Here is a 57,671-nt window from a genome sequence, read left to right as displayed (position 1 = left end):
AAGGCTTTGCAAATCCTAGCTCATTCGTGAAAATCGGTTCATTATAAATACTGCCTCCCAGGTTGTCAAAGTAATCGCCCGCCCTTATAATCACGCGCCGCGCGCGACGGTCGTCATCCGTCACACATCAACCGTGTTATGAACCGGACGATATCCTCCACGAGCCACGAATGACCGTTGACGCCTGACGCCTTTCGATCTCCATGGCACGAAAACCCTCAACCCGGCAACTCGTCGAATGGGACCATCGATACGTCTGGCATCCGTTCACGCAAATGCAGGAATGGGAGCAGGAAGCACCCCTCATCATCGAGCGCGGCAAGGGGTCCTATCTCATCGATACGGAAGGCAAGGCCTATCTCGATGGTACCTCGTCCATCTGGGTAAATCTGCACGGGCATCGACATCCGGTGCTCGACCGTGCCCTCAAGCGGCAACTCGACAACATCGCCCACTCGACGTTCCTCGGCCTCTCCAATCCGCCGGCCATCGAGCTGGCCCGCGAGTTGATCCGGATCGCGCCGAAAGGACTTACCCGCGTCTTCTACTCCGACAACGGCTCTACGGCGGTCGAGGTCGCGCTCAAAATGGCCGTTCAATACTGGCAGCAGGGACATCCTGACGCCGGCCCAAAGAACACCTTTCTTCATCTGAAACTGGCGTATCACGGAGATACGATCGGCGCCGTGAGCGTCGGGAACATCGAGGTCTTCCATTCGCGGTTCAAACCGTTGCTCTTTCCGACCTTAGAGGCGGAACCGCCCTATTGCTACCGTTGTCCCTTGAACCTCACCTATCCGTCGTGCCGCTTGGCCTGTGTTGACCCGATCGAGAGAATCCTCAAGACCCGCCACCGCGAGTTGGCCGGCTTCATCATCGAACCATTGATGCAAGCGGCCGCCGGCATGATCCCTCAGCCGCCCGGCTATCTGAAACGCGTCCGCGATCTCTGCACCAAATACGATGTCTTGTTGATTGCCGACGAAGTCGCGACGGGGTTCGGTCGCACCGGCAAGATGTTCGCGTGCGAGCACGAGGGAGTCACCCCGGATCTGATGGCGATCAGCAAGGGGCTTACCGGTGGATACATGCCGCTCGCCGCGACATTAACGACGGATACAATCTACCGAGCCTTTTTCGGAACCTACGCTGAGTTCAAGAGTTTCTTTCATGGACACAGTTTTACCGGCAATCCGCTGGGCTGTTCCGTGGCCCTCGCCAATCTTCAAGTCTTTCGCCAGGAAAAGACGCTCCCCAAATTATCGGCCAAGATCAAAGCCTTGGCGCTCTGGATGAAGCGACTGGCCGAGAAGTCTCATGTCGGCGACATCCGTCAACAAGGGTTCATGGTGGGAATCGAATTGGTCCGAGATAAGAAGACCAAACAGCCGTATCCGTTGGATGCCAAAGTCGGTCACCGTGTCGCATCGATCGCCCGCTCGAAAGGACTCATCACCCGACCCATCGGAAACGTGCTCGTACTCATGCCGCCACTATCAACGACTTCCGAGGATTTGAAGAAAATGGTAGAAATTCTGCAAGAATCCATAGACACTCTGCTCAGCGATGGAGCATCACTGTGACCTCCTCGGAAGTCGTGTGAACCAAAACCGGCCCCATGCAAACCTGTGATTTTCTCGTCATCGGTGGCGGAGTCATCGGCCTCAGCGTCGCCCGTGAACTCCGCAGACGCCGTCCTGACACCCGTGTGTTATTGATTGAAAAGGAGCCGGCGTGCGGTGCCCACGCCAGCGGGCGCAATAGCGGCGTACTTCACGCAGGCTTTTATTATTCCCCAGACAGCCTTAAAGCGAAGTTTACGCGTCTTGGAAACGAGCGGCTGACCGCCTTCTGTGACGAGAAACGAATTCCTCTCAATAAATGCGGGAAGCTCGTCGTTGCGAAGGATGCAGCCGACTTGCCTTCTCTCGACGAATTGCTCCGCCGCGGCCAAGCCAATGGGATTGAACTGCAAGCCATCACAGAAGCAGAGGCCAAGTCTATTGAACCTCGCGTCAAGACATACCAAAGAGCGCTGTTCTCACCCCGCACCTCGACGGTCAACCCGCTCCAGGTCATCGAAGCGATGCAGCAGGATGCGATCCGTGAAGGCATTCAGGTTCAGTGCGGCAGGGCATATCGAGGACGAGACGACAAACGGGTTCGTACGGACCATGACACCATTGACGCCGGATATGTCGTGAATGCCGCAGGTCTCTACGCTGATAAAATTGCCATGGACTATGGTTTCTCACAGACGTACCGAATTCTGCCTTTCAAGGGACTGTATCTGTATTCTGACGAGCCACCTGGTGCCATTCGCACCAATATTTATCCTGTTCCGGATCTCAGAAACCCGTTCCTGGGTGTCCACTTCACCATCACAGCCGACGGAAAAGCCAAAATTGGCCCAACGGCGATACCGGCGCTGTGGCGCGAAAACTACGAAGGGTTCGGGAATTTCAACCTCGGTGAGCTGATCGAAGTCGCGAGCCGAGGCCTCGGTCTGATGACGGGAGCGGGATTTGACTACCGTCGATTGGCGATTGAAGAAATCGCCAAATACTCGATGAGTAAAATGGTATCGCTTGCCTCGGTACTTGCGGAAGGAGTCGAGGAGCGGAACTATCGCAAATGGGGTCGTCCGGGAATCAGGGCCCAACTGCTCGACATCACCAAGAAAAAACTTGAAATGGATTTCGTCTTGGAGGGAGACGACCGCTCCATGCATGTGCTCAATGCCGTCTCTCCGGCCTTTACCTGTTCACTCCCCTTTGCGAGCTATGTCTGCGATCACATCGACCGGGCGATCAGTTGACCTTCGTCAACAGAGTCGTATCTCTTCGCCCACGCCCACTTGCAGATAGCGGGCGGCGTTATCTTCCTGCAGAAAGATTTCCAAGTTGCCGCTGCTGTTGATCAGGGCGGATGGACTCTCGTAGTCCCCTTGACTGTAACTTCCCACCAATTCGCCGATGACGTGCGTTCCGATATGGATCTGGATCTTCGATACTCCCATGGTCGTTTGAAATTCCCGCACCTGCTTCGCGGTGACATTCGATATGAGATTGCCGAATCGGTCGACATAATCGATCCGTCCGATTAAGGCGTGACCGTCTTGTTGAGGCATCCAAATGAGGCTCTTCACCGGATCGTTGATCACGGGGCCAAAGAACGCGGCAGGCTCTCCGTTGGCGAGCAACGCGGCGACCGGCGCGAACAGGTCCCGGCCGTCAAACGTGGTCCCCTCCGAAGGAAGACGATACCGCTCATGCTCGATCTGCCGGATCTTCACATGGTGTTCGTTTTGCAAGACACGGCTCAACAATCCGTTGTCCGGCGCCAAGAAATTATAGCGCGACGTTGTCGCAAGGAGCGCCCGCCTGGCGCTTCCTACGCCGGGGTCCACGACACAGACGTAGATCGTTCCTTCCGGAAAATAGCGGTAGCAGGCCTCCAGCACATAGGCGGCCTCGTCGATTTGATGAGAAGGAATCTGATGGGAGATATCGACGACCTTGGCGTTGGGGTTCATGCTCAGGATCACACCCTTCATGCTGGCGACAAACCAATCGTGCTCGCCAAAGTCTGTCAGCAGGGCAATGAGAGGGCGTGCCTCGGGCACGTCAGCATTCCTCGAACTTGATCTCCACTACCTCGTATTCGACCATCTTGACGGGAGTCTTCACTTCAACAAAGTCTCCGACCCGCTTCCCGATCAACGCACGACCGACAGGGGACTGGACTGAGATCTTGTTGAACTTCATATCGGCTTCGTCCTGACCGACCAGCGTATATTGTTTCTTTGCCTGGGATTCCTGCTCGATCACCAGGACGGTCGCGCCGAACACGATGGTCTCGCTGGTACGTCCCGCAACCTCCACCACCCGGGCCTCGGCCAACTTCGTCTCGAGTTCGGAAATGCGCGACTCGATAAATCCTTGGCGTTCTTTTGCGGCGTCGTACTCGGCGTTTTCGCTGAGATCGCCGTGCGCTCTGGCTTCCGCGATCGCTTCGATCACTTTGGGCCGCTCGATCTTGCGCAAGCGGTCCAGTTCCGCCTTTAACGCGTCATAGCCTTTCTTGGTAATCGGTGTCGGCATGCTCCACTTGCTCCTGACAACTTACGCCCGATGATATTCTTGCAATGTGCGAATCGCCAGATCCTTCTTCATAATCGCTTCGATTCCCATCACCGCCGCATAGGCTCCTCGCATCGTCGTAAAATACGGGATGCCGCGATGAAGCGCTTCCCGCCTGATCGACAATGAATCGACATGCGCCGAAGCGGTCCGCACGGTATTGACCACAAGGGCCACCGAACCGTTCTTAATATGGTCCACGATATGCGGCCGCCCCTCGTTTACCTTGTTGACGACCTCCACATCAAGACCATGGTGACGCAGGTATTCGGCCGTCCCGCTGGTCCCCTGGATATGCATCCCAAGCTTACTCAGGTGTCGCCCCACTTCGAGCGCGGCTGGACGATCGGATTCTTTCACGCTGATGAACGCCGTACCCGACGTCGGCAGCACCGCCCCGGCCCCTGCTTGCGACTTCGCGAAGGCCCACCCGAAATCACCATCGATGCCCATCACCTCGCCGGTCGACTTCATTTCCGGACCCAGCAGCACATCGACACCGGGAAATTTGTTGAACGGAAATACGGCCTCTTTGACCGAGAAGTGCTTCGGCGGTGGAGCGTCGGTGAAGCCCAGTTCCTTGAGGGTCCTTCCCATCATCACCTTCATGGCCAATTTCGCCAACGGCACGCCGATCGCTTTGCTGACGAACGGCACGGTGCGGGACCCTCGAGGATTCACCTCGAGGACATAAATGGTCCGGCCCTTGACGGCGAACTGCGCGTTCATCAGCCCAACCACGCCGAGTTCCCTGGCTAGCACGCACATTTGACGCTCAATCTCGCGCACAATATCCTTATCCAAGGTATACGGAGGCAGCGAGCAAGCCGAGTCGCCGGAGTGGACGCCGGCTTCCTCAATATGTTCCATAATGCCTGCCACGACCACGGTGTGACCGTCCGAAATCGCATCGGCATCGACTTCGATGGCATCCGCGAGATACCTGTCGATCAATACGGGATGATTGGGTGATGCTTTGACCGCCGAGTGCATGTATTCCAGGAGACCCGCTCGGTCGTACACGATTTGCATCGACCGTCCACCCAACACATAGGAAGGACGTACCATGACCGGATAGCCGATCCCTTCGGCGATCTGCACGGCTTCGTCCACTGATCGAGCCGTCCCGCTTTCGGCCTGGCGCAAGCCCAGCTTATTCAGAAGCTCCCGAAACCGCTCCCGGTCTTCCGCCAGATCGATGGCATCAGGGCTGGTGCCGAGAATCTTCACGCCCGCTTTTGAGAGCGGAAGCGCAAGTTTCAACGGCGTCTGCCCCCCGAACTGCAGAACCACTCCGATCGGCTGTTCACGCTGGATGATATTGAGCACGTCCTCGTGCGTAAGCGGTTCGAAGTACAGCCGATCCGACGTGTCATAGTCCGTACTCACGGTTTCCGGGTTGCAGTTCACCATGATCGTGTCGATGGCTTCCTCTCGAAGCGCCATCGCCGCGTGGACGCAACAATAGTCGAATTCAATCCCCTGGCCGATTCGGTTGGGACCTCCGCCGAGAATCACCACCTTGTGCCGGTCAGACGGCCGGGCTTCACACTCACGCCCGTAGGTGGAATAGAGATACGGCGTCTGCGCCTCAAATTCCGCGGCGCAGGTATCGACGCGCTTATAGGTGACCCCTCGCCCCGCTTGCTCCGTACGCGCTTTTCTGACCGCTTCCGCTTCGCATCCGAGCAAGCGCGCGATCCGATCATCGGAGAATCCAAGTTCTTTCGCGTTCCAGAGCAATTCACCGCTCAAGACGGCACTCGGATTAGCGGCATGCTCGACCAACTTCCCCTCGAAATCGACCAACTCTCTCACTTGCTCCAGAAACCAGGGGTCGACCTTCGTCGTTACGAACAGCTCTTCATTCGTCAATCCCATCCGCATGCCGTCGGCAAGGTGCCAGAGTCGTTCCGGAAGCGGTGTGCGCAGCATACGGCCCAGCTTGTCGGCCGCGGCTTGACGGTCAAACTCAGCCGGGATACCTCGATCGAGTCCGAACCGTGAGACTAATCCGTTGAGGTCCAACTCCAGAGAGCGAATGGCCTTCTGCAAGGACTCCTTAAATGTGCGTCCGATCGCCATGACCTCGCCGACAGACTTCATCTGCGTGGTCAACGTCGGATCGGCTCCTTTAAACTTCTGAAACGCAAAGCGCGGAATCTTGACCACGACATAGTCGATCGCCGGTTCAAAAGACGCCTTGGTCACTCCGGTGATGTCGTTGGTGATCTCATCCAACGTATACCCGATCGCGAGCTTGGCGGCGATTTTGGCGATCGGAAATCCAGTCGCCTTCGACGCCAAGGCGGAACTCCGAGACACCCGCGGATTCATTTCAATGACCACCATCTCGCCGTTTGCCGGATTGATGCCGAACTGAATGTTCGATCCTCCCGTATCGACTCCGATCTCTCGGATGATTCGAAGCGCCGCGTCCCGCATGCGTTGATATTCTTTGTCGGTCAGCGTCATCGCAGGCGCGACGGTGATGCTGTCTCCCGTATGCACACCCATCGGGTCGAAATTTTCGATCGGACACACGATCACGACATTATCTTTCAAGTCACGCATGACCTCGAGTTCATACTCTTTCCATCCGATGACCGATTCCTCGATCAGCACTTGACTGACCGGGCTCATGGCCAGCGCCCAATCGATCAGCTTCTCGAATTCCTCCCGATTGTAGGCGATATTTCCACCGGTCCCCCCCATCGTAAACGATGGCCGAATGATCGCCGGAAAACCGACCGTCTCCAGGATGCCGACAGCTTCCTGTCGAGTGTGCGCCGTCCCGCTCTTCGGTACCCGCAGGCCGATTCGTTGCATCGCCTGTTTGAACGCTTCCCGATCCTCTGCTTTATGAATGGCCTCCGCTGAGGCGCCGATGAGCGAGACGTTATATTTCCCAAGCACCCCTCGCTTGACCAACCCCATCGTGGCATTGAGAGCCGTTTGCCCGCCCATCGTCGGTAACAACGCATCGGGGCGCTCGCGGTCGATCACCCTTTCAAGCACATCCAAGGTAATCGGCTCCACATACGTTCGATCAGCCATTTCCGGATCCGTCATGATCGTCGCCGGATTGCTGTTGATGAGGATGACGCGATAGCCTTCCGCTTTGAGCGCCTTGCAGGCCTGCGTACCGGAATAGTCGAACTCACAGGCTTGACCGATGACGATCGGGCCTGAACCGATCATGAGGATTGACTGAATGTCCGTCCGTTTTGGCATAGTGTCTCGTGATAGTCGGATCAGCTGGATGGAAGCACAGGCCCGATCTTCGGCTGAAAGGGAGTCGGCGCGGGCCCCTCGTCCCCGTGCGCTGCGTGGTAGTATTTCAAGGCCTCAGGGAGCCAGCTTTCGATCTGGTTGATGCGCGCCAGATCGGAAGGATGAGTAGAAAGAAATTCCGGGATAGTATGCTGCGATCGAAAGCAGACCTTGTCGATCATTTGCCGGGGGCACCCGCTCATCCGTTCCCAAAAAGGCACCGCCTCACGCGGATCATAACCGGCCTGCGCCATCAATCGGAGTCCGATGTAGTCGGCCTCTGATTCCTGTTTGCGGCCGAACGGCAATGACACGCCGACCCCATAGGCGCTCATGGCAGCCATGGCCGCGTCCGGGCGGCCGACGGCAGCCCCGGCGGCAAGGGCGCCGAGTTGTCCGACCGTTTCGAGAATCCCCCGACTATAGCGCTCCGCCCCATGGCGCTGGAGCGCATGCGCCACCTCGTGCCCGATGACGGTCGCCAATCCGTCTTCATTCTTGGTGATCTTCAAAATCCCTGTGAACACGGCTACCTTGCCGCCCGGGAGAGCGAATGCGTTGATCGTGCGATCATCCCGAATGACGGCGAACTCCCATTGATATTCCGGTTTATTGGCGACGGCGGCAATGCGATTACCGACCCGGTTGACCATCTCATTCACTTCAAGGTTGTCGCTGACCGGAGCTTTGCGCAGTAACTCCCTGTACGCGCCAATGCCCATCGCGATTTCTTTCTCCTCGGAGATGTAGATAAACTGATCACGCGCCGTTCCCGGCGCGCGAACACATCCCGCCATGGCCGAGACCAAGCCGCCTGCCGCCCCCATCCTCGGGAGGCAAGACAACCCCAGTATCCCTCGAACGCCGTGCAGAATCAGCGCGCGCCGACCGATGGATCTCGAGAAGAAGATGTCGGTCTCCTGATGTTCGTGCTGCGCCATCCCAATTCCCCACATCGAAGCCGATCAGCATTATATTATCAGTCATGAGATCGGCGCTCTTTCCTACGGCATCCACAAGTACATGAATTGCGGGGTTCCCCCTTTGACGAATGACATCATGTCGAGATCGGCGAGACCGGCCAATCCGCCTGGCGCCAGTATCTTGGAATACATATTGTTGGAATACTCACCGGGACGTTGATACGTCACGACTCGGGCTTCCGTCAGCCCGGCTTTCTTCTTGGCCAACTCAACGGCATCTTCCAGGTAGCCGATTTCATCGACTAAACCCGCCGCTTTTGCCTGCTCACCGGTATAAATCCGCCCGTCCGCCAAGCGCTTGATCTGCTCCATCTGCAAGTTGGAACGGCCCTCCTGCACGATATTCAAGAATCGCTGATAAAACGAATCGATCAATCCCTGAAAGATCGCCCGTTCTTCCGTCGTCATGGTCCGAAACGGTGAACCCATGTCCTTGCGTGGTCCCGATGTGACCGCCGTCGCCTCGACTCCCACTTTTTCCAACAGCCCCCGCGCGTTCATCGTAAGCATGATGACGCCGATGCTGCCGGTCACGGACGAAGGGTGGGCCATCACCGTGTCAGCGGCTGCTGCAATATAGTACCCGCCCGACGTTCCGAGATCCATGATGGAGGCGATGATAGGAATCTTCCGAGTCGCTTTGAACGTTTTGAGTTCGTGATAAATAATATCCGACGCCGTCACCGTTCCCCCTGGCGTGTTGATCCGAAGCACGACGGCTTTGACGTTCTCGTCCTTTGCCGCGCGTGTCAGCTGTTCTTTCACACTCGCAATCATACTGGGGGTGGGCCGGAATCCCTCCTTCTCCTGAGAACTGATCATTCCGGAGATCTCGACCAGCAGCACCTTGGCCTTTCCCGTCCCATCCACCTGGGCTTCTTGCAAAGGCCCGGGACCGGGGAACAGCGGAAAGTTGAACGTACAGCCGGACAGCAACAGTCCAAATATTCCCATGACAAAGCGATTACGCATGATGATTCTCCATGAGTCGCACAAATTCATCGAACAAGTAGGCGGCATCATGCGGACCCGGTGCCGCCTCCGGGTGATATTGGACCGAAAAGACCGGATGATCGAGACACACCATCCCTTCAACCGAGTGATCATTCAAGCTGACGTGGGTGAGCGAGAGTTTTCCGAACCGCGTGTCGATCACCGGCGGTACCTTTGGGACTTCCAGCAGAGATGCGGGACCGTGCACCGCGAAATTATGGTTCTGCGAAGTAATTTCAACCTTTCTCGTCCGAAGATCCATGACGGGATGATTGGCACCATGGTGGCCGAATTTCAATTTGTACGTTTTGAGGCCGAACGCCAAACCGAGAATCTGATGCCCCAAACAAATGCCGAAGATCGGATAGCGCCCGATCAGCTGCTCCACCGCCCGGGCTGCATAGGGAACGCCCTCAGGATCACCCGGACCGTTTGAGAGGAAAATGCCGTCCGGGTGGAGCGCCTCGACTTCCGCCGCCGATGTTGCGGCAGGCACGACCGTCACGCGGCAACCGACATCGACCAATCGCCTGAGGATATTGTGTTTGATACCGAAGTCATAGGCAACGACGTGCCACCTCCGGGAGCTTTCCTTATCCCGACCGTTCGCCATGTGCACCGGTATCCAATCCTCGGTTCCCGCCGTCCACTCATAGGCGCGCGCGCACGTCACTTCGGCGGCCAAATCTCGACCGATGATGCTTGGAGCCTGTCGCGCTCGGCCGGCCGCCCGTTCATGATCGAGATCAAGATGTGTGATGACTCCCTGTTGTGATCCATGTTCGCGCAGGTGTCTCGTCAAGGCTCTGGTATCGATCCCCTCGATCGCGACGACCTTCGCCTCCATCAATGACTCTTGAAGAGTATGCTTGCTCCGCCAGTTGCTGACAAGACGGCTGGCTTCCATGACCACAAACCCTTCCGCCCATGATCGACGGGATTCCACGTCTTCCGGCGTCACGCCGTAGTTGCCGATTTGCGGGCAAGTCATCGTAATGATCTGTCCTTTGTACGACGGATCAGTCAGGATTTCTTGATAGCCGGTCATGGCCGTGTTGAAGACGACTTCTCCGAGCGTTTCGCCTTCATAGCCAAGCGCACGGCCTTCGAACACGGTTCCGTCTGCCAGTGCCAGCAATGCTTTTTTCACAGTCCTCTTCCATCCTGGTCGAGCGAGTACTTCGACCTGATGCCGATGAGCAACAGGCCTAATACGAGATTGATCATGTACAGCGTCCGGATCGGCATCAGCACACGAAACAACGCTTCCAAAGCCGCCTTCTTAGCCGTCTCATCCTTCGTCGCGAATGCCTGCGCTTGCAGCGCGGCGGCGTTCGGGTGCAGAACCACGATAATGCCTCCGGCAATTGCCACCATGACGGCCAGCAGAATCATCTCACTCCGGCTGACCGCCACCGTTGGATCCCCGCTCCACCATCGAAGCCATGCGGCGGCACAGAGAATGACGCCGGCTCCGATGACGAAACGATGGTACCCTTCGAACGCTCGGGTTAAAAACATCCCTCCGGAATCCTGCCCTCCGAAGGTATTGAACACGGCCGGGATCACCGCTCCACTCAATACGACCATTCCTCCGACCCAAACAGCGAGCGCCAACCACTCCAGCGCGCGACAGCCGACCATTCCCCAACGGGGCACGCGCCGCACCGTGCTATCGCTCCCCGGCACCAGCCTCGAACACGAGCCGGCCACCGATGATGGTAGTCGTCACCCGCCCCTTCACCTTCCACCCGGCAAAGGGTGTGTTTCGGCTCTTTGAACGGAACTTGGCCGGGTCCACCTCCCATTGCTCCTGCGGATCGACAATCACGACATCGGCATCCGCACCGATCGCCAGCGTGCCTTTCTTGAGTCCGAACGCCGCAGCCGGGGCGGAGGTCAGCTTCTGCACCGCTTGCTCCAGCGACAGAACCCCTTCTTCCACCAATCCCAACGTCAACGGCAGTGCCGTCTCGAGTCCGACGATCCCGAACGGGGCCTCGGTAAAATCCTGCTGTTTCTCCTGCGTGGCATGGGGCGCATGGTCGGTCGCGATGACATCGATGGTGCCGTCCCGCAATCCTTCCTTGATCGCCTGGACATCAGCCCATGTGCGCAGCGGAGGATTCATCTTCGCGTGAGTGTTGTAGCCGCGCACCAGCTCTTCCGTGAGCATGAAGTGATGGGGACAGGCTTCCGCCGTCACATGGATCCCACGCGCTTTCGCCTCCCGCACCATTCGGACCGACCCGGCGGTGCTGATATGGGCCAGATGCAGACGCGCTCCGGTCAACTCCGACAGTGAAAGATTGCGTGCAACCATCACATCTTCCGCCGCCGCGGGAATACCCGGCAATCCGAGCTCGGTCGAGATCAACCCCTCGTTCATGCAGCCGCCCTCCGCCAGGTGCAGATCTTCGCAATGGTCCACGACCGTGAGATCGAATGCCAGGGCATATTCCATCGCTCGCCGCATGACCAGACTGTTCATCACAGGCTTGCCGTCGTCTGAAATCGCGACGCAGCCGGACCGGCGCAAGTCACCGATCTCCGCCAGTTCCTTGCCTTCCGACCCTTTCGTAATGGCGCCGACCGGCAACACGTTTGCCAGACCAGCCAGCCGAGCCCGTTCCAGGATAAATTCGGTGACGGCTTGATTGTCGTTCACCGGATTTGTGTTGGGCATGCAACAGACGGTCGTAAATCCGCCCGCGACGGCTGCGGCACTGCCGCTCTGAATCGTTTCCTTGTACTCGAATCCCGGCTCCCGAAAGTGGACGTGCAAATCAACGAACCCCGGTACCACGAGCTTTCCGTCGGCTTGAAGAGTCCGGCCGCCGGCCGGCGCCGAAAGATTCGGACCCACCGCGGCAATCTTGCCGTTGTCGATCAGCACATCGGCTATTCCGACGAACCGACCCGGGTCAATGACACGACCACCCTTAATAAGAATCGACACAATATACTCCTCATTATTAAGTGGTTATCAGCATAAGTTAATGTAAGACTTTATAGATTTAAGGACCATGGTGGAGGGCTTTTGCGGCATCCTCAATTTGCTCCTGACATGAGGTACAAAATTCCCATGCGCACCGCAACGCCGTTCGCCACCTGGTCCAGAATCACCGAAGACAAGCTATCAGCGACATCCGGCGCAATTTCCACTCCCCGGTTAATCGGACCCGGATGCATGACGATGGCGCCGGTGTCGGCAATCCGCACTCGTTCAGCGGTCAAGCCATAGAGCCGGGAGTACTCCCGGATCGTGGGAAACAGGGCGCGTCCCTGTCGCTCCAACTGGAGACGAAGCATCATAATGACGTTCGTCCCGCGAAGACCTTCATCCATATCGTAGTACACTTTTGCTCCGAGTTTTTCGACGCCGCAGGGCATCATCGTCGGCGGGCCCACCAGCCGAACTTCGGCGCCAAGCTTGGTGAGCGCATAAATGTTGGAGCGCGCCACACGGCTATGCGACACATCTCCAACGATCGCCACACGCAACCCCCGAAAATTCATGCCTCGCTGACGGATCGTGTACAAATCGAGCAGCGCCTGTGTCGGGTGTTCATGCCACCCATCGCCCGCGTTGATGACCGACGACTTGACGCCATGCGCCAGTGTTTCAGCGGCACCGGCCGAGGAATGACGCAGGACGATGATGTCGGCCTGCATCGCTTCAATATTCCGAGCCGTGTCGAGCAGGGTCTCCCCCTTCACCACGCTGCTGGAGGAGGGAGAAAAGTTGATCACGTCGGCGCTCAGTCGCTTGGCCGCCAGCTCGAAAGATGTACGGGTTCTCGTACTCGGCTCAAAGAAAAGATTCACCACGGTCTTGCCTCGGAGAGCCGGCACTTTCTTGATTTCTCGGCCGGTCACTTCCTTGAAGGAATCCGCTGTTTCCAGGATGAGCGTGATCTCATCCACAGACAGCGGGGCAAGACTCAATAGGTCTTTGCGCTTGAGGCTCATAGGGTCCTCCCCGTCACGCTTTTAAGATGACCACCCGGTCATCTTCACGAGCTTCTTCCAGTAATACTTGAACTTGTTCATCCCGAGCGGTCGGCAGATTCTTTCCGATGTAATTCGCCTTGATCGGCAACTGACGATGGCCGCGATCGACCAGGACCGCCAGCTGAATTTCTTCGGGCCGTCCGAGATCCATGAGACCATCCATGGCCGCCCGAATCGTCCGTCCTGTAAACAAGACATCGTCCACGAGCACCACCACTTTGTTCGTCATGTCGAAGGGCACGGAAGTTTTTCTCAGGATCGGCTGATTCTTCCGCAACGCCAGGTCATCACGATACAAGGTAATGTCCAACTCACCGATCGGCACTTGGACGCCTTCGATACTTTGGATACGCTTGACGAGCCGATGAGCGAGATGCACACCGCCCGTCCGTATACCGACCAGCGCCAGGTCCTTCACCCCTTTGTTGCGCTCCACAATCTCGTGTGCGATGCGTATCATGGCGCGGGAGATGTCTCCGGCATCCATGATCAGCTTCTCGTCTTTTCGTTCTGTCGACTTGTTCGGGGGTGTCGTCATGGTCAGCGTGACCGCGCGAGCAGATTCGGATTTCGGGCACAAAAAAACCTCCTCACCGCAGTGTGTGAGAAGGTCCAGTTCAAACCGGCCAGGGCCGGACCGTGATTCATCATTTACTCCTTGCTCACCTCACTGGATGAGCGTTAAAGGTTTACAAATTGTACTGAACCACTCTATCAGTGTCAAGCACTCGAGGACGGTGCGACCTCGATGGTGGCGCATGGGACCAACGAAGAACCTTGAAGCGAGCGACCTAACGGGATGATTCAATGAAAGGCTTGAACGGCGGGTGCTTTCAGATCATGGCTCTTGGCTCACTCCTGGCGACATCGGCCTGCACACAAGCGGCCTTCACAGCCGCCAATCTTCCCACCCACTTAATGGAGATGACAGTTGAGCATGATCTAACCTATGGCTCTGAGCCTTCACAGAAACTCGATTTGTATCTGCCTGCCGATCCCAATGGGAAGCAATTCGATGTGATCGTGTTCCTCTACGGTGGACGCTGGACGTATGGGATGAAGGAGGATTATCGATTCATCGGAGCCACATTCGCCGCCAGAGGATTTCTGGTCGTTATTCCCGACTACAGAAAGTATCCCCACGTGCGTTTTCCGGCGTTCGTGCAAGACAGCGCCAAAGCTCTTTCCTGGGTCTACGACCATATCGCCGAGTGGCAAGGCAACCCTGCACGGATTCATCTGATGGGGCATTCCGCCGGAGCTCATATCGGGGCACTGGTCACGGCCGCTCCCTATTACATGGCCGACGAAGGAAAAGATCGCTCCCTTACCATTCATGATTTTATCGGTCTGGCCGGCCCCTATGCCTTTACGCCGGATGAGCCGGACCTGGAAGAAATGTTCGGCCCGCCGAACAACTACCCAAACATGCAGGTCACGACCTTCATTGACGGAACACAACCGCCGATGCTGCTGTTATATGGCGACAAAGATACGGCGGTGAAACCCGCCAATCTTGAAAAACTTGAGCAACGCATCAGAGAGCGAGGCGGTTGCGTACGATCAATCATCTACCCTGGCGTCGATCACACGGACCTGCTCGGAGGGCTGACATGGTGGAATCCACAGCAAGTGCCGGTCATCGACGACATCGAGAAGTTCTTCGTGTCATGCCGCCGGACGGCAAGTGAGTGATCGAATCCAACGTGAGGTGATTCGTCGAGGTGGGAGCGGCTTACGCTGATTCGGAAGCGGGCTAAGCGCGGTTAGGAATCCCGTCCGTGTTTGGTCTTCCACACTGCCAACACGGCCGTCAGTTTCTCTCTGGACGACCGATGCTCCGCGGCAAGCGTCTCCAGAAAATCCGACAGCCGTCTCGACTTCAGGACGGTATACAGCGTCACGCCGATGACGGGAATCAGAACCAGCAAGAAATACCCGAGCCGCAGCATGGGCGGCTCTTCACCCAGCGCAAACAGGTTCATGCCCAGCACACCGGTCGTCGCCACGCCGATCAATCCGACGGTGGCCACGACAGTCAGGCGCACCATCGTCTCGCCTTGCCGGCGCAACGCATCGCTGTCGAGGTATTGGCTCATATCCTCAAGCTCCGACCGCAGCTCGGCATACAGTCGATCGGTGCCCAGATGCTCGCTGATCATCCGATACAGTTCCTTCACCTGCCCGTGATCCGAGACTTGATGGGACCAGTAGCGATGGGTAAACCGCAAGAAGATGCCCAACGTTTGGCGAATCACGCGGCGGAACTGCCGAACCGAATCGAGCTTCGTGATGTCGAGCTGATTCATCGCCTCCACCAGACGATTGGTCAGCATCAACAGCGCGGCCTTGTGAAAATGCGGAATCAGGAACAGCAGAAAATATTCATGGCGAAATTGCTCAAGATTCGTCTTGCGGTCCTCAAATGCCGGCTCTCTGGACTCACCCACCATCGTAAACACGCGGCCGGTGCACATGAAGCGGGCACCCGACGAATCCTTCCCCTGCCCGTTCCAATACCGATCGTAACAATGTCGCTCCTCGAAGTCGTGGAGATAGCGTTCTGAAAAGGGCAACACGTCGGATCGGCCAGGGGCCGCGGCCAATCCCACTCGTGTGAACTCCGCTCTCGTCAGCGCCCCCGGATCGTCCATCGTGAGATAGGCCATCACCGGCATCAGATGGTATTCGATCTGTCGATACCGAATCAGGCCCTTTTTCTCCGAATGGTGGAGCACCAGCGGTTCGAGCAGAAATTCCCAATGAGAGGCCAGACTGAGCGAGCGATGCCGGCACACGAAGGAAAGGTATTTTTCTCGGTCGTCATAGTCCGAGACCGCGAGCACCGTGCCTTCCGAGGAGAGCCATTCCACCTGCTTCGGGCAATGACCGCCATGCCCATCCGGCTCCCAATAGGTCGGATAACAACGGCCGAAGCGAAAGAGCGAGTTCTGGACCCGCGACAGCGGCAGATCGTCGGCGTGGATCTCCACCACGAGGATCGCCACATCGATATCGTAAAAAAAATACAGATCCACGTGCGCCACGGTAAAGGTCTCTGGCGCCTGATCGGGACCGGGAAATGTCATCCGCACCTTGGCGACGTCATCTCGACGAAAGACCCGGATCGCCGACTCCTCATGCACATCAAAGCTGGTCCCCTTGCCCTCTCCATATAGGAATCGCTGCACATAGGGCAGGAATGTCACGAACTCGCTGTAATGTCGTTCCTGAAACTGGCGGGGATCGCCGGTGAATTCATCAACCACCTCTCGCCAGGGATTGCCTGAATCGGTGGCCTGCAACAGCTCCCAGTGTTTTTGGATCGGCGCATCCTCACGGATGGGTGTCAATTGCATCGGCCAAAGCAGGATCTGTCGAAAGTGCCGAACCATCCTTGTCACGTCAGACACCGTGAAGCCCCTCTCATGATTGGAAGAATTGCCGGTCCTACATCGCCGGATGCACGCTTCATCTCAGGCAAGGTGACACGTTTGTCTTATACCATAAGACTGATCGAAAGGCGTGAAATTGGAAGATGTAGAACGGCTGTCAGTCTAGAACTGATGCCGGTTAACACCGATGTAACAATAGGAGGGTCTGGAGGAGTTCTTATTGTCCGCCATATGCTCTAAGTCGTTCTTCCGGTTTCCCCTTGACGCGCTACTATTGTGGTGCGGTGAGCGAATCTTGAGCGACATGACCGGTCTGTGATTTCTCCACGATGTTCTGCTGGATCTCCTTGGCAATGACGAGCGCCAATTGGTCGGTCGACAGCGCACCCATCGGGAGCTGCTTCGTGTCGGGATGATAGGAGTCGTCCGGCGTCGCCGCTCTATGGAGATTGACCAGGACCGCCGCAGGTTGAATCACCCGTCCGGATTCCCCAACCTTCACGGCCCTCTCAGCAGGCGACACTCTGGTCCTGGTGGCCCAATCGCGCTGATCGATCTTGACGAACGCCACGTTCCAGATAGCTCCGTTCAGCAAGCTCGTCACGGCCAACGGCGTGCGATCCATAAATACGGGGTCACGCACGATCTTCTGCAGGGCTTCGCGAATCCGGATATCGTAGAACTTCGTCGTGGAATCCGGCTGACTCGGAGCAACCATGGCGGTGCTGCCGACCTCGTAGTAAGACTGCCCGTCCAAACTCCGCACATCGTCCACCGTCCGCAGATATGTCTCGAAGAGCCGCTGCAGCAGACGTACCCGTTCTTGACCGGAAAGAGTCTTAATGTCCTGATCTGTCCCAATGGGCGCATGCCGGAGATCTCGTTCGATGAAGGCGGACTTCGGCTTCTGAGCAGTATCCGCCTTACTGATCACCCATTGAAACTCTCGAGCCACCACCGGCGCGAACTGTTCAGCCGCTCCGAGGAACCCTCCATCTTTCATGGACGAGGCGCTGACCAGCAGTCTGATCCGACCGGGCTCCACTGTTCGCACAACCAGAAAAGGAAAGGATCTTCCCTCATGATTGCGCACACTCGGTTGAATGATGACACGATCGAGCAAGCCTCTGCTCACCGCTTCGTCGAATCGTGGATAGCTGTGTCGATGCTGATTGAGATAGGCGAAGGTCTCGATCACCGTCCGGAGAGCCGAATGGGCGCCAGCCTCATCGAGAGATCCATCGACCGCCCCTTCCGTGCCTCGATCCACAAATACTCGGAAGGAGAGACCCGAAATCTCATAGCCCGATCCGGAGGGATCATGGCGTTCTACCTGAGGCTTCCCATCATAGCCATCATGAGCCGCCCTGGCATCGGCAGTGATATAAATCGAAACAAGACCCAGGGACAGAATCAGCAGACCTTGTTTGATCGAAACGCCTGCTCCTGCCGCTAGCCGCGCCGGAGAGCAACGACTGCGCGATAGATCGTTCGTTCCTGAATCGTTCACAGCGATAGACTGCTACGCACGACCGGGACTGCTTCTTGACACGTTGGATAGTATTTTAAACAACCCGGTTGGAGATAGCGACCGAAGTGAGACGCGGTACTGGACTTCCCGCTGTGAGCAGTGTTTCTTTGACGGGGGAGCGTACAACCGCAATTATAAGATAAGCGACTAGCGGCCCAGGTGTAGCTGAACGATGATCCCGTTTTCTCCGCTGGCCCATCCACGCGTGCCGTCGGGAAAACTGAGACCGAAGAGCGAGACAGGGGCAATTGATTTCCCTTCACTCCAGGTGAGACCGGCGTCGGTAGTCCGATACAACATTCCTCGCTCACCAACAATCCAGCCTTCTTGCTGACTTACGAACCGAACTTTCAACAGATCGATGATCTTTGTGCAAGTCTTGCCGCACGGCAAGGTTTGATCAACCCACTTGGCCCCGCCATTCGTTGTCTGAAACAAGGCGCCCGCGTTGCCGACTGCCCAGCCCGTCGAGGGATCCGTGAAGAAGACATCAAAAAGCGTGACGGCATCCTGCGTTGCTTGTGGTCTCCACGTAGTGCCCCCATCGTCTGTCGAAAGGACGGTCCCCAACGCGCCGACGATCGTCCCCTTCCGATCGTTAAGAAAGTGTGCCGCATAGAGGGCCGCTGTCGTACCGCTTACTTGCTCCACCCAATGTTCACCGCCGTCGACGGTGTGTAAAATCGTGCCGCCTCCGCCCACTGCCCAACCGATGCTGGGAGATGGGAAATAGACTCCGTACAAAGGCTGTTGAGTGTCGAGCGACTGTGTAGCCCATGACTCTCCCCCATTCACCGTGTATCGCAGCAGTCCTCCTGCGCCGGTGACCCAGCCCTTGGATGAGTCGATGAACAACACGGAGGTCAATAGCGCGGTGGTTCCGCTCGTCGCTCGCTTCCATTTCTTCCCGCCGTCGGTCGTCTTCAGTATCGTCCCTCCGCTTCCCACAGCCCAGCCATGTTGGGGAGTCTGAAACTGAATACTCATCAACGTTGACTTCGTGTTGCTGACTTGTGTCGTGAGGGAAAGATTGGAGTCCGCGCTCCCGGCTACTTGAGGAGTCGCCAGCGTGGCGGCGAGGAGAAAAACGGAAGAGAGCGAAGGATACCGATGCCTACTACCGAGATGGAACCGGAGCCGCATTATTGATTGGTGCTCGCATCGGGTCTGTTGTTATTCCAATAGCCTGTGTCTGGAAGGCCCTTCGCTTCGATCGTGAATTCGCCGGCCTCGAGCGTCAGCCATTTCTTCGGCGAGCAGCAGGTCCCGTCGGAAAGCACGTCCCACGACCCTCGGCGAACGACCAGCGGACCGGTCGCCAGGTTATCAAAAAACTCGCCCTTCTTTCCGATTCCGTAAAGATTACGATGCGGAACCTTGACCACGATTTCCTGATCGGTCCAGGACTGCACCACCGCCGCTGTGCCGTTGAACAGGACTTCAGTCCGTGAGACGTTCGAGACAACCGTAGTATTCTCATCAGGCTCGTTGATTTCTATGTCGGATCGCCGCTTATAGGCTTTCTGGTTGAGCCCCAGATCGGCATGTTCTGCGGTCTTCAGAAAGGTCCCGAACCCGCTTCCCTTTATCGTCACGGTGGCATCCAATCCGGCTGCCTTCGGATCATACGACTCGATGACCGGCGTGACGAGGCTGAACTCCCCGGCCTCGATCGCCACGGTTCCCCGTTCGGCGCAACAGAGACCCACCGCATTCGGCTTGTTGGCGCTGCGGTAAATGACGACCTTTCCGCTCTTTGCGCTGAACGGGACCCAGACATCGATACGGTCGTCGTTCCAGCGATAGATGACCGCCTGTACACCGCCGATCTCGACTCGATTCTCACCGGTATTGAAATCCATGAAGTTGTACGGCGTCGACCCGCTCTCGGAGTAAAACCCAAAGTGCTCGCCATTGATGCGCAGCAACGTCCCGATAGGAGCGCTCGCCGGACTGAGAGAGGCGGTTCGGGAAACATGGACGGTAAATTGTGCGAGCACCCGCTCTCGTCCGCCTTGCTTGAGAGTCAGCGGACCGGATTCGGCGCCGATCGGCACATGGAGAACGATGACGTCGTCTTTCCACTGAGCGATCGTCGCCGGTTGCCCACCGATCAGCACGGCATCGTTCGACGCTTTTGCATTCCCGAATCCGTGGCCGAACAACACGACTTTCGTCCCGACAGGCCCTGCGACCGGATCCACTCGGACGGACGGGATCAGCGTCAGCGGGACAGCGTTGCTCACGAGATACTCAACCGGCGCGCAACACGACCCGTCAGGCAGCGGATCAGACGAGGCCAGCCGAACGGCCACATCTCCGCTTACGGCATTCGTCGGAATTTCAAGCTCGATCTTGTCGTCTTTCCACCGGCGCGGCCGTACCACGACTCCGCCGACCACGATGTCGTTCACGCCGAACATCGTGTTGGGATCTCGTGCGCCGGCCGAAAGGCCGAAATGGTGGCCGGTGATCAGCAGTGTGGCCCCACGCTCGACTTCCCCGGGTGTGACGGCTTCAATACGAGGAGCAACAATGGTCATCAGTCCGGCCGGCAGCTTCTTCTTTCCTATCCACACTTCGACAGGACCTGTGGTCGCTTTGAATGGGACTTTCACCTCGATGAGGTCCGGTTCCCATCGCTGTACCAGCGAAGGCACCCCGTTAAATGTCACTTTGTTGAATTGGGTGGATTTGAAATTTCCAAACTTTCCACTGAGAGTCACCGTTGCGCCGAGCGTGGCCGACTGGGAGGACAATTCTATCGAGGCCTTGCCGGCAGCCGATACTGCGCTTCCTCCCCATGTTAGGAGGGAGAACCAGACAAAAAACATCGTCAGGTATCTGTTTCGCATGATGGTCATGGATAGCCTATGGGCGAGCGAAAGAGTGGTCGAACAGCTTTACGTGAAACATACTCGACTTTAACAAGTGATTTTTTGAAGAGTCAAGGCTGACTTAGGAAGCGACTTGGACGACCAATTCGATCTCAACCGGAGCATGTCGCGGCAATTCCGCGGCACCGACGGCGACGCGCGCGTGACGGCCTGCGTCCCCGAACACCGATACCAGTAGGTCCGACGCGCCGTTGAGCACTTGAGGCTGATCGGCAAACCCAGGAGCAGAGGCGATATAGCCGACCATCTTGACGATCTGTGTGACCTGATCCAGTGATCCGGTCACGCTTCGAATAATGCTTAAGCCGTTCAACACCGCCGCTTTCGCCGCCTCCATCCCCTGCTCGACCGTGAGGCCTTCCCCAAGCTTGCCGGTCATCATGAGCTGGCCGTCGCGCGAGGGCAATACACCCGAGAGAAACAACAGGTTACCGCTCTTGACCACCGGCACATAGTTCGCCACAGGTTTCGGCGGGGGCGGCAGCTCCAGACCTAACTGCTTTAATCGTTGCTCATAGGACATCGCGTCTCCTTCTCTCTCTTCGCTAGCCCGGCCTGAGGGCATCTAAGAAACTCTCTCCAACGGGCAATCGCTCGGCTCGAAGCGCCTCGACCACCGTCTGCGCCACATCCGCGGCCGTCGGTCTACTCCCTAAGTCCACGCCTTGCGCCAGTTTAGGGCTGGTCACGAACACGGGCACATATTCTCGAGTCGGCATCTTCCCCGGGAGTGAAAGATCACGCCCATGATCACCGGTCACGATCACCAAGTCTCCAACGCGCAACTTCTCGAAGAGATCGGGCAACCGGCGATCGAACGCTTCCAATGCCGTTGAAGCCCCCGTCGGCTCTTCAGGAAACAGATCGAGCGCCGCATAGAGAAGACCGCGCGGCACCTTGTTCAGCATGCCGATTACTTCGTCGAGAGCCGCAATAGCGGAAGCGACCGCGAACGATTTCGTAAATCCACGACCGCTGAACAGGTCGTAGGCTTTCCCAATCCCCATCGTGATCTGGCCGGATCGATTCAGGACGTCCAACATCGTCAACCCCGGTGGTTCCGACACAAAATCTCTCCGGCCTTTCGAAGGCTGAAGCGCGCCGGGCTCACCTGTCAGCGGTTGCGCAACGACACGAATCCGCACACCGGCATCTTTCAGCGCCTTTCGAATCTCGCGGCAGCGCTGCTGCAAGTCGGCTGCGGACATCATCGTTTCATGAACCGCCAGAAAGCACGTATTGTTCCCATCGGTCCATATGATCGGCGCTTTTGTGCTCATGTGCTCCTGGCCATACTCACTCAGCGCGGTAGCCATGGACGTGATCGTGCTCCCGATCGTCTTTCGACCGATAACTCCTTCGATAACCTCCGTCGTCGCGGCCGGAATGCCGGATCGACAGACGGTCGTCTCCTCTTTCACGATGACCCCGCTGAGCTCCCAGTGTCCTACCACGGAGTCTTTGCCCCGCGATGAAAAACCGAGACGGCCGAAACATCCGACTGGTTGCGCCATCGACCGCACCCCTTTAATAAGCGCAAGATGCCCAAGGCCAAGCGACTCCAAATTGGGAAGACTCAGTCCACCGACCGCATCGGCCAAATGGCCGATGGTATTGGCCTGATCATCGCCATAGGCCCCCGCATCCGGCAATGCTCCGACGCCGAACCCATCAATGACGAGCAGAATGACCCGATTGATCATTGGCGCACTATATCAAATAGGATCGATGCGGCATAGGTTCTTCTACGCAACCCGTGATGGCCAGGACATCCTGTGGGCAGATCACGAAGAGAACACGGTGAACACGGCTGTGGGATGGGAAAGAAGGATACTTACAGACGTTGCCGGGAGGTCATCCGCGATGATTCTCTTGCATGCCTATCTAGAGGACTCCGCGCGCCACTCGTGGATGATGGAGAGACTGGCGCTGGTGCCGATCCGATCGGCTCCGGCTTCCAGCATCGCGAGGGTCGTTTTCCAATCCCGAATACCGCCGGAAGCTTTGACCTTGGCCCGCCCCGCGACGGTTTCCTTCAGCAACCGAACATCTTCGATCGTTGCACCCGCAGCACCGAAGCCCGTCGAGGTTTTGACATAATCCGCCCCGGCTTCCACGACCAAATGACAGGCGGTCCGCTTCTCCTGCTGTGTCAGATAACAGGTCTCGAGTATGACTTTGTGCTCAACCTCGGGCGTCGACTTCACAACCTCAGCGATATCCTTCCGCACAGAGGCATGATCGCCCGACTTCAGGCGACTCACGTTCAGGACCATGTCCAACACCTTGGCGCCGCGCGACACTGCCTCAATCGCCTCGGCGACTTTGGTGTGCGTGCTGTGTCCGCCTAAAGGAAAGCCGATCGGAATCCCGACACGAATCTTCGTGCCGGCCACGGCCGCAACCGCCTCATCGATGTAGCATGGAGGAACAAAAATGACCGTGAAGCCGTTGTCCTTTGCTTCCTGACAGAGCCGGATAATGTCGGACTTCGAGGCATCCGGCCGCAACACGGTGTGATCGATGAGGTCCGGAAGATTCCAGGCTGACATCTTCTAGGCTACCCCTTTCTTGGGAATAACGTTCGTATCGCATGGAACCACAAACGTTTGGGAATGAGTTCCTCGCCGAAAAGGCCGTTTCTGGTACCGCTCCACCGCCTTATTATGCTCCACGAGCGTAGCGGAAAACTGGTGTGTCCCATCGTTCTTGGAGACAAAATACAGGTAGGCGGAGGGCGTCGGATACAACGCGGCGCGGATCGATTGTGCCCCCGGGCTCGCAATGGGACCAGGCGGCAAACCGGTCCAACGGTAAGTATTGTAGGGGCTGGGATGGGAGAGATCCCTCTTATGAAGGTTTCCGTCGAAATTCTCCAACCCATAGATGACGGTCGGATCGCTCTGCAGGGGAATGCGTTTCTTCAGTCGATTATGAAACACGGAGGAGATCTGAGGCCGCTCATCTCCGGAACCGGTTTCTTTTTCGATGACTGAGGCCAGCGTCAATACTTCATGCAGCGTCATGTTGATATCTTTGGCCCGTGCCTGCCACTCCTGAGTCATCACACGCCCGAGTCGATCCATCATCGCTCTGATGACATCTTTCGCCGCCGTCGATCTGGCAAAGCGATACGTGTCCGGATACAGATACCCCTCCACGGTATTCGCAGAAATTCCCAGGGTCTCAATGAAGGACTTGTCGGATGCCAACTTGACGAACTCCGCCCTATTCGTAATACGCTGTTCATCCAGGACATCGGCGATTTGAATGATCGTATACCCTTCGGGGATCGTGACGGCATGCAGCACCACTCGACCGGCAAGGAACTTGGAAAGGATCTCGGCCGGACGCATGGCGGCATTGAGCTCGTATTCTCCGGGGTGAATCTTGCGGTCGGCTTCCTGAATCTTTCCCAATAGCAGAAATGCCAAGCGGCTCCTGATCAACCGCTCCCGTTCAAGCAACGTCGCGACTTGGTTGAACGGAGTCCCTTCGGCGATCACCACGATTTTCTCTTGAGGATGATCGGATTCGGAAAGGACCGGAGCTTCAGCCCATCGAATCATCTGATAGGCGGCCGCCCCGGCGAGAGCGACGATGGTGACGGCTACGATGAAGATCAGGCGCAACTTCATATGATTGGTCGATGGGAGGCGGCGCTATTCCCTCTTCCCCCGTCTCAGTAACAGCGCTGTTGGTTTCACTCTGAACGGAAGAAGGGGTCTGTGCCTCAAGATAGCCTTGTAAGAGTATGGCAGCGGCGACACGATCCACGACCCCCTTACGCTTTTTTCGACTGACATCGGCAGCGATCAGCAAGTCTTCCGCTGCTTTCGTCGTCATGCGCTCGTCCCAGGTCACGATCGGGACTGAAAGCGTTTCACCTAACCGGATCACAAAGCCCTGAACAGCCTGAGCCGCCGGTCCTGCTTCGCCGTTGAGGCGCAATGGGAGCCCGATCAGCACTTCCCGGACATCGTGAAGAGTCACCAAGTGTTGGATGTGGGCGATGTCACGGTCCAGCGTCCGACGCTCCAAGGTTTCGAGCGGTTGCGCCGTCCATCCCAGCTCGTCGCTGAGAGCCACGCCGATCCGCTTGGTCCCGTAATCGAGTGCGAGAATACGGCCAGGCATGATTCTACCGCCGGAGGGTGCTTTCGACTAGACCAAAAACTTTTTCCAACGCCGTATCGAGCTTGGCAGGGTCCTTCCCGCCAGCTTGAGCCATTTCCGGGCGGCCACCGCCGGTGCCGCCCACTTCCGCCGCCATCGCTTTGATGAGTTCCCCGGCCTTGAGTGTGCCGGTCAAATCCTTCGTCACCACGACCAGCAAGGAAACTTTGCCGTCACCGGAAGCCGCTCCCAGCGCGATGACGCCGCTTTTCAGCTTGTCCCGAAGCTGATCCGCCAACGCCCGCATGCCGTTCACATCCAGCCCGTCCGTCCGCTGCGCGTGAACCGTCACCCCGGCGATGATTTTGGCGCTCGATGCCGCCGTTGAGCCGCCGGCCATCTTGAGCTTCACTTCTTCCAGCTCCCGTTCCTTGTCCTTGAGCTGGACCAGGAGTTTACGGGTCTTGGCGGCCAGTTCGGACTGTCCCACCTTCAACAATTCCGATAGTTCTCTGACATCGGCCTCGAGTTTCTTCATGAGCCCATACGCGCCGCTGCCGGTCTGTGCCTCGATCCGGCGCACGCCGGCAGCCACGCCTGCCTCCGACACGATGCGGAAAAGCCCGATGTCGCCCGTCTGCCGGCAGTGGGTACCACCGCAAAGTTCCTTGCTGAACGATTCGACGCTGACCACACGCACCTGCTCGCCGTACTTATCGCCAAAGAACGCCAGGGCTCCTTTCTCGACCGCGTCCTGAATGCTCATGACCTCGGTACGAACCGCCTCGTTCCTGCGGATTTCCCCGTTCACCGTCGATTCGATGTCGTCGATGTCGCGGGATGACAGCGGCCGGAAGTGGGCAAAGTCGAACCGGAGCCGGTTCGGCCCGACCAGCGACCCATATTGCTTCACATGCGGGCCGAGGAGATCGCGCAGCGCCGCATGGACCAAATGCGTGGCCGTGTGATTGCGCGCGGCGTCCTGGCGCGTCGAGGGGTTGACCGTCATACGTAATTGTTCCCCTTCCCGGATACGCCCTTTGCGGACAGTCCCCTTATGAAGGATGAGTGCCGGCGCCGCTCGCGTCGTATCTGTGATATCCACCAGCCCTTCCGGCCCCACCAACGTGCCCCGGTCCCCGACCTGTCCCCCGCCTTCGGCATAAAAGGGCGTCACATCCAGCGCGACTTCGACTTCGTCGCCTTCCGCCGCTTCCTTCACCAACTGCTCGCCCTTGAGAATCGCGCGCAGCACGCTGTCGCTCTCCAACCGGTCATACCCTACGAACTGCGTACCCCCGATCCGCTTGGTCAACTCGGCCACCGCCGGGCGAGTCGTGTCCTGCTCAAACCCGCCGGTCTTGCGCGCACGGGTCCGCTGCTCCTCAATCGCCGCATCGAAGCCTGGTTCATCGACCGTCATCCCCTGCTCTCGGCAAGCCTCCGTGATCAGGTCCATGGGAAATCCATATGTGTCGTAGAGCTTGAAGACGTCCCCACCCGCCAAGACCGTCCGGCTGGACGCTCGCGTCTTTTCGATCATGTCGTTCAAGATCGGTAACCCCTGATCGAGTGTCGCGATAAACCGTTCTTCTTCGCCTCTCGTCGCCTCAGTGATCGTACCGGCCGCCATGCGCACTTCCGGATAGGCGCCGGTCATTTGCTCGACGACGACTGCGCTGAGTTCATGCAGAAAGGGCTCGATGATGCCGAGCAACCTGCCGTGCCGGGCGGCGCGGCGCAGAATGCGCCGCAACACATAGCCACGCCCTTCGTTCGACGGCAATACGCCGTCGGCCATGAGAAAAGTGATCGCCCGAAGATGGTCTGCGATGACGCGCATGGAGCGATCCGACGTCTCCTTCACGCCATACTCGGTGCCGGCCCGCTTGGCGACTGCCGCCAGCAGCGGTGTGAACAGGTCACTGTCATAATTGCTGAAGACGCCCTGCGCGACCGCCGTCAGCCGTTCGAGGCCCATTCCGGTATCGATGCTCGGCTTCGGCAAAGGAGTCAACGTACCGGACGCATCCCGGTTGTACTGCATGAAGACGAGGTTCCAGATTTCGATCACGCGATCGCCCGCCCCGTTCGGCCCATCATCGCCGGGAACTGCAGGACCCTGATCGAAATGGATCTCCGAGCAAGGGCCGCAGGGGCCGGTGTCCGCCATTTGCCAGAAGTTATCTTTTTCGTCACACCGCACGATGCGCGACGGCGACACACCGATCTGCCTCCAGATCCGGTCAGCCTCGTCGTCCTCGCGGAAGACGGTCACCCACATCCGGTCCTTCGCCAGCCCGACCGTCTGCGTCAAAAATTCCCAGCCGAATCGGATCGCCTCTTCCTTGAAATAGTCGCCGAAGGAAAAGTTGCCCAACATCTCAAAGAACGTATGGTGGCGCCTGGTGTAGCCGACGTTTTCGAGGTCATTGTGCTTGCCTCCGGCGCGCAGGCATTTTTGTACGGACACGGCCCGCGTGTAGGGCCGCGTGTCTTCTCCGAGAAAGACCCGCTTGAATTGGTTCATGCCGGCGTTGGTGAACAGTAACGTCGGGTCGGCCTGGGGAAGCAAAGCCGAGCTGGGCACCGCCTGGTGGCCCTGCTGCTCGAAGTAGCGAATGAACGACTGTCTGAGTTCCTGTGCACTCTGTGTCATGAATCCGATCCCTCTCGATCGACGAGACCCCCGATCATATGGTCGATCGCCTCCTCGCCGAAGCCCCGTTGACGTAAGAGGCGCACGATCTGGACCCGCGTCAATTTTCGGCCCTGACGATTCTTCCCCTTCACCACTCGATGAGCCAATGTCGCTTCATCATGCTCATGGAACGCCTGGGCCACCACTCGATTTGCCAGAGTCTCGGCAATTCCTTTGGCTTGCAATTCCGCCTTCAGCCGCTCTTGCCCCATCGGCCGAGACGCCAACCGATTGTCCACCCATCGTTGGGCATAGACCTGATCATTGAGATAGTTGAGGTCGGACAGCCGGCGGACCGTTTGCCTAATGTGAATGGGCGAGGCTCCTTTGGATGCCAGAAACTGCTCGACTTGAGCGACGGTACGGTCTCGACGAGCGAGAAACCGTACCGCGAGCTGTATCCAATCTTGAGGGGGCGATCGGTTTCTCCGCGTCCGCACTCCCACATGCCGGCCGCTACCGATGCGCCCGCTTTTCATCGCTGCGTGCCGCCGGCTTCTCTTCCTTGGCCTCTGCTTTCTTCTCACTTCGGCCCGGCACTCCGGCTAGGTCACGAAGTTTTGCTTCGACCTCTCGAGCCGCAGGAGCATTATTCTTCAGGAATTCCCGAGCGGAGTCGCGGCCTTGACCGATGCGTTCGCCTTTGTAGGAATACCAGGCGCCTGATTTTTCGATAATCTTCTTATCCACCCCCATGTCCACCAATTCGCCGGTCTTGGAAATACCTTCCGCAAACATGATATCGAACTCCGCCTGGCGGAACGGCGGCGCCATCTTATTCTTGACGACTTTCACGCGGACACGGCTTCCCATGACCTCTTGACCTTCTTTGATCGATTCAATGCGGCGAATATCAAGCCTGACGGACGAATAAAACTTGAGGGCGTTCCCGCCGGTGGTCGTCTCAGGATTCCCGAACATCACACCCAGCTTCATGCGGATTTGATTGATAAAGATCACCGTGGTCAATGACTTTGCAATGGCGGCGGTGAGCTTTCTCAGCGCCTGCGACATCAGCCGGGCTTGAAGGCCCATATGGGCATCGCCCATCTCGCCTTCGATCTCCGCGCGAGGGGTCAACGCCGCGACTGAATCAACCACGATCAAATCGATCGCGCCGCTCCGCACCAATGTTTCGGCGATTTCCAATGCCTGCTCGCCCGTGTCCGGCTGGGAGACCAGAAGATCGTCGGCCTGGACGCCAAGCTTCTTGGCATAGGTCAAATCCAGCGCATGCTCCGCATCGATGAATGCGGCAACTCCGCCCGTCTTCTGTACCTCAGCGATACAATGCAGCGTCATTGTGGTTTTTCCGGAAGCCTCCGGTCCGAAGATCTCGATCACGCGTCCACGTGGGAGTCCTCCGACCCCGAGAGCGATGTCCAGTCCCAACGACCCTGTCGAAATAGCCGGCACGTCGGCGTGCTTGTCCTCGGCTCCAAGTTTCATAATCGCTCCCTTCCCGTACTGTTTCTCAATCTGGGAAAGGGCTAGGTCGAGCGCGCGCTTCTTGTCGTCCTTCTCTGACATACGAATCTCCTACAACGTAAAAGAATGATGGTCGGGGGATTATACCCAAGGGGCACGGAGAAAACCTAGTCTGAACTCAAGCAAGGACGCGTGCAAGGCGATACAACCGAAAGTTGCGTACACGAACCCATCAGTCGCCGACCGACCCACCCGTGCTCCCTTCTCCTCGTGTCGCGTCGACATTTTTGGCGATTATGTTAGGCTTGACACCTGTGGCCGAGGTTCGGTATGAAAAGCCTCGGCGGGCTATCGTGTTACATCCATCCACAAGGAACCAGTCATAAGCTAACTGCAATGCTGAATTTAGGTGCATACGGTGATGAAAGCGAAACGGACGGGCAGGTGTTTTGCGTTTCTGCCTATGTAGCTGCTCAGAGTGAATGGGAGAAATTGGAGGTGAGTTGGACGATAGCGCTTGAGGAGCTAAGGGAGAGGTACGGAAAGCCATTCCTTGAATTTAAGATGTACGACTGCGTGGCTGGTGAAAGCGACTATAAGGGCCTGACTATTCCAGAGCGGGAAGCGATCCAGAGGCGATTTATTGCGATAATCAACTCTATTCAGTGTGTTGGTGTCGCTTCTGCCGTCCATCTTCGTGCATTCGCTACCTTAAGCGCAGAAGAAAAGCGAAGAATGGGTCCTAAGAAGTACGAAAAGCCGTATTTTCTCGCTTTCGGACACGTAATCTTCGTTGCGGCTAGCTGTCTTTTGACAATGGATAAACGTGAGCAACTGGCCGCTATTTTTGATGAGACTAAGGAGTATCAAGGTCGTGCAAAGGAATTGTGGAGCGATCTGAAGCGGCAACCTGAGACGATAACACTTGTGCCTATCGCCCCAAGAATGGGGACAATTACGCATGCTGACTCTAAGAGATTTCCTGGTCTACAGGCCGCAGATATTCTGGCTCACGAGGCTAGGCTTCATTTTATCCATGTGGTTTTTAATGCTGTTCCTTCTACTGATCGTTGGCAATGGAAAGCCATCAATGAACGACTAGCCATTAACATGCACCCTATAGGCCTCAAGGATTTGCGCATGATCTATCGCTTGCCTGAACCGTAGCTACTTCTTGGCCCTAGGGTTCTTTTTATGTGGTTTCGGAGGTGCCTTAAGAATCATGGTTAGCGCCTCATCAAAACTCAACGGAAACAGTGAGACTGGTTTCGCTTTTGGCATAAGACCTCCTATTAATTCTAATCTTGGGCATACGTCGGTGCTGCAACATGTCTATAGCCAGTTTCTACTTCAGCTTTACAGGTGGGACAATGAAGCAACGCCATAGAAGTTTGACTTTTCTTCGGATTCAAGACCGTGCGTCTACCATCGTCGTAACACTTAGTGCATATCCAATGCGCTGGTTCGGCTCCTTTGCACGATTCTTTCAGACCATACACCAGACAGCTGGCACCAGCCCAAGGTGGGATCATTTTATAGCGCTGTTTCTGTTCTTCCCATGCTTTTACATCAGCGATTTCTTTTTCAAGATTGCGTATTCGCTCAATCATCGCAAGCTGGTCAGACTGGGCCGCCAATGCGCTTTGCTGGGCGGCCAGGATGGCACTTTGGAGCTCAATAACCTTGGTCTTCAGATCGATCGACGCCGACAGCTCGCTCATGGACTTAGCAAGTTGGCCAGCAGTTTGGAGACCACTAATAGCGCTCTGAATAGTCGCCAGGTCAAACATGATTAGTCCTTTTCTCTATAAGCCAAGCGTAGCTGCACATTCTTCGGCTCGTACTTCATGCTGGCACGCTTCACCGGTCGCGTGCTCAGCATTCTGCCAGGACATCATTGAACAGGTCTGGATTCTCTCGGTTATTGTGTCGGAACGAGAATTCCGCCAGGTACAGCGGCAAGTAATCCTTACTCACCTTGTGATAGGTGCCGATCACGCCACGCTTCAGCATGCTCCAGAAGCTGTCCAGGTTTGCGGTATGCACGTTCCCGCGCACATATTCACCCTTCCGGTGATTTACAATCTGGTGCGGAAATTGACGGCCCAATCGGGCATAGCTGGGGTGTTCGTCAGTGGCCACCAAAGATACTTGCTCACTGACCGTGTTCCGCACGAAGTTGCTCAACGTCAGACGGTCGGTATTCTCAATGATTTGGCAGACCACATTGCCTTTACGAGCAATGGCCCCAATCACGCCAACCTTGCCGCCTGTGATGCCCGGAAGACTAGAGCGGTTGCCGCGATGCCTATTCCTGTCTTTGCCGCCGAGATACGTCTCGTCTACCTCAACCTCTCCCATGAGCTTACCGAAGCTGCCCTCCTTCATAGCGGCTCTGATGCGATGGCACATATACCAAGCGGTACGGTAGTCGCCGCTCCCGATCTGCCGGTGGATCTGCAAGGCGCTGATCCCCTTCTTGCTCTGCATCATGAGGTAGATCACCTGGAACCAGACCGTCAGGGGATAGTTCGTGTTTTCAAAGATGGTCTTAGCAATCACCGAGAAGCGATAGCCATTAGGCCCGCCGCAGTTCTTCGCTTTGCAGACCCAGTGAAACGGGCGCTTCTTCAGTTCGTAGACCTTGGCGTTATTGCAACGTGGGCACGTCACACCATTTGGCCAGCGAAGATTCTTCAGGTGCTCTTTGCAGGCTTCCTCAGTCGAGAACTTATGCATCAACTGAGAGAGAGTGACGGTTGGCTGTGTGGTGAGCTTTTTCATGAGGCCTCCTGTTTAGTGAGGCCACTATACCCAAACCAGGAGTCGGTGTCAAGTGCAACATAACCGCCACATTTTTCATCTGGACCTTTGCGCCTTGACATCCTAGAATGGGGCGTACGCCATGGCACACATTGAACACCTGGCCTTCGCACGCAATGAGTGCAACACATCGCGACTCCTGAAGAGTGCAAAGGCAGCTGCTGCGTTCGCCCTCATCGTCGCAAGTCTGGTCGTCACTTCTCCGGTCCAGGCTCTTGATGTCTGCTCGCTGATTTCTCGATCAGAAATAGGCGCTACCATCGGCCAGCCGATTTCCTCTGTCATTCTCGACGGCCCGGATCAGGATACAGACACCGGCTCCCAGACGTGGACGTGTACCTACGATTTGACCGATGGGACCCTGGTCGTGAGCGTGGCAGAGTTTGCATCGACCAGCGCGGCCAAGAAGTACATCACATTGGAAAACCTTCTCAAGGAACTCAAGGAGGCGGAGGTCCAGGTGATCGAAGACAAAGGAATCGGCGATCGTACATTCGTACTCATTGACGAGGAGAGCCTCGGCGTGGCCGTGCTGAAAGGAGCTCGGTACTACGCCCTCACAGCGGATAAGGACATCCTTCCCGAAGACCGACTCAAAGCCTCGCTTCGAAAGATCGCTGTCATGCTGCTCCCCAAACTCTAAGCATCGCTGACACACCTCGACTTGCTTTTCCAACGTGTCACAGCTACCACCTCCCGTGGTCACCCGATCGAATAGATGCAGACGTGTTGGTGCGCAGGGTGGTATTCCGCTCCAAGAGAGATGTGCACGACAACAAGCCTAGCGACACTAAGACAGGAAACAGTCACTCGAATCAGTTCATAATTATTCCTTTCCGTGAATACGTGATGGGAGGCTGACATGATTTCACGATGGGCGAAGTTGGGGGTCATCTGCGCCCTGCTGCCGCTGCTGATGGCCATGCGCCCGGTGGATGAGAAGCTACTGACGGCCGCAATGGACGGGGATCTCGGCAAAGTGAAAACATTGATCGAGGAAGGCGCCGACGTGCACGCGGCCAATCAGACCGGCGCGACACCGCTCCATGCCGCGGCGTGGAACGGACACCGGGACACGGTGGCGTTCTTGCTGAATAAGGGGGCGTTGGTGAATCAGGCAACCAATGACGGCGCAACGCCGCTCTATATCGCGTCGCAAAACGGCCATCGGGATGTGGCGGCGCTTTTCCTGGACAAAGGCGCGCCGGTGAATCAGACGACCAAAGGCGGCGTGACACCACTTTTCATCGCAGCCCAGAACGGCCATCGAGACGTCGTGGCGCTCTTGCTTCAGCACGAGGCCCCAGCGAACCAGCCTGCCGAAGACGGCGTGACGCCGCTCTTCATCGCCGTGCAGAAAGGGCATCGGGATGTCGTTGAGCTTTTGCTGCAACAGGGGTCCTCGGTCAACCAGACCATGGCAGACGGCGCGACGCCGCTTCTCGTCGCGGCCCAGAACGGGCATCAGGCAGTCGTGGCGTTGTTGCTGAGCGCGGGGGCGGCGGTGAATCAGGCGATGCGGGACGGCACAACCCCGCTTCTCGTCGCAGCCCAGAACGGGCATCAGGCGATTGTGTCGCTGTTGCTGGGAAAAAGGGCCGCAGTGAACCACGCGGTACAGAATGGCGTGACACCGCTTCTCGTTGCAGCGCAGAACGGCCATCGGGAGGTAGCCGAGCTCTTGTTGCGGCAGGGAGCATCGATCAATCAGAAAGCGAGGAACAGCGCCACGCCGATCTTCATGGCCGTGCAAAACGATCATCGCGACGTCGTCGCGTTGTTGTTGGAAAAGGGCGCGTTGGTCAACCAGCAAGCGCCTGATGGCGCGACACCGCTTCATGTCGCGACGGCGGCGGGCCATCGCGACATGGTCGTCCTCCTCCTGAAACAAGGAGCGGACGTGAAAGCACAGGCGAACGACGGGATGACGCCTTTGCATGTGGGAGCCTATCATGGCAATCGGGAGATCATTACCTTGTTGCTCAAGTATGGGGGAGACAAGAATGCCAAGACGAAATCAGGAGATCGCCCTATAGATCTGGCTCGCCAGCAAGGCCACACCACGTTGTTTTCGCTGCTGCAGCCGCGAAAGGCCGGATGAGCATGATGACTGAAGAGTCAGATTGTTCTGATCTCCCAACAGCAGCTCGATCCCGCTTCTCTCGCCTCGTTACAGAATGACGAGGCACAAGAACACAGACTCGTCTCATGGGCATCTCAGGCATAACTCTTGATCTGCGGTTGAGTTGCCGTGTAATACAATCTCGCGTATGCGATATCCGGCATCATTCGGTACTTCTCGACTCCATCAAGCTCACCGAAAAAGGAAGATGCGATATGAAACAGGTTCCTTCAAATTGCAAACTTGGCCCATGTACGCTCGCGCTCATTCTTCTGAGCGGCTGCGCGACGGCGCCGGAGGAGAAGTTACGCACAGCCGCCTCCGATGGCAATCTCCTCCGAGTGGAGATCTTCCTTGGGCAGGGGGTCGGCGTGCAGGCAGCCGATGAGCGCGGGATGACACCGCTGCTGTTGGCTGTGAAGAATGGGCATCGGGAGGTGGTGGCGCTCTTGTTGGAACAAGGAGCGGCCGTGAATCAGCGGAGAACGGATGGAATGACGCCGCTTTCCCTCGCAGTGCAACAGGGACATCGAGACGTGGTGACCCTCCTCCTGCACAAGGGCGCGGATGTGAACGGCCAGGTGCGGATGGGCGGCGTGACGCTATTGCATGTTGGGGCGTATCGAGGCGATCAGACGATTATCGAACTGCTGCTGAAACACGGAGGGGATAAGAATGCCAGGCTGTCGACCGGAGAACGTCCGGTGGACCTGGCTCTTCAGCAAGGCCATACGGCACTCGTTCCACTGCTCGAACCATGACATCCTGTGCGAGTGCGCTCGGGCGCACCGAATAGATCGCTGCTACCCGTGGCAACCTTCTCCCACCTCCCACAGTTTCGTATACAGAGACCCGGTAGGACGCAGCTCGCTTTTCATCAGCACAAGCGCTCCGACTGTGATCTTTCCTAACGAGAGCGGGCAGGCACAGACGCCGCTTTGCGTCAGAAACTGCCCAACTTGTCGTTCGCCTATCTTGATCCGTGCCAGTGTCAGGTGCGGCATGAAGGGTTTGTCATCCGGTGCGAAACCGAACGAGCGACAGCGAGACTCGATGGCCTGATGGAAAGCAGTCAACTGGGTTGCCGCGGCGCTTTGCAGCCACTGCTCAGACGGCCCTACCCATAGAACCCGCGGCTGTCGAGCGTTGGGAAACGCTTGCAGCTGATCGAGGGGAATCTGAATGGTCGGGTGCGACTGCCTGACAATCGCCATCGCATCACGCATGTGGCCGATGAGCTGCTCGTCCGTGTCTCCAAGAAACCTGATCGTGAGATGAAACGAATTGGGTTGTCCCCAGGTCATACGGGTATCTTTTGAGGGATGAAGCGCAAGCCGCCGTTTGAGATCTTGCTGCACGTGGGAGAGACCTGCGCGGACCTCATCGTCGATTTCCACGGCGAGGAATGCCCGAATCATGTCCTGACTCTGTCGATCAACCACCGGCGAAGCATATCCAGAGCCGCCTGGGCGGCGCGCTGTTTAATGACGGAGCGGTCCCCATGGAATCGCAATTCCTTCGTGATCGTGTTGCCGCTGCCATCGTCGAGCCCGATGTACACCAACCCGACGGGTTTAGTCTGCGTCGCGCCTCCGGGTCCGGCGATACCCGTCACACTCAACGCCACCGACGCACCCGCCCGTTCACGCATGCCCTTGGCCATCGCCGCAGCGACTTCCCGGCTCACCGCACCATATTGCCCTATGAGACTTGCCGGAACTCCGAGCATCTCCGTTTTCGCCTGATTGCTGTAGCAGATGGCTCCCCGATCGAGATAGGCCGAGGATCCCGGTACCTGCGTAAGACGGTGTCCAATCAGACCTCCGGTACACGACTCGGCAACCGCGACGGTCAGTTTCTGCTCGCGCAACATTCGACCGACCACCTCTTCCAGGGTGTCGTAACCTTCCGCATAGATCCACTCCTGCAATCTCGCTCGAACTTCCAGCACCAGCGAAGATAGACTCTCCTTCTTGATGGGACTTTGTGCCTTCGTTGTCAACGACACCAGCACTCCGGTCGGCGAAGCAAGCAGACCCAACGCGACCGGTGTCCGTTTTGTCATCAGACCCTGTAACTTGGCGTCCACGTCAGCCTCAGGCAGTCCCCACGTGTGAAAGACCACCCTCGTGATCGGATGTGGATGTAGCCCTTTTGATCGCTCAACTTGAGAGGTTAAGAGCGGGAGAACCGACTCTTCTACCATCGCGCGCATCTCACTCGGAACACCTGGCAATGCAATGATACGTGTCCCCCGCCACACCAACGCGAAACCCGGCGCGGAACCCACCGGGTTCGGGATGACCCCCGCGCGAGATGGAATGAGCGCCTGTCGCAATTGGCCGCGATTCGGTATTCGCCCCCACTGAGCCAGCCTGGCCCTCATGCCGTCGAGCGCCTCTTTCCGGCGTGCTAGCCGGAAGCCGGTGACCGCTGCGACAGCTTCTCTGGTACAGTCGTCGACCGTCGGGCCTAGTCCTCCGGTAATGATGACGATACCGGCCCGGCGACAGGCTGTCTTCAGCACGTCTGCAATGTCCGACTCATCGTCCCCGACGATTGACTTAAACCTGACCTCGATGCCGATCGCTGCCAGCGAGTCGGTGATGAACAACGAATTGCTGTCAGACCGGCCTCCCACGAGAAGTTCCGACCCTATCGCAATCGTTTCAGCGAGATATAGATGGTCCGATGCGGGAGACCTGCGCATAGCGGGATGACGCCCCTACTCTATTTGCCCGAAGTCGAGCAAAAATCGAACCTCTCCACCGGTTGCGGGAAACACGGTAAGAGTTGTCTGCGCTTTTGGGTCGAAATCGGCGTACCCAAATGCGGCCACGACTTTGGCCCGAAATTTAGGCGAGTTGGGCCAGACCGCGCTGCGACTGGCTTGCCCATCGACTCGCATGGTCATGGGCTTGATGACCTTCCCCCCCTGATCGAGCACCACATAACTGTTCACCGCGAAAGAAGGACTATCCCCGAAAATGACGGTGTTGACGAGCATCGTCCGGGCCTGCGTCACTTGGGCGACATCGGCCCAGCTCGGTTCAAGTCCGCGTAACGCCATATGCGTCGCCATCACCGATAGTGCACCGAGCTTTGTGATCAGAAACCCGCCGGCATGCAGCTCATCAGCGCCTCCAAACCGCGCATAGAAGGTTTCGGGCGGCTGATGGTGTGCCGCCGCTCTTGTTCCGCGGTCAAGTGCGGCCTGGATTTGTGCGTGCGCCGGGTCTACCTCGATCGCAGCCGAGGGACACGCGATGCCAAGCATGCAGGTCACAGCAAGCCCCATAGATCCCTGACAGGCGTGATGCATGCGGTTGCGACTAACAGAACCCTCACAGCCTGTCAATGGATAAGCCCGTCTCCCGTTGACAAGGCCGAAGGGGAAATGCTAAACGAACAAAAACTGAGGAAGTGTTTCTTGTCACTCTACTAAAGGAGCTTTGAATGTCGACTCCGGACACACCCCCCGCCGCACCGACACCTCGGCGGCAGTACGTGAACTTCGTGTTTTATAAAGTGGACCCCGCATGGCGGCGCCTCCCGGAAGATGTGCGCACCCAGGGCAAGCAGGAGTTCCTGCGCGCTGCGGAGGACTTCAACGGCAAGGTGCTGATGGTCCCCTATTCCACCGTCGGTATCCGGGGCGACTGCGACTTCATGCTGTGGCGCATCAGCTATGACCTGGACCTGTTCCAAGACATGAGTGCCAAGATGCTCGCCTCAGGTCTCGGACAGTATCTCTCAACTCCGTATTCCTATCTGGCGATGACCAAGCGATCCGTCTATGTCGACCACCATGCGCACGCAGGGCAGGAAGGGAAACGGCTCACGGTGGTGCCGGGAAAAGGCAAGTACATCTTCGTGTATCCATTTCTCAAAACGCGCGAGTGGTTTTTGCTGACGAAGGCGGCGCGCCAAGGAATGATGGACGAGCATATCGAAGTGGGACATCGGTTCCCGTCCGTCAAGCTGAACACGACCTATTCCTTCGGGTTAGACGATCAAGAGTGGGTAGTGGCCTTTGAGAGCGACAAACCGGAGGACTTCCTGGATCTGGTGATGGCGCTGCGAGAGACGGAAGGATCCCGGTATACCTTGCGGGACACCCCGATCTTCACGTGTATCCGCCGGAGTCTCAAGGAAACGCTCGATACATTGGGAGGCTGAACCGCGCCCGGAGCGAGAATCTCCTCGAGTCTTCGCTTTCACCATCATCCGTGCTGCCGAACGGCTTTCGGTCACCCGACTGAAAGCCGTTTCGCTTTATGTGTACCGGCAGTCCCGCTTTGACAGCCTGACGAGCCCTGTGTTACCTCTACGAGGTACCACGATGACAGGAAGGACCTCGCATGGCTGATACAACCGCCCTCTATGCCTTACGTTTTCCTGACGGCTCTCTGAGCCTTTACATCGATGAACATTACGCCCAAGAACGGGGCATTGATCCTTCACGGCTCGTGCGGGTAGAAATCCCCAGAGAAATGTTCATCAGCGGCACCGTTCAGGATGTTCGTGAATACGTTGCGCTCCAACTTGAACAGCATCAACAGCAGCGGGCCGGGACCGCCTAGCACCGCCGACTGGAAGCCATGTGCCAGGGAAGTGTCATGCATCCCCGCCTCATCCAACAACTGGACCTTCACGACCTGATCGGAAAACCATGACACAAGCACTGATCTCGCCGCCTCTTACCACAGAGATGATTGAAGAGATTATTGCGGGCTTGCCGATACAAGGCCGCATCATCCTCAGGCTTCTGCTCTTACAATATCTTGATGTCACACACGACGAAATTCTGTTCATGGTCGCGGATCGACCGGATCCTCGGTGTGTCTCCGGGAAAAAACCTGTCACCACGATGACCCAGGAATCGATCACGGCAATGATCGATCGACGGAACGAGTATCGCAAGCGGGTTCGACTTCGCCGTGAACGGACGTGGCTCCAATGTGTCGCCCTCCGGAATTTTATCCGTACGGCGGACGCGCTGGCCGCTCGGGCCGCCGCACTTCTTGCAGCTCGTGGAGTTCCTGCCGATAGAATTGGAGACTTCAAGGCACGCGCTCGTTCTGCCGTCCCATCGACGACATTGCGGTTATTGGAAGAGGGGTGGGACAAGAACGAGATTAGCGCGGAGGAATACCAGAAACACCGTTTGGTCGTCGAGATGCAGACCCAGCTTCGCTTCGCCGAACGGTTCAGAAAACGCCTCTCTCTTGCGGAACGTGAACGCCAGACATCCGATCAGACGACGTTACAGGACCATGAGATCGGCCATATCTGGGGCATTCCAGCCGGTACCCTGGCGGCCAGAAAGGTAAAGTTTTTGTCTCAATATCTCCTCGCCATCCAGGCCAAATGTTCCGGATCTCACACAGCCGACCCACACATCCCTTCACCCGATTTGTGGAAAGAGACCCTGCGTGTGCTTTCCTATGCTCCGATTGAACGATCGATTGCCACCTATGACGGACTCGAAGGGACAGAATCCTCCCTGATCGAAAAGTTGGGGGTCTATGCGGGGATTGGAATTCCGGAAGCGGCCGAGACAAGACTGTGGAATTCTCTCGTATTCGGAGCCAGTTCCAACGCCGTACACACTGAAACGACCAGAACGTTGTTCGGACTCCAACGGCTCGTCTCTATCCAAAATGACGTGGACACGAGCGACGAGGCGCTGGATCAAGAGTTACTGAAGCGATCGGCGCCGGCACCCAAGGAATCCGATGCCCTCCCCTCGCGAGCGGGTGAGGCGGCTCAAGGCGAACTGACTGACTTACAACGGCATATTCTTCACAATTTTTTTGGAGAGGACGTCAGCGGCAGGGCCTCCGACAAATGGTAAACTTTCAGCCTTGCCAATCGCCGGCAGTTCGGTATAATTGCACATCAATGATGACGACGCAGCCTACCATCCGACAGTCTCTTCTCGCGTGGGCGGTCGTCCTTCCTCTTTTCTTGCCCATCTATTCGTTCTCTACCGTGATACTCGGCACCGCGAGTCCGGCCATGGCCGTCAGCTTGATTGAGATCTCGGAACTCTTGGCACATCCTGAGCTTTACGACCGTCAAGATGTCGTGGTCACCGGGAAAGTCATGAACGTGCAGCTGGCTACCAATCGTCAAGGGCAACCTGCCTATGGATTTCTGCTGCAGGACCATGCCGGAACGTTGAAAGTCGTCAGCCTCGGTCAGCTGGAGGTCCGTGAAGGTGATCAAGTCATCGTGGAAGGCGTCTTCAGCCGCCTCCGCCAAGTGGGCCGTACGATCGTCTATAATGAGATCAAGGCCCTCTCCGTCACGCCTCTGACCCGATTGAACCCTGATCTCGTCGGCTGATCGAGCTCCTTGCCTCCGTACCTCCATCTCAGGCGATTGCATTTTCCGATTCCGAGCATACAATGGGCTTTCATGAACAGGTTGCATCTGTGCGTGCTCATGCCGGTACTCGTCGGAATGTTATCGTGGGTGGGTTGTAGTCCCCTCGCACAAGTGAGGGAATATCCGAATCAACAGCAGATGGTCGGACAATCCAAGTCGAAGGTCCTTTCCTGCGCGGGCAAGCCCCTGCAGGAACGAACCGAGGACAAGTGGACATTCCTTCGATACTATCGAGAGGCCCCGATTCTCGAAGAATCACGGCCGGTTGGGAAAAGCAGCTTTGCCACTATTCGCCATGGCTGCTGGGCCACGGTTATTTTGGCCGACGACCGGATCGTCGATGTGCATTACCGTTTTGTTCCTCCGACCTTTGACGCCTCCAATGATTGCGAAGAAATTTTTGAGCCCTGTATACCGTAACATCCGTCACCGTCCACATTCGGTGGCTTTTCTCCGCGGCCCGAAATCGGAAATCGGCCGGTGATTGGAACCATGCGTCTCACGCGAAGCTGGGCATTATGTATTTCACATGCTCTTTGTTGTAGCTTCATCATCTGGCCAAGTGATGCGCCGGCATTGGAGAAATACGGACGCCCGCTTCCCTCTTTGGAGGACGCGAACGGTCGAGACACGGAAGAATCGCTCTTTGCCGGCTATCTCCTCACCGGTGTGTTCGCTTCAAATCCCTCCTTTGCCGCCAGACCGGATAACACGGGCCTTGTGGGCTTACGCCATATGCTCCATCTGGAAACCGATCTCTACAAGCAATATCTCACCTTTTATACGGATCAGAACTTCTTCTCCGACCGCACCAACGGATGGATCGAACTGAGCGAATGGGACGGCACCTATGCCCTGACCGGTGTACTTGGCCATTTCAACTGGCGTCTGCAGTACGAACGTGATGTGCCGATCGATCGCAAAGGCGTCACGCAGGAATATGGCGATGGACTCGTGACGGCCAAGTTCCAGGCGGTCCAGGACCTTCCGGGATGGCACCGTCACTTTCCAAATCAAAACCTATCCGTCTATGCCGGGGCAGGATGGCTCTTTCATAACAACAATTACTTCGCGAGGCCTGACAATACCGGCCGAGCCCTCTTTCGGTATGTCGCGCATGCCGACCTGGACCTCTATAAGAACAAGATCGTGCTGTATGGGGACGTAAATATGTTCACAGACCGGCAGGCTGCCAACGCGGTCAATCCAACGGAATTGGATTGGATCATCGGACTCGCGGCGCGCTGGCAGAACGTGGAATTAGCCGTATATCATGAACAAGACCAGCCGTTGGACCGAGAAGGGTTGGTCCAAAAATATCTCGCTGTCCAGCTCCGTTTCTCCTTCGACATTTCGAAACGACAGCTCGGCATCGGGATGAGCAAACCGGCAGCGCTTGTTCAATGAGGCAATTTGAGGATCCAGGTCAAGAGCCGGTCCGAAATGCGATCAGGAAGCACATTCGCCATGAGTGCGCGGAACTTCGCGTCCGTGCCGACGAGATACCGTGTTCTTGGAGAAGGTGCCGTCAACGCCGTTTCAACCGCCTTTGCGACGGCCTGCGGAGAGATGGCTCGCTTCGATGCTTGTCCGACAACCTTTCTAACCGCGGCGACCACAGGTTTGTAGAGAGCGCGAATTTCACTCTCTATTGCCGCTTCTCGTTCGGCCGCTTCGATGGCCGACTTATTCCAAATAGGCGTGGCGATCGCACCCGGCTCAATGATCGAGACATGAATACCCCATTGCTGGACTTCCAAGCGCAGCGCGTCGGTAATCGCTTCCAGCGCGAACTTTGATGCCGAATACGGTCCCATGAGCGGCATGGTCGAGAGACCGGCGATGGAACCCATGTTGACGATTCGTCCACACGCCTGCCTGACTAATGGGAGAAACATCTGGGTGACGGCAACCTGCCCAACGACGTTGACTTCGAGCTGTTGTCGCAAGTCCGGAATCGGGACGGCTTCAATCGGCCCAACGACCGCGATGCCAGCATTGTTAACTAGGCCAAACAATCCGCTCTTTATAACTTCTTTTGAAACTAATAATTGAGCTTTTTCGATGGTCGAAAGGTCTGTCACATCCAACTCAATCGGCACGAGCCGATCTGAACTTTCCTTTTGAAGGGCCGCGCAATCTTCGGACCTCCTCACTCCTGCGAACACCTTGAACCCTAGTCGATCAAGATGATGGGCACAAGCCGCTCCAATTCCAGTGGACGCTCCGGTGATGAGCACCGCCCGATTGTCCCCGCTAGGCATACTCCCTCCGTGAACCCGGAGAATCCAAATGACAAAACCATAACAGGTTTCGAGGGTCTCCATCTATATACGTGACATGGTTTTTCCGCATCCGTTCGGTGGACACCGGCCTCGGTGTTTGGCTATCATTTATCACCTTGTTCGTGGCGTCCTGAAGATGGAGTACGGCTGACGGCACAGCGGCCTATAGAGTCATGAAGTGAGCCTTCGCTGGGCTTGTGGGAACCCTGACATTTCTCTGGCCCGCATAAGATCTTATTTACAAATACTTTTCAGCTCACTGCCGTTTTCCGACCTCGGAGGGGCCGCGATCGACGTGTAGTCTGTATATTGCCCCAAGAGGCCCACGCGCGTAGAAAGTCGAAACACGATGAAGCCTAGACCTATCTCCTTGTCAAACACTCTCCTATGGTGGCTGGCCATGGTTTTTTTGACCGCGGGACCACTCGACATGGCAATCGCGTCATCGGCTGACGATGAGCGGGCACAGACCGTCGTCCACATGCTCGATTATGTCGCTGTGGACTACCCGGACTCCGTGCAAGACGGCAAAGTGTTCAACGCCGATGAGTACACGGAACAACGCGACTTTGCCGTTCAAGCCATCACACTTCTCGGCAAGCTGCCCAACGTGCCCGAACAGCCCGCACTGCTCCAGCAAGCCGGCAGACTACTCGAGCAGATTGAGGGCAAGGCATCAGGCAACGAGATTTCTGCGCTCGCCGGCCGACTCCGCCTCGACGTGATCCAGGCATGGAAGCTGAGTGTAGCGCCACGGCGCGCTCCTGATCTCCAACAGGGCGGGAAGATGTTCGCGCAGCACTGCGCCGCGTGCCACGGTGCGCAGGGCCGCGGCGATGGTCCAATGGCCAAGGGGCTGGAACCTGCGCCGAGCGATTTTCACGACGAGGCCCGCATGCGCCAGCGTAGTCTGTACGGCCTCTACAACACCATCACGCTCGGCGTGGGCGGCACACCCATGCGCGCCTTCACTGAATTTCCCGAGGCTGACCGCTGGGCATTGGCCTTCTTTGTCGGCAACCTGCGAGCCGACTCAAACGCGGTGGCAAAAGGCGAGACATTGTGGCAGCAGGGCGAGGGCAAAGGGGCATTCGATAGCCTTCGCACCCTGGTGATAAAAGCTCCCGGTGAACAGGCCGTCGCCGGCTCGGCAATGGACGCCGTGCGTGTTTACCTAACACAGCATCCAGATGCGCTACAGGCCATTGCCCAGACACCCCTGGTCTTCTCACGCTCCAAGATCGAAGAGGCATCACGGTCCTATGCGCAAGGCGATCGAGATGCAGCGCGGCGCCTAGCGATCGCGGCCTACCTGGAAGGGTTCGAGCTGGTCGAAAAAACACTGGACAACGTAGACTCGCCGCTGCGCTTGGAGACTGAGCGTGAGATGATTGCGCTACGCGCGGCCATTAGCGAAGGTACGTCGTCCGATGCAGTGACCGCGCAGTCGATGAAAGTCATTGCCCTGCTCGACCGGGCCGATGCCGCGCTCTCCGGCAATACGCTGTCCCCGAATGCGTCCTTTGCGAGTTCCCTTGTGATTCTGTTACGTGAAGGATTGGAGTCGATCCTGGTGGTGTCGGCCATCGTGGCCTTCGCCGTCAAGACTCAGCGGCGTGATGCCTTGCCCTACATCCATACTGGCTGGATCGGAGCCGTGGTGCTGGGCGGGATTACATGGGCCATAGCCAGCTATACGCTTCACATCTCGGGTGCCAGCCGCGAACTGACCGAAGGCATTACGGCATTGCTGGCCGCGGCAATGCTGTTGTACGTAGGCTGGTGGTTGCATAGCCGCTCGAACGCGCAAGCCTGGAACCGCTTCATCCGCGAGCAGATCAGCGTGGCGCTGGGCAAGCGCACGCTGTGGACGATGGCCGGCGTCTCGTTCCTCGTCGTATACCGCGAGATCTTCGAGGTGATTCTGTTCTACGAAACACTCTGGTCCCAGGTCGGTGCCGACGGGCATAGCGCGGTGCTCTGGGGCATCGCCGCGGCGGCGCTGCTGCTGGTATTGCTCGGGGGCGCAATCCTTCGCTACAGCGTGCGTCTGCCGATCGGACCGTTTTTCACGGTTTCCTCGATTCTTCTGGCGCTGATGGCCGTGGTCTTTGTCGGTAACGGCGTTGCGGCCCTGCAGGAAGCAGGAGTACTCGAGACGACGACGGTGCGTTTCATTTCGCTGCCGTTACTGGGCGTCCACCCAACCGCGCAGAGCCTCGTGCTGCAGGCACTGACGCTGGCCTTGATCGCAGGTGGATTATGGTCCAACCGGGCGAAGGCGACATGAGAGGTATGAGCCTGCCACAATTAGTTGCGGTCTGATCCTCAAACTGCGGACGCCTAAAAAGTGAGCAATGTGTCAGGCAGTAGCGTTCTTTGCAGCGATTATCGTGTGCGACTCGACTTGTTCACAAGGTTATCCCCAGAACATGGGGACGAACGCCTGTCGAATTCTGAATTTTTCGTCCGTCTCTATATCAACGATGCAGCCGCCATCACGTGAGTCGAAGATTACTCCCGTGAGCCTAAGCGTCTGAAATCTTTCAGGGCGCTGTCCTTCTCATGACTATGCACCCCGTTACGCGGCGCGTCTGATTTGAGTTCCAGATCGGTCCGTTAATCTCCCCCTCCGGAGAGTTGCCGACCGTCATCCATGTTCGATTCATTGTCCGACCACTGTTGCATCTTCGCAAGCCAGATCGCCGCGGCATCCGGCGTGAGAGCGCCTACCGCATTCATCAGCGAAAGCGCCCCAACCAGAGTATGCTTCGCATCCACCACCGGAACATGGCGGATGCGATGGTCGACCATTGCGTGTATGGCATCGGCCAGGATCGCTTCCTCATGACATCGAATTGCGATGCGCCTGTTGATCAATTCATGCATGGCGGTTGTCTCACCGCGATCTTTGCAAGCGAGGGTGATGTGAGCCATGTCGGATTCCGTCAGTGCGAGGACCGGCTCGTTGTCTCGGCTCACAACGAGAACGGCAACGTCCCGATCCCGCATAATATCAATCGCCTGATCGATCAGGATGGAAGCATCGGCCTCGGCTATTTCGCGTGTCATGATGTCCTTCACAAGGCGGTCTTCTCCCGGAAGGACTCCATAGGCTTCATCATTGGTCGACTCTCCAGCAATGCCGGAACGAGGACGAGGAGCGACAGTGAGCATTGCCGACTCAAAATTCGTGTTCACACATAGGCTCCCGGGAACGTCCCGCTATGGACGATCCATACCTAAGGATTTCCAAGCCGACTTTGAGTTGCCGGACCCTGCATGCGCTAAGGTTTTGGGGAAATCGATCGGATTGACAGCGCATGATCCCGGTCGTTGACCTTCGCCTCAACCTGATCCCCTTTCTTAATTTCTCCCATCATCTTGGTTGTCTTATCCGTATGTAACTGGACTTCGTTCCCGTCCTTGATCTTGACAAAGTAGTTCCCGTCTTCCACTCGGAAGAGTTGGCCTTTGATCGTCTTGCTTTTGCCTCCCGCGGTGCCTCCTTTCCCCTCATCCACATTCCGTTGCTTATCATCATCCGATTTGAACCCAAATTTCTTAGCATCGGTTAAGGAGTCGGTTTTCATGACATCCCCGGGGGCGGGTGAATGCTCGGCGTGTACCCCGCGGGGAAGCCCCAGACACAACAGAAAACTACACGATAGGACAGCCGCAACTTTGTAGAGTGATACCATAGGGAACCTCTTCAATTGGTTAGAGATATTCTGCGATGCGCGACCCACCACGTTGATCACGTCAGTTCGCCTCTTTCGATTGCCCGTGGCCGGCGCAACCCGGGAGTTAGTGTGATATGGGCTGATCGGATACGAAGGAGATGGCATGCCCTCGCTCATCCACCTTGGCCTCAACAAAATCTCCTGCTTTCACTTTTAATGGGGTCTTCACATTGACCGTTGTTTTATCGACATGCACGCGTGTGACGGTCCCATTCTCCTCTCGGAGATGAAAGTAGCCCTCATTTTCGACCCGGACGACTTCGCCCTTGATCGTTTTGCCGGGCTTTGAGTCGCCGATCGCATCGCTGATCAACAGAGGCGATGGGCGAAGTTCATCGGCCCATGACGTGCTGATGAAAGAACCTACTCCGAGCGCGACACCACACATCACAGCAATCACTTGTTTCGGCGAGACCATATGCTCTCCTTGGTTAAATTAATTGCATCTGCTTCCTACCTACAGCATATGCTGCTCGGGAAATTTGTTGATCTAGGACTTTCCCTCATTTCACGTCGAGTGTTCTCACGCACAAGAAGGGAAGTCTTGTCCATGTCGAGACATCATGTCTTATCAGCCGACCATCACGCTCCGCCTATCGTGAAGATCGGCGCACAAATACCCGCATAGCTTCGTATGGCGTTTCAGCCGGCCGCCGTGAGGAGGGTCTGCATCTTGCACAACTACGCAGAGGTCCGTTGAAGGTTCATTCTTATCCAAGGAGGATTCTTATGAGAATACGACAGACCTGTGCCTACATATTAATGGCAGGAGGGTTACTGTTATTCGCCGACGGCGCAATTCAAGCCGGACAATCCAAGAGTGGATCCCAATCCGATGGTACGATGGGAAGTCAATCGGTAAGTCCCGGTGGATCGAGCGGATCCATGAAGCAAGGGCACGACTCAGCCACGAAAAAGGGACATGAGCCGTCCAAGGGTTCGATGAAACAAGAAACTATGGAATCCGACAAAGAACGGCAAAACCCATCGGACAGTCCGAGATGTTTCGGACCACCGCCGTCTGACAGCAAGGATGATTCGCCCGCGACACTGAAAAAGGATAAGTCATCCTAATGCTCGATGCTCAGTAATGACACCGCATCGCAAGAGCCGTATATGATTGGGGTTAACGCCGCAAACGTATCGCAGGAGGATTTTCATGAGGATTCGATTTAGCAGTGCCTACTTAATGATAGCCGGAGGATTACTGTTGTTCGGCAACGGCACAGCCCAAGCCGATCAATTGAAGACCGGCCCCCAAGCCAACAGCGCGGTGGGACCGTCCGGAAGCGTGGGTTCACCTAACCTGACAGGATCATCCAGCGGAACAGGCGCACCTGGAGCGGGATCGTCCGGCGGCATGGGAACTCCAGGAATGGGTTCGGGCAGTATGGGAGCACCGGGGACAGGTTCCGGCGGCATGGGCGCACCGAGATCGGGTTCTGGGAGCATGGGAACTCCAGGAACGGGTTCGGGCAGTACGGGAGCACCGGGGACAGGTTCCGGCGGCATGGGAGTACCGGGATCGGGTTCTGGGAGCATGGGAACTCCAGGAACGGGTTCGGGCAGTACGGGAGCACCGGGGACAGGTTCCGGCGGCATGGGCGCACCAGGGACAGGATCATCGGGTGGGACAGGTTCATCCGGCGGAGGAGGTGGATATTAGGCGGACTGTATCGTATCAAATCCCAGATGGTTCCTCGGCCGAAGGCCGACAATCCTAAGTAGCATGGCAGTGGGAAGCTGAGCGGCAACAGCGGCATTGGAAGAGCCGTCGTTATCGCTTTCGCCCTGTGGATTCGGCCAGAGCACTGATGTCGTCAAATCCATGAGGCTCTGACGTATGCACAGCGTTGGCATTCATGGCTGGGCTCGACCAACCTTACTGAGCCCGTACCATTTACCCCCACAACTGTTTGGCCTTGGCCGCTTCGCCGGCGATCTTGACGTCTTTTCTTTCTCCGGTGGTGGAAACACGGCCGAGAGTCTGAGCGACTCTATCCAGAGCTCGCGGCTCCATTCTATCGGGTAGTAGAGGTATTCGTCTTCGTGGTCCTCAATCTGCCTGCAGGCCTCGCCGGATCTAGTCCCACGACTTCGAGCAGGGACCGCATCATTTATTTATGGTTCCGAGTCTGTGCCAGATATTTGTTCCACTCTTCCTTCATATCGACGCCACAGTGTACCGCGGTTTCGTATACGTGCACTCCGCCAGCCTCTTTTTCCACAGCTTGATAGAGCAACTCGGTCTCTGCTCCTGTTTCATGGTCGTACCCTTACTCTAGGGACAAGGGTACGTTCGATCGTGTGATTCAGAGTTGGTAGATCAGCCTATGCCGGCATCTGTCCTTTCGCTTCCCGGTCCCAATGGCGATGTTGAGCCACGGCCTTGATGAAGTTCCCTGATACCTGTCCAATCTGGGTGCCCCGGCCGGTGACGATACCTTCGTCTCCGGCCAGCAGTCTCTGACCGTCTTGCCGGATGCCCTCTGCATGACTCTTCGTTGTCTTGTCTGGGCCGAGTTGCGCCGTCGCCAATAAGTCCATGCCTGCATCGGTAGCCGCAATGACCTTGCAGTGCAGATAGGTTTCTTTGATGAACAGGAGTGCTTTTGCGTCCCCTTTCAGTGCTTCCACACTCTGCTCTCCACCTGGAAGATAGAGCGCATCAAAGAGAACCGACCCAGCCGTCAGAAAACTGAAATCGACGGCAACCTGCCCCCCCTTGACGCCTTTCACGATACCGAGTCTGGGAGACACCACTTTCGCTTTTGCCCCCGCGTCCGTCAGCGCTTTCTTCATCCCAGTAATCGCCATCTCGTCTACTCCATCCGTGGCAAGGATGGCGATCTTGCGGGTCGCAATTCCTTCTTTGACCGTGGTTGCCATGCTTAAAGCCGGAGATCGGTCCAACGAGGAAATACGTCGCTTCGGTTGGAACTCATCAACGAGCCCGTCGGCCGGCACGCTCAGATTCATGGGACCGTCTACTTTGGCGGGAACGGCTATGCCCAGCCCCTGCGCCACTAAGCTGGCGAGCGTTTTGTCCACTTGAGCGAGCAAGAAGACCATCCGCTCTCGAATGGCCGGCACCTCGACCTTGCCCAGTTCAAAGCGCAAGGCTTGTACAATATGGTTCTTCTCCGGATGTGATTGACTATTCCAGAACAGGGTTGCCTGGCTGAAGTGATCGAAAAACTTCTTGCTTCTCGCGCGGACCTTCACCCCTCCCATGCGCTCGCCATAACTGACAAACCCTCCCATATCGGCTTTGGCTTGCATGGGGCATCCGCCGCCCAATGAATTGGGATGATAACTGACCCGGCCTTGGTTGATCGTTTGTCGCATATGTCCATCTCGTTGATTGTTGTGGACAGGAGCCACTGGACGGTTGATAGGGATCTCGTGAAAATTGGGGCCACCGAGTCTGAGCAATTGGGTGTCCGTGTAGGAGAAGAGGCGGCCTTGGAGAAGCGGATCATCGGAGAAATCGATTCCGGAGACCAGATGGCCCGGATGAAACGCCACTTGTTCTGTCTCCGCAAAAAAGTTGTCTGGGTTTCGATTGAGGGTCAGCTTGCCCACCCGTTGTACCGGAACAAGTTCTTCTGGAATGATCTTCGTCGGGTCCAACAGGTCGAAGTCAAACGCATGCTCGTCTTTTTCCTCAATGAGTTGGACACCCAATTCCCATTCCGGGAAAGCCCCGTTTTCAATGGCTTCCCACAAGTCGCGACGGTGAAAATCAGGGTCCAGACCGGAAATCTTTTGGGCTTCATCCCAGACCACGGAGTGCACACCCAAGAGGGGTTTCCAGTGAAACTTCACGAATCGGGATGTGCCTTTCTCGTTGACGAACCTGAACGTATGCACGCCGAATCCTTCCATCATCCGATAGCTTCGAGGAATCGCCCGGTCGGACATCACCCACAGGATCATGTGCATCGACTCGGGCATCAGCGAGATGAAATCCCAAAAGGTGTCATGCGCGGAAGCCGCCTGCGGCATCTCATGGTGGGGCTCAGGTTTAACGGCGTGAACCAGGTCTGGGAATTTCATCGCGTCCTGAATAAAAAACACGGGGATATTGTTGCCGACCAGGTCGAAATTCCCTTCCTCTGTGTAAAACTTCACGGCGAATCCGCGAGCGTCTCTCGCTAAGTCGGTCGAGCCGCGTGATCCGGCCACGGTTGAGAAGCGCACAAACACGGGGGTGCGGAGTGAAGGATCTTGGAGAAATGGAGCCTTGGTGTACGCCGCCATTGATTTGTAGACTTGGAAAACCCCATGAGCGCCCGTCCCCCGGGCATGCACGATGCGCTCGGGAATTCGCTCATGATCAAAGTGTGTGATCTTCTCGCGCAGGTGAAAATCCTCGAGCAACGAAGGGCCCCGTTCCCCTGCCTTGAGAGAATTCTGATCGTCGTTGATCCGAAGACCCTGATTCGTGGTCAACAGTTTGTCCTCGCTGTTCTCGTGAACTGTGGCGAGGTTCTGTACTTTGGCGCTGCCCTTGGTTTTCTTCTCTTTTTTCATGTCAGGAAATCCCCTTAACTGGTGAAGGTGAGATAGTCTGTTCTTTTATTCGGTTCGCATCTCCATAACGCGGCAACGTATGGCGCTTCAAACTGTCCTCGAACAAATCTCGGTTGATTGCTTGACCGGCAATGGCTCCCTGTCCCGCAGCAATAATCATTTGGCAGTTGGCCGGCGTTACGCATCCCGCCGCATACAGTCCAGGGACGGTTGTTTTGAGACAGTAGTCAACGATGATCTGGCCTTCCTCATCTAGTTGCGCACCCACGCATGTGGCGAGATCGTGATGGTAGAGATCATCCCGTGTCGTAAACACTCCTTCGACCGTCACGGAATTGCCCCCTTCCAGAGCAAGGCCGGTGAGCTGCCCATCGTGGTGCAACAACGAGCGAATGCGCTCGTGTTGAATTGGGACCGCATATTCTTCAAGCCACCCGGCCCGATCGACATCCCATTGAGGAGGCCCTCCATTCGTGCAGATCGTCACACTCGATGTGAAGGCCAGCATCGCTAACGCATAGTCCGCCGCCTCATTATTTCCCCCGATGATGACGATGTTTTTCCCTTGAGACTGGTACGCATCGCAATCTTTGCAGAAGAACAGACTGCGTCCCAGACATTCCCGCACGCCGGGAATCTCCGGCGGAAGATGTGTGAGGCCGGTAGCCAGCAACACGCGTCGAGCACGATAGAGGGTGCCTGACCCGCTAAGCGAGAATGTCTCGCCATCTTTAATCAACGAATGAATATCCTCTTCGACTATCACTACTTCAATACGAACGACCTGCTGCATTCCTCGCGCGAGGAGATTCTCGCCATCGATTCCCTTCGGAAATCCTAAATAGTTCTGGACATCGGACTCCCACTTGGCCATCGACCGATTCGTGTGGATGAGCACGGTGTCGCGGCGACTTCGGCCGAGATAAATGGCCGCGGATAATCCGGCTAATCCGCCTCCGATAATGATGACGTCACAGCACCGCACCGTAGAGGGGAAAGCCATGTAGATGTCCCGCCAATTTTCGACAGGTGAACGATTGAGATCCGGCCGTTCACATACGTGATTACAATGATAGGCGCGAGTCAGCGAGGTGAGATACTAGCTTGGCCCCTAGTCAGATGGGAGAGGAAGTCATCCATTTAGGGGCGGTTCCGATTCCTAAACAACTCTTCGACAGTCAGCCACGCTGAACCTGAGGCGGCTAATCCCCCTCGCTCGTCCCGTTCGTTACCCAGCAAGACCGACAGGCGCTTCGACATGTCCATCAGGGCCTCTGCTTCTTGTTTGGTGCGCCGTTGGGGCCAGGAGCCGCCCCTTCAGCTCTTCCAGGTAGCGTTCAACTATTTCCCGCTCATCACTTGATAACGGCGCATGGGCCAAGGGGATTGCAGAATACAGGAGCCGTCGGCTGGTGATGTGCTCTAGGATAGGCCTCACAGGCTATACCTTCCGGAAGGATCAATGGGAGGGAAATGTCTGTTATTGGCTTATTGCGACTTGCCATGGAGTCCGATCCATGTTCGAGAGACCGTGAGAGAGGCTGAAGCCCAGTTTTACTTCGTCATCGCAGAATAGATGGCCTGGCATAAATCTTCCGGGGCAATTTCTTTGCTCAGGTAGGCCGACGCGCCCGCGGCTTTCATGTCATGTGCGGCTGCGCCGCTCGTATTGACCGAGAGCCCGATAATCATGATGTGAGGGAGCCTCGTCTTGATCCACCGCGTCGCGTCGATCCCATTCATCTTGGGCATATGGATATCCATCAGGATGACATCGGGCTGTAACTGCTGCGCCAGCTCGCAGGCCTGCGTTCCGTCTACAGCTTCGCCGACAACCGTGAACTCGCGAGAGAAGCCGAGCATGTTCCGCAATTCTTGGCGGAGCAGACGATGATCATCGACCACGAGCACGTGCACGGGGGGTCTGAAGGCTGTCCTGCCATTAGCGGGAACTGTTGTGCGTTCCATCTTCAAGGAACTCGGGACGGGCCGCTGAGGAACGGTCGCCATCAGCGGTGTATGTACTCTTGTGCGGGGGAAGCCGGCAGGGCCGCTTCTCCCCAATGGCTTGGAGAAAAGCGGCCCTAGAGAAGCTAGGATTCGGGAGCGGGCTTCTTGCCCCTGGTAAACTTGTTCACTACGGTATCGCGCCTCCGCTCGTGCTTGGCGTAGTGTTCACTCTGGTCCTCGTCGTCGGTCTTCAGTCTTCCACGTGTGCCGTGGCGTTCCTGGGGGACCGCTGGTGTTCCAGTTGCGACCTTCCATATTCATAACCCCACTATGACCACGACAACACGCCACACCACTAGGACTGTCCCCCAGTGAAGTCGACAGAAGAATTGTATCAACTCGTGGCAATAATCGTCCGCAGGCGGCAGCTCAGTATAAGCCGATCACTGAGGAAGATACTTCGACTGGAGTCTATGTTAAGAAGGGAGAAGATGTAGGGCCACGAGTGTGATCAGTTGAGCTGTAAGGAACAGTACGTGAGCCCGCTCCGGGTCGTATTGCCTGCAGAGTTCATCGGCGAGCATAAAGGCCGCCCAGAGATCCAATCCTGCTGCGAAGGCCGTATCAATGAGTTCCCAGCTTAGTGACCATTGCTTAAGACTCGAGACAGTCGCCGATCCAAACAGCAGCACTGTCATGAGTTGCCAGAGCAGAACGACTGAGAATAGGACCTTGGCTATCCAGGACGGAGCAGCCTGCGCACTGGTTGCGAGGACGACCGGCCTAAAATTGTGAGACGCAAACTTCCATGTCCATGGTTGACAGTGAAGAACCTTCAAGCCCTCGCACAGATTTGTCACGAATACGATGACGAACCAGAATGCCCAAAACGACAGTAGGGCGAATTTAGAGGAGCAGGAGATCCATCATGGAACCGCCTTTCAAGGCAATGGCGTATGATCTGAACGCTGTGTTCATGCAGATCGTCGTTGCTTGTGCTCTCGTTCAGCATCGCCCTGCATGGTCGATTGCCCCCCTGGCTGCGTGGTGCAATCATATTGTCACATCAATGGTCCACGTATCAGATTTCACTCGATCCGAGTAAAGCGCAACTAGGGATACATCGTGTAGGTGATCAACGGTCTCCCCGGAGGAGCAAGGAGGGAAAAGCGCACAGGGCACTCAGTCACCGCACGGTAGCCCACAGAAAGAGACGGGAGCCCCTGTCAAGAAGTGCTGGGCAGGGGCTGCTTGGCGATCACGGCGCGATGGATCGCCGCGTACAACTCTTCCGTCACAGATTCCTTCGAAACGAAGGCTGCGGCGCCGGCCTCCGCCATCGCTTGGATGATCTGGCGATCGCCTTGGACGGACAATGCAATCACGATGGTATCCGGATGGTCCTTATGAATCCGGCTCGTCGCCGTGACTCCGTCCATCACCGGCAGATTGACATCCATGATGACGACGTCCGGCCGCAGCTCTGCAGTCAAGGCAACGGCCTGCTGACCATCGGACGCCTCTCCAACCACACGAAGGTTTTCATGCCCATCCAGGAGGCTTTTGATCCCTTGCCGAACCATGACATGATCGTCGACCAACACGACCCGGATCGGCGTCGATTGCGGAGAGGGCTGTTCTGTGACTCCTGAATAGAGGCCAGGATGATCCACATTGCTGGTACGGAGGCCCTCGTCGCAAGACTCCTCCTGAAGTCCGGGTGTCGCCGAGACGGGCCAATACGGCAAAACCATCGCAATCCGCGTCCCACAACCCGGCGACGAATCGATCTCCAACCGCCCTCCCATTGCCATCATGCGTTCAGTAATGCTGAATAACCCGAACCTGGAGGATGCCGAATCCGGAGCGGCAGTCAACGACGCATGATCGAAACCTTGTCCATTGTCCGTGACCGTTATGCGCAATTCTGTGGATGTATTGGCAACTTCAATCTTGGCGTGATTCGTCCCCGCATGTTTCAGGATGTTGAGCAGTAGTTCTCGAACGGATTGAAAAACCAAGATTGCCTGATCATCCGGTAAATTGAGGCGGGCCGACCCGACCTGCACGTCCACGGTGAGTCCGCGAGTCTGCATGTGCTCGGACAGCCATCGAAGCGCGTGAGACAATCCGAATTCCTGCAGCGCCGGAGGAGCGAGATCGGCGATGAGGGTACGCGTATAGCGGAGGGATTCGTCCAGAATTTGATCGAGCTCCGCGACAAGCCGCGTGCCGGGTTCCTTGGCGACACACGTCGAGGCTTGTCGCAACTTCATTCGCCCCGCAACAAGCAGCTGGGCCAAATAGTCGTGGAGATCGCCCGCCAACTTGCGCCGTTCCCGCTGTTCCGTGAGTGTCAAATCGCTGGCGAGCGCGCGCAACCGTTCCTGGGAAAGCATGAGCTCCTTCGTCCGCGTTTGCAGCGCGGCATGGGCGATTCGATTGTCGTCACGCAACCGCTTTTGTTCGAGCACGCGTTCCACGGCGGATCCCAATCGATCGAGACGATCCTTCATGATGTAGTCCGCCGCGCCATGACGCAGCAACGCCACGGCTTGCTCTTCACCGATGGAGCCGGACACGATAATGAACGGAATATCGACCTGGAGTTTCTGCAGCCAGTCAAGAGCGGTCAGCGCGTCAAAGGAGGGCATCGTATTGTCGGAGAGAATCAGGTCATATGGCCGATTCACACATTCGAGCAATTCCTTTTCCGTATCGATCCGGTTCCAGGTGGGATCAAAACCGGCTCGCGCCAGCTCGCGCATCATCAATTCAGCGTCTGTTTCCTGATCTTCCAACAACAAGACGCGCAACGGTTGAGCCATACGACCTCCTCATGCACCAGGCCGGTTCAAAGCTGCCCTAAATTTACGCCGGCCCCTGATTCAAGACCAACCAATACAGATTCAACTGTCTCACCGCCTCGACGAATTGATGAAAATCCACCGGCTTCACGATATAGCTATTGACGCCCAACTTGTAACTTTCGATCACGTCCTGCTCTTCACGCGAGGAAGTCAACACGACGACGGGAATGGATTTCGTCCGCTCTTCGCTCTTACAGCGGCGGAGGACTTCCAAGCCATCGACTTTCGGCAGTTTGAGGTCCAAGAGAATCAAGCGTGTTTGCGCGCAGACATTGCGCTCGGCATAGGCACCCTGCTTGAACAGACAGTCCAGGGCTTCTGCGCCGTCGCGAACCACATGGATATGGTTGGCGAGATGATACTGCTGAAATACCCGGATGGTCAGCTCGACGTCATCCTCATTATCCTCGACCAACAAGACCGAGATGTCTTCCGGTACTATCATGTTCCTGTACCCTTTCAAGCGTGAAATAAAACGTCGCTCCCTCGTTCAGCCGTCCTTCAGCCCAGACCCGTCCTCCGTGGCGCTGAACGATCCGGTCTACGAGCGCCAGCCCCACACCCGTCCCCTCGAACTCATCAGCCCGATGCAGCCGTTGAAATACACCGAAGAGCTTGCCCACATATTGCTGATCGAATCCGACGCCGTTGTCTCGAATCCAATACACCACGTCATCCGGCTGCTGTTCGTCGTCCTGCCATCCGATCTCGATGCGGGGTTCCTGGCGCGGGCGGGAATACTTCAAGGCATTGGAGAGAAGATTGACCCAGACCTGCTTGATCAGCCGGCGATCGGCCCAACATTTCGGCAAATTTCCCAAGATCAATTCCACGGTCCGCTCTTGATCCTGGCGGCGCAAGTCAAACCAGACCTCTCGAATGAGACGCTCAGTATCCACCGCATGTCGCTCGAGTTCGGACCGCGAGAGCCGTGAAAACTCCAGAAGATCGTCGATCAGCTCGCCCATGCGACCGGCGCTTTTTTGAATGATGCCCAGACATCGTTGTGCTTCCGGAGGCAATGACGGACCGAAATCTTCAACCAGCACTTTGGCGAAACCATCGATTGACCGTAACGGAGCGCGCAGGTCGTGTGAGACGGAATAGCTGAATGCTTCCAATTCCTTGTTGGCCTCACGCAGCGCACGCTCGAATCGCTTTCGATCTTTGATATCGCGCGCGATGGACGATGCGCCGAAAATCGTCCCCGAAGCATCCATGATCGGCGACACCGTCAGCGAGACCTCGATCGGGTGCCCGTTCTTATGCCTGCGCACGGTTTCGCGTTGTTCGACACGTTCGCCCCGTCGAATGCTGTCCAGAATTTGGGTCTCCTCCTGAGCACGATCAGGAAACAGCAATCGGGTCACCGAAGTCCCGATCACTTCCTCCGAGCGGTACCCGAACAGCCGTTCGGCGCCGCTGTTCCAGGTGGTGATGATGCCGTCAAGACTCTTGCTGAGGATGGCATCGGTG

At 56.8% G+C, this 57,671-nt stretch carries 54 protein-coding genes (2 of these 54 running past the window's edge); 16 read left to right on the top strand and 38 right to left on the bottom strand.

Features of this window, described 5'->3' with window-relative positions:
* Positions 1-12: the 5' end (the start) of an elongation factor 4 gene (gene lepA / locus H8K04_08385; GenBank protein UVT17537.1), read on the bottom strand. The gene continues 1,788 nt to the left of window position 1, outside the view; 12 of the gene's 1,800 nt are visible here — the first part of the coding sequence; its start codon is at positions 10-12; the stop codon falls past the left edge of the window.
* A gap of 191 nt (positions 13-203) precedes the next feature.
* Between lepA and bioA the strand changes: the two genes are divergently transcribed.
* Both bioA and lhgO read left to right on the top strand, forming a co-directional pair.
* A complete protein-coding gene (gene bioA / locus H8K04_08380; protein UVT17536.1) occupies positions 204-1,583 on the top strand; it encodes an adenosylmethionine--8-amino-7-oxononanoate transaminase in 1,380 nt (459 codons plus the stop codon).
* A gap of 35 nt (positions 1,584-1,618) precedes the next feature.
* Entirely contained in the window at positions 1,619-2,818 is a 1,200-nt protein-coding gene (gene lhgO, locus H8K04_08375; GenBank protein UVT17535.1) for an L-2-hydroxyglutarate oxidase, read from the top strand.
* A gap of 6 nt (positions 2,819-2,824) precedes the next feature.
* Here lhgO and H8K04_08370 read toward each other — a convergent pair whose 3' ends face one another.
* The 10 genes from H8K04_08370 to pyrR form a co-directional block, all read right to left on the bottom strand.
* Positions 2,825-3,625, bottom strand: a complete 801-nt coding sequence (locus tag H8K04_08370; protein ID UVT17534.1) for an SAM-dependent chlorinase/fluorinase — start codon at positions 3,623-3,625, stop codon at positions 2,825-2,827.
* Position 3,626: 1 nt separating this feature from the next.
* The gene (gene greA / locus H8K04_08365) at positions 3,627-4,103 is read right to left on the bottom strand and encodes a transcription elongation factor GreA (protein UVT17533.1); all 477 of its coding nucleotides are present in this window, start codon (positions 4,101-4,103) and stop codon (positions 3,627-3,629) included.
* 21 nt (positions 4,104-4,124) lie between these two features.
* Entirely contained in the window at positions 4,125-7,376 is a 3,252-nt protein-coding gene (gene carB / locus H8K04_08360; GenBank protein UVT17532.1) for a carbamoyl-phosphate synthase large subunit, read from the bottom strand.
* Between the two features lie 20 nt (positions 7,377-7,396).
* Positions 7,397-8,356 (bottom strand): M48 family metallopeptidase, encoded by a 960-nt coding sequence (locus tag H8K04_08355; GenBank protein ID UVT17531.1) that lies wholly within the window; start codon positions 8,354-8,356, stop codon positions 7,397-7,399.
* Positions 8,357-8,419: 63 nt separating this feature from the next.
* A complete protein-coding gene (gene sppA, locus H8K04_08350) occupies positions 8,420-9,400 on the bottom strand; it encodes a signal peptide peptidase SppA (GenBank protein ID UVT17914.1) in 981 nt (326 codons plus the stop codon).
* Positions 9,363-10,541 (bottom strand): glutamine-hydrolyzing carbamoyl-phosphate synthase small subunit, encoded by a 1,179-nt coding sequence (carA, locus tag H8K04_08345; protein UVT17530.1) that lies wholly within the window; start codon positions 10,539-10,541, stop codon positions 9,363-9,365. Before carA ends, sppA begins: the two co-directional genes overlap by 38 nt.
* Complete coding sequence (locus H8K04_08340; protein ID UVT17529.1) at positions 10,538-11,059, bottom strand: DUF4149 domain-containing protein; 522 nt, start codon at positions 11,057-11,059, stop codon at positions 10,538-10,540. The genes carA and H8K04_08340 overlap by 4 nt, the downstream gene beginning before the upstream one ends.
* Before the next feature lie 4 nt (positions 11,060-11,063).
* Positions 11,064-12,350, bottom strand: a complete 1,287-nt coding sequence (locus H8K04_08335; GenBank protein ID UVT17528.1) for a dihydroorotase — start codon at positions 12,348-12,350, stop codon at positions 11,064-11,066.
* 92 nt (positions 12,351-12,442) lie between these two features.
* A complete protein-coding gene (locus H8K04_08330) occupies positions 12,443-13,363 on the bottom strand; it encodes an aspartate carbamoyltransferase catalytic subunit (protein ID UVT17527.1) in 921 nt (306 codons plus the stop codon).
* A gap of 13 nt (positions 13,364-13,376) precedes the next feature.
* Positions 13,377-13,943, bottom strand: coding sequence for a bifunctional pyr operon transcriptional regulator/uracil phosphoribosyltransferase PyrR (gene pyrR, locus H8K04_08325; GenBank protein ID UVT17913.1), 567 nt, complete (start codon positions 13,941-13,943; stop codon positions 13,377-13,379).
* A 302-nt stretch (positions 13,944-14,245) separates the two neighbouring features.
* Here pyrR and H8K04_08320 point away from each other — a divergent pair, with 302 nt between their 5' ends.
* Positions 14,246-15,100: an alpha/beta hydrolase gene (locus H8K04_08320; GenBank protein UVT17912.1), complete on the top strand. Its 855-nt coding sequence runs from the start codon at positions 14,246-14,248 to the stop codon at positions 15,098-15,100.
* Positions 15,101-15,171: 71 nt separating this feature from the next.
* Here H8K04_08320 and H8K04_08315 read toward each other — a convergent pair whose 3' ends face one another.
* From H8K04_08315 to recA, 12 genes are all read right to left on the bottom strand, one after another.
* Entirely contained in the window at positions 15,172-16,800 is a 1,629-nt protein-coding gene (locus H8K04_08315; GenBank protein UVT17911.1) for a hypothetical protein, read from the bottom strand.
* A 271-nt stretch (positions 16,801-17,071) separates the two neighbouring features.
* Positions 17,072-18,310, bottom strand: a complete 1,239-nt coding sequence (locus H8K04_08310; protein UVT17526.1) for a hypothetical protein — start codon at positions 18,308-18,310, stop codon at positions 17,072-17,074.
* 168 nt (positions 18,311-18,478) lie between these two features.
* Positions 18,479-19,474 (bottom strand): hypothetical protein, encoded by a 996-nt coding sequence (locus H8K04_08305; protein ID UVT17525.1) that lies wholly within the window; start codon positions 19,472-19,474, stop codon positions 18,479-18,481.
* Positions 19,474-21,186 (bottom strand): IPT/TIG domain-containing protein, encoded by a 1,713-nt coding sequence (locus H8K04_08300; GenBank protein UVT17524.1) that lies wholly within the window; start codon positions 21,184-21,186, stop codon positions 19,474-19,476. The genes H8K04_08305 and H8K04_08300 overlap by 1 nt, the downstream gene beginning before the upstream one ends.
* Positions 21,187-21,289: 103 nt before the next feature.
* Positions 21,290-21,751 (bottom strand): RidA family protein, encoded by a 462-nt coding sequence (locus tag H8K04_08295; protein ID UVT17523.1) that lies wholly within the window; start codon positions 21,749-21,751, stop codon positions 21,290-21,292.
* Positions 21,752-21,773: 22 nt separating this feature from the next.
* Positions 21,774-22,931: a phosphopentomutase gene (locus H8K04_08290; protein ID UVT17522.1), complete on the bottom strand. Its 1,158-nt coding sequence runs from the start codon at positions 22,929-22,931 to the stop codon at positions 21,774-21,776.
* Between the two features lie 177 nt (positions 22,932-23,108).
* Positions 23,109-23,780 carry a deoxyribose-phosphate aldolase gene (deoC, locus tag H8K04_08285; protein ID UVT17521.1) on the bottom strand — a complete coding sequence of 224 codons (672 nt, stop codon included), beginning with the start codon at positions 23,778-23,780 and terminating at the stop codon, positions 23,109-23,111.
* Positions 23,781-23,783: 3 nt separating this feature from the next.
* Positions 23,784-24,866 carry an endolytic transglycosylase MltG gene (gene mltG / locus H8K04_08280; GenBank protein UVT17520.1) on the bottom strand — a complete coding sequence of 361 codons (1,083 nt, stop codon included), beginning with the start codon at positions 24,864-24,866 and terminating at the stop codon, positions 23,784-23,786.
* Positions 24,781-25,365 carry a Holliday junction resolvase RuvX gene (gene ruvX, locus H8K04_08275; protein ID UVT17519.1) on the bottom strand — a complete coding sequence of 195 codons (585 nt, stop codon included), beginning with the start codon at positions 25,363-25,365 and terminating at the stop codon, positions 24,781-24,783. The genes mltG and ruvX overlap by 86 nt, the downstream gene beginning before the upstream one ends.
* Before the next feature lie 4 nt (positions 25,366-25,369).
* On the bottom strand, positions 25,370-28,003 hold the full coding sequence (gene alaS, locus H8K04_08270) for an alanine--tRNA ligase (protein ID UVT17518.1): 2,634 nt from the start codon (positions 28,001-28,003) through the stop codon (positions 25,370-25,372).
* The gene (locus tag H8K04_08265) at positions 28,000-28,524 is read right to left on the bottom strand and encodes a regulatory protein RecX (protein UVT17517.1); all 525 of its coding nucleotides are present in this window, start codon (positions 28,522-28,524) and stop codon (positions 28,000-28,002) included. The genes alaS and H8K04_08265 overlap by 4 nt, the downstream gene beginning before the upstream one ends.
* A complete protein-coding gene (gene recA, locus H8K04_08260) occupies positions 28,502-29,575 on the bottom strand; it encodes a recombinase RecA (GenBank protein UVT17516.1) in 1,074 nt (357 codons plus the stop codon). Before recA ends, H8K04_08265 begins: the two co-directional genes overlap by 23 nt.
* A gap of 228 nt (positions 29,576-29,803) precedes the next feature.
* Here recA and H8K04_08255 point away from each other — a divergent pair, with 228 nt between their 5' ends.
* Complete coding sequence (locus H8K04_08255; protein ID UVT17515.1) at positions 29,804-30,640, top strand: DUF3800 domain-containing protein; 837 nt, start codon at positions 29,804-29,806, stop codon at positions 30,638-30,640.
* Between the two features lie 131 nt (positions 30,641-30,771).
* On the opposite strand, the gene H8K04_08250 is transcribed toward H8K04_08255, so the two are convergent.
* Both H8K04_08250 and H8K04_08245 read right to left on the bottom strand, forming a co-directional pair.
* Positions 30,772-31,263: a hypothetical protein gene (locus H8K04_08250; GenBank protein ID UVT17514.1), complete on the bottom strand. Its 492-nt coding sequence runs from the start codon at positions 31,261-31,263 to the stop codon at positions 30,772-30,774.
* An 85-nt stretch (positions 31,264-31,348) separates the two neighbouring features.
* Entirely contained in the window at positions 31,349-32,257 is a 909-nt protein-coding gene (locus tag H8K04_08245) for an IS1595 family transposase (GenBank protein ID UVT17513.1), read from the bottom strand.
* Between the two features lie 121 nt (positions 32,258-32,378).
* Between H8K04_08245 and H8K04_08240 the strand changes: the two genes are divergently transcribed.
* The 3 genes from H8K04_08240 to H8K04_08230 all read left to right on the top strand — a co-directional run bounded on the left by H8K04_08240 (position 32,379) and on the right by H8K04_08230 (position 35,179).
* Positions 32,379-32,939: a hypothetical protein gene (locus H8K04_08240; GenBank protein UVT17512.1), complete on the top strand. Its 561-nt coding sequence runs from the start codon at positions 32,379-32,381 to the stop codon at positions 32,937-32,939.
* A 219-nt stretch (positions 32,940-33,158) separates the two neighbouring features.
* Positions 33,159-34,397 carry an ankyrin repeat domain-containing protein gene (locus H8K04_08235; protein ID UVT17511.1) on the top strand — a complete coding sequence of 413 codons (1,239 nt, stop codon included), beginning with the start codon at positions 33,159-33,161 and terminating at the stop codon, positions 34,395-34,397.
* A 236-nt stretch (positions 34,398-34,633) separates the two neighbouring features.
* Complete coding sequence (locus H8K04_08230; GenBank protein UVT17510.1) at positions 34,634-35,179, top strand: ankyrin repeat domain-containing protein; 546 nt, start codon at positions 34,634-34,636, stop codon at positions 35,177-35,179.
* Positions 35,180-35,221: 42 nt separating this feature from the next.
* Here the strand turns inward: H8K04_08230 and thpR are convergent, their stop codons facing one another.
* From thpR to H8K04_08215, 3 genes are read right to left on the bottom strand one after another with little or no spacing between them, the layout of a single operon-like run.
* Positions 35,222-35,836, bottom strand: a complete 615-nt coding sequence (thpR, locus tag H8K04_08225; GenBank protein UVT17509.1) for an RNA 2',3'-cyclic phosphodiesterase — start codon at positions 35,834-35,836, stop codon at positions 35,222-35,224.
* Positions 35,833-37,128 carry a competence/damage-inducible protein A gene (locus H8K04_08220; GenBank protein UVT17508.1) on the bottom strand — a complete coding sequence of 432 codons (1,296 nt, stop codon included), beginning with the start codon at positions 37,126-37,128 and terminating at the stop codon, positions 35,833-35,835. Before H8K04_08220 ends, thpR begins: the two co-directional genes overlap by 4 nt.
* Before the next feature lie 15 nt (positions 37,129-37,143).
* Positions 37,144-37,704, bottom strand: coding sequence for a hypothetical protein (locus tag H8K04_08215; GenBank protein ID UVT17507.1), 561 nt, complete (start codon positions 37,702-37,704; stop codon positions 37,144-37,146).
* Between the two features lie 170 nt (positions 37,705-37,874).
* On the opposite strand from H8K04_08215, the gene H8K04_08210 reads away from it, so the two are divergent.
* From H8K04_08210 to H8K04_08185, 6 genes are all read left to right on the top strand, one after another.
* Positions 37,875-38,597: a chlorite dismutase family protein gene (locus H8K04_08210; protein ID UVT17506.1), complete on the top strand. Its 723-nt coding sequence runs from the start codon at positions 37,875-37,877 to the stop codon at positions 38,595-38,597.
* Positions 38,598-38,779: 182 nt separating this feature from the next.
* Positions 38,780-39,001: a hypothetical protein gene (locus H8K04_08205; GenBank protein UVT17505.1), complete on the top strand. Its 222-nt coding sequence runs from the start codon at positions 38,780-38,782 to the stop codon at positions 38,999-39,001.
* Between the two features lie 89 nt (positions 39,002-39,090).
* Positions 39,091-40,275, top strand: coding sequence for a hypothetical protein (locus H8K04_08200; GenBank protein UVT17504.1), 1,185 nt, complete (start codon positions 39,091-39,093; stop codon positions 40,273-40,275).
* 47 nt (positions 40,276-40,322) lie between these two features.
* Positions 40,323-40,769: a cytochrome c maturation protein CcmE gene (locus tag H8K04_08195; GenBank protein ID UVT17503.1), complete on the top strand. Its 447-nt coding sequence runs from the start codon at positions 40,323-40,325 to the stop codon at positions 40,767-40,769.
* 72 nt (positions 40,770-40,841) lie between these two features.
* Complete coding sequence (locus H8K04_08190) at positions 40,842-41,231, top strand: hypothetical protein (GenBank protein ID UVT17502.1); 390 nt, start codon at positions 40,842-40,844, stop codon at positions 41,229-41,231.
* Positions 41,232-41,303: 72 nt separating this feature from the next.
* The gene (locus H8K04_08185; protein ID UVT17501.1) at positions 41,304-42,218 is read left to right on the top strand and encodes a hypothetical protein; all 915 of its coding nucleotides are present in this window, start codon (positions 41,304-41,306) and stop codon (positions 42,216-42,218) included.
* Here H8K04_08185 and H8K04_08180 read toward each other — a convergent pair.
* Positions 42,212-43,075 (bottom strand): SDR family oxidoreductase, encoded by an 864-nt coding sequence (locus tag H8K04_08180; protein UVT17500.1) that lies wholly within the window; start codon positions 43,073-43,075, stop codon positions 42,212-42,214. The genes H8K04_08185 and H8K04_08180 overlap by 7 nt on opposite strands.
* Before the next feature lie 370 nt (positions 43,076-43,445).
* Between H8K04_08180 and H8K04_08175 the strand changes: the two genes are divergently transcribed.
* The gene (locus H8K04_08175) at positions 43,446-45,386 is read left to right on the top strand and encodes an FTR1 family protein (protein ID UVT17499.1); all 1,941 of its coding nucleotides are present in this window, start codon (positions 43,446-43,448) and stop codon (positions 45,384-45,386) included.
* 329 nt (positions 45,387-45,715) lie between these two features.
* Here H8K04_08175 and H8K04_08170 read toward each other — a convergent pair whose 3' ends face one another.
* The 3 genes from H8K04_08170 to H8K04_08160 all read right to left on the bottom strand — a co-directional run bounded on the left by H8K04_08170 (position 45,716) and on the right by H8K04_08160 (position 47,257).
* Positions 45,716-46,297, bottom strand: coding sequence for a CBS domain-containing protein (locus H8K04_08170; GenBank protein UVT17498.1), 582 nt, complete (start codon positions 46,295-46,297; stop codon positions 45,716-45,718).
* 86 nt (positions 46,298-46,383) lie between these two features.
* Positions 46,384-46,797 carry a hypothetical protein gene (locus H8K04_08165; protein UVT17497.1) on the bottom strand — a complete coding sequence of 138 codons (414 nt, stop codon included), beginning with the start codon at positions 46,795-46,797 and terminating at the stop codon, positions 46,384-46,386.
* A gap of 106 nt (positions 46,798-46,903) precedes the next feature.
* Positions 46,904-47,257: a hypothetical protein gene (locus H8K04_08160; GenBank protein UVT17496.1), complete on the bottom strand. Its 354-nt coding sequence runs from the start codon at positions 47,255-47,257 to the stop codon at positions 46,904-46,906.
* A gap of 311 nt (positions 47,258-47,568) precedes the next feature.
* Between H8K04_08160 and H8K04_08155 the strand changes: the two genes are divergently transcribed.
* Together H8K04_08155 and H8K04_08150 are read left to right on the top strand one after the other, a co-directional pair.
* The gene (locus H8K04_08155) at positions 47,569-47,913 is read left to right on the top strand and encodes a hypothetical protein (protein UVT17495.1); all 345 of its coding nucleotides are present in this window, start codon (positions 47,569-47,571) and stop codon (positions 47,911-47,913) included.
* A gap of 85 nt (positions 47,914-47,998) precedes the next feature.
* A complete protein-coding gene (locus H8K04_08150) occupies positions 47,999-48,505 on the top strand; it encodes a hypothetical protein (GenBank protein ID UVT17494.1) in 507 nt (168 codons plus the stop codon).
* A 665-nt stretch (positions 48,506-49,170) separates the two neighbouring features.
* Here H8K04_08150 and H8K04_08145 read toward each other — a convergent pair.
* The 6 genes from H8K04_08145 to H8K04_08120 all read right to left on the bottom strand — a co-directional run.
* Complete coding sequence (locus H8K04_08145; protein UVT17493.1) at positions 49,171-51,375, bottom strand: catalase; 2,205 nt, start codon at positions 51,373-51,375, stop codon at positions 49,171-49,173.
* A 1-nt stretch (position 51,376) separates the two neighbouring features.
* Complete coding sequence (locus H8K04_08140) at positions 51,377-52,378, bottom strand: NAD(P)/FAD-dependent oxidoreductase (protein UVT17492.1); 1,002 nt, start codon at positions 52,376-52,378, stop codon at positions 51,377-51,379.
* Between the two features lie 551 nt (positions 52,379-52,929).
* Complete coding sequence (locus H8K04_08135; protein UVT17491.1) at positions 52,930-53,343, bottom strand: response regulator transcription factor; 414 nt, start codon at positions 53,341-53,343, stop codon at positions 52,930-52,932.
* Between the two features lie 1,208 nt (positions 53,344-54,551).
* Positions 54,552-56,153, bottom strand: coding sequence for a response regulator (locus tag H8K04_08130; GenBank protein ID UVT17490.1), 1,602 nt, complete (start codon positions 56,151-56,153; stop codon positions 54,552-54,554).
* A gap of 43 nt (positions 56,154-56,196) precedes the next feature.
* Positions 56,197-56,640, bottom strand: a complete 444-nt coding sequence (locus H8K04_08125; protein UVT17489.1) for a response regulator — start codon at positions 56,638-56,640, stop codon at positions 56,197-56,199.
* Positions 56,597-57,671, bottom strand: partial view of a PAS domain S-box protein gene (locus tag H8K04_08120; protein ID UVT17488.1) — the 3' portion only. The gene runs 887 nt beyond the window's last position; the window shows 1,075 of its 1,962 coding nt (coding positions 888-1,962); the start codon falls outside the window, past its right edge; it ends in the stop codon at positions 56,597-56,599. Before H8K04_08120 ends, H8K04_08125 begins: the two co-directional genes overlap by 44 nt.

It is taken from the genome of Nitrospira sp. (genome assembly GCA_024760525.1).
Classification (GTDB): Bacteria; Nitrospirota; Nitrospiria; order Nitrospirales; family Nitrospiraceae; genus Nitrospira_D.
This window is presented reverse-complemented; position numbering and strand designations above follow the sequence as displayed.

Excerpts from the sequence above, each read along its gene's own strand:
- bioA (UVT17536.1), top strand. The coding sequence starts at position 204 with ATGGCACGAAAACCCTCAACCCGGCAACTCGTCGAATGGGACCATCGA.
- lhgO (UVT17535.1), top strand. The coding sequence starts at position 1,619 with ATGCAAACCTGTGATTTTCTCGTCATCGGTGGCGGAGTCATCGGCCTC.
- greA (UVT17533.1), bottom strand. The coding sequence starts at position 4,103 with ATGCCGACACCGATTACCAAGAAAGGCTATGACGCGTTAAAGGCGGAA.
- carB (UVT17532.1), bottom strand. The coding sequence starts at position 7,376 with ATGCCAAAACGGACGGACATTCAGTCAATCCTCATGATCGGTTCAGGC.
- H8K04_08355 (UVT17531.1), bottom strand. The coding sequence starts at position 8,356 with ATGGCGCAGCACGAACATCAGGAGACCGACATCTTCTTCTCGAGATCC.
- sppA (UVT17914.1), bottom strand. The coding sequence starts at position 9,400 with ATGAATTTGTGCGACTCATGGAGAATCATCATGCGTAATCGCTTTGTC.
- H8K04_08330 (UVT17527.1), bottom strand. The coding sequence starts at position 13,363 with ATGAGCCTCAAGCGCAAAGACCTATTGAGTCTTGCCCCGCTGTCTGTG.
- pyrR (UVT17913.1), bottom strand. The coding sequence starts at position 13,943 with ATGACGACACCCCCGAACAAGTCGACAGAACGAAAAGACGAGAAGCTG.
- H8K04_08320 (UVT17912.1), top strand. The coding sequence starts at position 14,246 with ATGGCTCTTGGCTCACTCCTGGCGACATCGGCCTGCACACAAGCGGCC.
- H8K04_08315 (UVT17911.1), bottom strand. The coding sequence starts at position 16,800 with ATGGTTCGGCACTTTCGACAGATCCTGCTTTGGCCGATGCAATTGACA.
- H8K04_08305 (UVT17525.1), bottom strand. The coding sequence starts at position 19,474 with ATGCGGCTCCGGTTCCATCTCGGTAGTAGGCATCGGTATCCTTCGCTC.
- H8K04_08300 (UVT17524.1), bottom strand. The coding sequence starts at position 21,186 with ATGCGAAACAGATACCTGACGATGTTTTTTGTCTGGTTCTCCCTCCTA.
- H8K04_08295 (UVT17523.1), bottom strand. The coding sequence starts at position 21,751 with ATGTCCTATGAGCAACGATTAAAGCAGTTAGGTCTGGAGCTGCCGCCC.
- H8K04_08290 (UVT17522.1), bottom strand. The coding sequence starts at position 22,931 with ATGATCAATCGGGTCATTCTGCTCGTCATTGATGGGTTCGGCGTCGGA.
- deoC (UVT17521.1), bottom strand. The coding sequence starts at position 23,780 with ATGTCAGCCTGGAATCTTCCGGACCTCATCGATCACACCGTGTTGCGG.
- mltG (UVT17520.1), bottom strand. The coding sequence starts at position 24,866 with ATGAAGTTGCGCCTGATCTTCATCGTAGCCGTCACCATCGTCGCTCTC.
- ruvX (UVT17519.1), bottom strand. The coding sequence starts at position 25,365 with ATGCCTGGCCGTATTCTCGCACTCGATTACGGGACCAAGCGGATCGGC.
- alaS (UVT17518.1), bottom strand. The coding sequence starts at position 28,003 with ATGACACAGAGTGCACAGGAACTCAGACAGTCGTTCATTCGCTACTTC.
- H8K04_08265 (UVT17517.1), bottom strand. The coding sequence starts at position 28,524 with ATGAAAAGCGGGCGCATCGGTAGCGGCCGGCATGTGGGAGTGCGGACG.
- recA (UVT17516.1), bottom strand. The coding sequence starts at position 29,575 with ATGTCAGAGAAGGACGACAAGAAGCGCGCGCTCGACCTAGCCCTTTCC.
- H8K04_08255 (UVT17515.1), top strand. The coding sequence starts at position 29,804 with ATGAAAAGCCTCGGCGGGCTATCGTGTTACATCCATCCACAAGGAACC.
- H8K04_08250 (UVT17514.1), bottom strand. The coding sequence starts at position 31,263 with ATGTTTGACCTGGCGACTATTCAGAGCGCTATTAGTGGTCTCCAAACT.
- H8K04_08245 (UVT17513.1), bottom strand. The coding sequence starts at position 32,257 with ATGAAAAAGCTCACCACACAGCCAACCGTCACTCTCTCTCAGTTGATG.
- H8K04_08240 (UVT17512.1), top strand. The coding sequence starts at position 32,379 with ATGGCACACATTGAACACCTGGCCTTCGCACGCAATGAGTGCAACACA.
- H8K04_08235 (UVT17511.1), top strand. The coding sequence starts at position 33,159 with ATGATTTCACGATGGGCGAAGTTGGGGGTCATCTGCGCCCTGCTGCCG.
- H8K04_08230 (UVT17510.1), top strand. The coding sequence starts at position 34,634 with ATGAAACAGGTTCCTTCAAATTGCAAACTTGGCCCATGTACGCTCGCG.
- thpR (UVT17509.1), bottom strand. The coding sequence starts at position 35,836 with ATGATTCGGGCATTCCTCGCCGTGGAAATCGACGATGAGGTCCGCGCA.
- H8K04_08220 (UVT17508.1), bottom strand. The coding sequence starts at position 37,128 with ATGCGCAGGTCTCCCGCATCGGACCATCTATATCTCGCTGAAACGATT.
- H8K04_08210 (UVT17506.1), top strand. The coding sequence starts at position 37,875 with ATGTCGACTCCGGACACACCCCCCGCCGCACCGACACCTCGGCGGCAG.
- H8K04_08205 (UVT17505.1), top strand. The coding sequence starts at position 38,780 with ATGGCTGATACAACCGCCCTCTATGCCTTACGTTTTCCTGACGGCTCT.
- H8K04_08200 (UVT17504.1), top strand. The coding sequence starts at position 39,091 with ATGACACAAGCACTGATCTCGCCGCCTCTTACCACAGAGATGATTGAA.
- H8K04_08195 (UVT17503.1), top strand. The coding sequence starts at position 40,323 with ATGATGACGACGCAGCCTACCATCCGACAGTCTCTTCTCGCGTGGGCG.
- H8K04_08190 (UVT17502.1), top strand. The coding sequence starts at position 40,842 with ATGAACAGGTTGCATCTGTGCGTGCTCATGCCGGTACTCGTCGGAATG.
- H8K04_08185 (UVT17501.1), top strand. The coding sequence starts at position 41,304 with ATGCGTCTCACGCGAAGCTGGGCATTATGTATTTCACATGCTCTTTGT.
- H8K04_08180 (UVT17500.1), bottom strand. The coding sequence starts at position 43,075 with ATGCCTAGCGGGGACAATCGGGCGGTGCTCATCACCGGAGCGTCCACT.
- H8K04_08175 (UVT17499.1), top strand. The coding sequence starts at position 43,446 with ATGAAGCCTAGACCTATCTCCTTGTCAAACACTCTCCTATGGTGGCTG.
- H8K04_08165 (UVT17497.1), bottom strand. The coding sequence starts at position 46,797 with ATGGTATCACTCTACAAAGTTGCGGCTGTCCTATCGTGTAGTTTTCTG.
- H8K04_08160 (UVT17496.1), bottom strand. The coding sequence starts at position 47,257 with ATGGTCTCGCCGAAACAAGTGATTGCTGTGATGTGTGGTGTCGCGCTC.
- H8K04_08155 (UVT17495.1), top strand. The coding sequence starts at position 47,569 with ATGAGAATACGACAGACCTGTGCCTACATATTAATGGCAGGAGGGTTA.
- H8K04_08150 (UVT17494.1), top strand. The coding sequence starts at position 47,999 with ATGAGGATTCGATTTAGCAGTGCCTACTTAATGATAGCCGGAGGATTA.
- H8K04_08145 (UVT17493.1), bottom strand. The coding sequence starts at position 51,375 with ATGAAAAAAGAGAAGAAAACCAAGGGCAGCGCCAAAGTACAGAACCTC.
- H8K04_08140 (UVT17492.1), bottom strand. The coding sequence starts at position 52,378 with ATGGCTTTCCCCTCTACGGTGCGGTGCTGTGACGTCATCATTATCGGA.
- H8K04_08135 (UVT17491.1), bottom strand. The coding sequence starts at position 53,343 with ATGGAACGCACAACAGTTCCCGCTAATGGCAGGACAGCCTTCAGACCC.
- H8K04_08130 (UVT17490.1), bottom strand. The coding sequence starts at position 56,153 with ATGGCTCAACCGTTGCGCGTCTTGTTGTTGGAAGATCAGGAAACAGAC.
- H8K04_08125 (UVT17489.1), bottom strand. The coding sequence starts at position 56,640 with ATGATAGTACCGGAAGACATCTCGGTCTTGTTGGTCGAGGATAATGAG.